General features: G+C 64.8%; 40 protein-coding genes (2 of these 40 cut by a window edge). 17 read left to right on the top strand and 23 right to left on the bottom strand.

What is annotated here, in order from left to right; genetic code table 11:
- The 7 genes from PCA31118_RS04370 to PCA31118_RS04340 form a co-directional block, all read right to left on the bottom strand.
- Positions 1-819: the 5' portion of an ABC transporter ATP-binding protein gene (locus tag PCA31118_RS04370; RefSeq protein WP_150623249.1), read on the bottom strand. It extends 264 nt beyond the left edge of the window; the window shows 819 of its 1,083 coding nt (coding positions 1-819); its start codon is at positions 817-819; its stop codon lies beyond the left edge, outside the window.
- Positions 819-1,718, bottom strand: coding sequence for an ABC transporter permease (locus PCA31118_RS04365; protein WP_150623247.1), 900 nt, complete (start codon positions 1,716-1,718; stop codon positions 819-821). Before PCA31118_RS04365 ends, PCA31118_RS04370 begins: the two co-directional genes overlap by 1 nt.
- Entirely contained in the window at positions 1,711-2,628 is a 918-nt protein-coding gene (locus tag PCA31118_RS04360; protein ID WP_150623245.1) for an ABC transporter permease, read from the bottom strand. Before PCA31118_RS04360 ends, PCA31118_RS04365 begins: the two co-directional genes overlap by 8 nt.
- A complete protein-coding gene (locus tag PCA31118_RS04355) occupies positions 2,625-4,391 on the bottom strand; it encodes an AMP-binding protein (RefSeq protein ID WP_174990321.1) in 1,767 nt (588 codons plus the stop codon). The genes PCA31118_RS04360 and PCA31118_RS04355 overlap by 4 nt, the downstream gene beginning before the upstream one ends.
- 57 nt (positions 4,392-4,448) lie before the next feature.
- Positions 4,449-6,014: an ABC transporter substrate-binding protein gene (locus tag PCA31118_RS04350; protein WP_246190047.1), complete on the bottom strand. Its 1,566-nt coding sequence runs from the start codon at positions 6,012-6,014 to the stop codon at positions 4,449-4,451.
- 92 nt (positions 6,015-6,106) lie between these two features.
- Complete coding sequence (locus tag PCA31118_RS04345) at positions 6,107-6,880, bottom strand: SDR family NAD(P)-dependent oxidoreductase (protein WP_150623241.1); 774 nt, start codon at positions 6,878-6,880, stop codon at positions 6,107-6,109.
- Positions 6,881-7,240: 360 nt separating this feature from the next.
- Positions 7,241-8,932, bottom strand: coding sequence for an FAD-dependent oxidoreductase (locus tag PCA31118_RS04340; protein ID WP_246190046.1), 1,692 nt, complete (start codon positions 8,930-8,932; stop codon positions 7,241-7,243).
- A 73-nt stretch (positions 8,933-9,005) separates the two neighbouring features.
- On the opposite strand from PCA31118_RS04340, the gene PCA31118_RS04335 reads away from it, so the two are divergent.
- Complete coding sequence (locus PCA31118_RS04335; RefSeq protein WP_150623239.1) at positions 9,006-9,227, top strand: acyl-CoA carboxylase biotin carboxyl carrier protein subunit; 222 nt, start codon at positions 9,006-9,008, stop codon at positions 9,225-9,227.
- A gap of 61 nt (positions 9,228-9,288) precedes the next feature.
- Here PCA31118_RS04335 and PCA31118_RS04330 read toward each other — a convergent pair whose 3' ends face one another.
- Positions 9,289-10,890, bottom strand: coding sequence for an ABC transporter substrate-binding protein (locus PCA31118_RS04330; protein WP_150623237.1), 1,602 nt, complete (start codon positions 10,888-10,890; stop codon positions 9,289-9,291).
- A gap of 258 nt (positions 10,891-11,148) precedes the next feature.
- On the opposite strand from PCA31118_RS04330, the gene PCA31118_RS04325 reads away from it, so the two are divergent.
- The 11 genes from PCA31118_RS04325 (at position 11,149) to treY (ending at position 34,556) form a co-directional block, all read left to right on the top strand.
- Positions 11,149-12,687, top strand: coding sequence for an acyl-CoA carboxylase subunit beta (locus tag PCA31118_RS04325; protein WP_174990320.1), 1,539 nt, complete (start codon positions 11,149-11,151; stop codon positions 12,685-12,687).
- Between the two features lie 85 nt (positions 12,688-12,772).
- Positions 12,773-13,561 carry an enoyl-CoA hydratase/isomerase family protein gene (locus tag PCA31118_RS04320; RefSeq protein WP_150623232.1) on the top strand — a complete coding sequence of 263 codons (789 nt, stop codon included), beginning with the start codon at positions 12,773-12,775 and terminating at the stop codon, positions 13,559-13,561.
- Between the two features lie 104 nt (positions 13,562-13,665).
- Entirely contained in the window at positions 13,666-14,613 is a 948-nt protein-coding gene (locus tag PCA31118_RS04315; protein ID WP_174990319.1) for an IclR family transcriptional regulator, read from the top strand.
- Between the two features lie 124 nt (positions 14,614-14,737).
- Entirely contained in the window at positions 14,738-16,090 is a 1,353-nt protein-coding gene (locus PCA31118_RS04310; RefSeq protein WP_150623228.1) for an acetyl-CoA carboxylase biotin carboxylase subunit, read from the top strand.
- A gap of 192 nt (positions 16,091-16,282) precedes the next feature.
- A complete protein-coding gene (locus PCA31118_RS04305) occupies positions 16,283-19,765 on the top strand; it encodes an alpha-1,4-glucan--maltose-1-phosphate maltosyltransferase (RefSeq protein ID WP_246190045.1) in 3,483 nt (1,160 codons plus the stop codon).
- The gene (treS, locus tag PCA31118_RS04300; protein WP_150623226.1) at positions 19,762-23,193 is read left to right on the top strand and encodes a maltose alpha-D-glucosyltransferase; all 3,432 of its coding nucleotides are present in this window, start codon (positions 19,762-19,764) and stop codon (positions 23,191-23,193) included. Before PCA31118_RS04305 ends, treS begins: the two co-directional genes overlap by 4 nt.
- Positions 23,190-25,526: a 1,4-alpha-glucan branching protein GlgB gene (gene glgB, locus PCA31118_RS04295; RefSeq protein WP_150623224.1), complete on the top strand. Its 2,337-nt coding sequence runs from the start codon at positions 23,190-23,192 to the stop codon at positions 25,524-25,526. The genes treS and glgB overlap by 4 nt, the downstream gene beginning before the upstream one ends.
- A gap of 3 nt (positions 25,527-25,529) precedes the next feature.
- Positions 25,530-27,653, top strand: coding sequence for a glycogen debranching protein GlgX (gene glgX, locus PCA31118_RS04290; protein ID WP_150623222.1), 2,124 nt, complete (start codon positions 25,530-25,532; stop codon positions 27,651-27,653).
- A 110-nt stretch (positions 27,654-27,763) separates the two neighbouring features.
- The gene (treZ, locus tag PCA31118_RS04285; protein WP_150623220.1) at positions 27,764-29,566 is read left to right on the top strand and encodes a malto-oligosyltrehalose trehalohydrolase; all 1,803 of its coding nucleotides are present in this window, start codon (positions 27,764-27,766) and stop codon (positions 29,564-29,566) included.
- Positions 29,563-31,824, top strand: a complete 2,262-nt coding sequence (gene malQ / locus PCA31118_RS04280; protein WP_150623218.1) for a 4-alpha-glucanotransferase — start codon at positions 29,563-29,565, stop codon at positions 31,822-31,824. The genes treZ and malQ overlap by 4 nt, the downstream gene beginning before the upstream one ends.
- Before the next feature lie 14 nt (positions 31,825-31,838).
- Positions 31,839-34,556 (top strand): malto-oligosyltrehalose synthase, encoded by a 2,718-nt coding sequence (treY, locus tag PCA31118_RS04275; RefSeq protein WP_174990318.1) that lies wholly within the window; start codon positions 31,839-31,841, stop codon positions 34,554-34,556.
- Between the two features lie 21 nt (positions 34,557-34,577).
- Here the strand turns inward: treY and PCA31118_RS04270 are convergent, their stop codons facing one another.
- The 7 genes from PCA31118_RS04270 to PCA31118_RS04240 all read right to left on the bottom strand — a co-directional run bounded on the left by PCA31118_RS04270 (position 34,578) and on the right by PCA31118_RS04240 (position 40,863).
- On the bottom strand, positions 34,578-34,808 hold the full coding sequence (locus tag PCA31118_RS04270) for a hypothetical protein (protein WP_150623214.1): 231 nt from the start codon (positions 34,806-34,808) through the stop codon (positions 34,578-34,580).
- Between the two features lies 1 nt (position 34,809).
- Positions 34,810-37,233: a catalase gene (locus PCA31118_RS04265; RefSeq protein ID WP_150623212.1), complete on the bottom strand. Its 2,424-nt coding sequence runs from the start codon at positions 37,231-37,233 to the stop codon at positions 34,810-34,812.
- Positions 37,234-37,289: 56 nt separating this feature from the next.
- Positions 37,290-37,943 carry a DUF4142 domain-containing protein gene (locus PCA31118_RS04260; protein WP_150623210.1) on the bottom strand — a complete coding sequence of 218 codons (654 nt, stop codon included), beginning with the start codon at positions 37,941-37,943 and terminating at the stop codon, positions 37,290-37,292.
- Between the two features lie 43 nt (positions 37,944-37,986).
- A complete protein-coding gene (locus PCA31118_RS04255) occupies positions 37,987-38,853 on the bottom strand; it encodes an SDR family oxidoreductase (RefSeq protein WP_150623208.1) in 867 nt (288 codons plus the stop codon).
- Positions 38,850-39,416, bottom strand: a complete 567-nt coding sequence (locus PCA31118_RS04250; protein ID WP_150623207.1) for a hypothetical protein — start codon at positions 39,414-39,416, stop codon at positions 38,850-38,852. Before PCA31118_RS04250 ends, PCA31118_RS04255 begins: the two co-directional genes overlap by 4 nt.
- 33 nt (positions 39,417-39,449) lie before the next feature.
- A complete protein-coding gene (locus PCA31118_RS04245) occupies positions 39,450-39,746 on the bottom strand; it encodes a DUF2795 domain-containing protein (protein ID WP_044455790.1) in 297 nt (98 codons plus the stop codon).
- An 85-nt stretch (positions 39,747-39,831) separates the two neighbouring features.
- Positions 39,832-40,863 carry an SDR family oxidoreductase gene (locus tag PCA31118_RS04240; RefSeq protein WP_150623205.1) on the bottom strand — a complete coding sequence of 344 codons (1,032 nt, stop codon included), beginning with the start codon at positions 40,861-40,863 and terminating at the stop codon, positions 39,832-39,834.
- Between the two features lie 717 nt (positions 40,864-41,580).
- Here PCA31118_RS04240 and PCA31118_RS04235 point away from each other — a divergent pair.
- On the top strand, positions 41,581-42,918 hold the full coding sequence (locus PCA31118_RS04235; RefSeq protein WP_150623203.1) for a glycosyltransferase family 4 protein: 1,338 nt from the start codon (positions 41,581-41,583) through the stop codon (positions 42,916-42,918).
- Positions 42,915-43,943, top strand: a complete 1,029-nt coding sequence (locus PCA31118_RS04230) for a UDP-glucuronic acid decarboxylase family protein (RefSeq protein WP_150623201.1) — start codon at positions 42,915-42,917, stop codon at positions 43,941-43,943. The genes PCA31118_RS04235 and PCA31118_RS04230 overlap by 4 nt, the downstream gene beginning before the upstream one ends.
- Here the strand turns inward: PCA31118_RS04230 and PCA31118_RS04225 are convergent.
- Positions 43,841-45,649, bottom strand: coding sequence for a thiamine pyrophosphate-requiring protein (locus PCA31118_RS04225; RefSeq protein WP_150623199.1), 1,809 nt, complete (start codon positions 45,647-45,649; stop codon positions 43,841-43,843). The two genes, PCA31118_RS04230 and PCA31118_RS04225, sit on opposite strands and share 103 nt — an antisense overlap.
- A 217-nt stretch (positions 45,650-45,866) precedes the next feature.
- The gene (locus tag PCA31118_RS04220) at positions 45,867-47,588 is read right to left on the bottom strand and encodes a hybrid sensor histidine kinase/response regulator (protein ID WP_150623197.1); all 1,722 of its coding nucleotides are present in this window, start codon (positions 47,586-47,588) and stop codon (positions 45,867-45,869) included.
- Between the two features lie 29 nt (positions 47,589-47,617).
- Between PCA31118_RS04220 and PCA31118_RS04215 the strand changes: the two genes are divergently transcribed.
- Both PCA31118_RS04215 and PCA31118_RS04210 read left to right on the top strand, forming a co-directional pair.
- Positions 47,618-48,433 (top strand): PIG-L family deacetylase, encoded by an 816-nt coding sequence (locus tag PCA31118_RS04215; protein ID WP_150623195.1) that lies wholly within the window; start codon positions 47,618-47,620, stop codon positions 48,431-48,433.
- Positions 48,412-49,356, top strand: coding sequence for a glycosyltransferase family 2 protein (locus PCA31118_RS04210; protein WP_150623193.1), 945 nt, complete (start codon positions 48,412-48,414; stop codon positions 49,354-49,356). Before PCA31118_RS04215 ends, PCA31118_RS04210 begins: the two co-directional genes overlap by 22 nt.
- Before the next feature lie 55 nt (positions 49,357-49,411).
- Here PCA31118_RS04210 and PCA31118_RS04205 read toward each other — a convergent pair whose 3' ends face one another.
- Entirely contained in the window at positions 49,412-50,785 is a 1,374-nt protein-coding gene (locus PCA31118_RS04205; RefSeq protein ID WP_150623191.1) for a sigma-54-dependent transcriptional regulator, read from the bottom strand.
- A gap of 265 nt (positions 50,786-51,050) precedes the next feature.
- On the opposite strand from PCA31118_RS04205, the gene PCA31118_RS04200 reads away from it, so the two are divergent.
- Positions 51,051-52,037, top strand: coding sequence for a sigma 54-interacting transcriptional regulator (locus tag PCA31118_RS04200; RefSeq protein ID WP_150623189.1), 987 nt, complete (start codon positions 51,051-51,053; stop codon positions 52,035-52,037).
- A 50-nt stretch (positions 52,038-52,087) separates the two neighbouring features.
- Here the strand turns inward: PCA31118_RS04200 and PCA31118_RS04195 are convergent, their stop codons facing one another.
- The 5 genes from PCA31118_RS04195 to PCA31118_RS04175 all read right to left on the bottom strand — a co-directional run.
- Entirely contained in the window at positions 52,088-53,032 is a 945-nt protein-coding gene (locus tag PCA31118_RS04195; protein WP_150623186.1) for a glycosyltransferase, read from the bottom strand.
- Complete coding sequence (locus PCA31118_RS04190) at positions 53,032-54,174, bottom strand: glycosyltransferase family 9 protein (protein WP_425495323.1); 1,143 nt, start codon at positions 54,172-54,174, stop codon at positions 53,032-53,034. Before PCA31118_RS04190 ends, PCA31118_RS04195 begins: the two co-directional genes overlap by 1 nt.
- 68 nt (positions 54,175-54,242) lie before the next feature.
- Entirely contained in the window at positions 54,243-55,247 is a 1,005-nt protein-coding gene (locus PCA31118_RS04185) for a glycosyltransferase family 2 protein (RefSeq protein WP_150623184.1), read from the bottom strand.
- Positions 55,244-57,091: a carbamoyltransferase family protein gene (locus tag PCA31118_RS04180; protein ID WP_150623182.1), complete on the bottom strand. Its 1,848-nt coding sequence runs from the start codon at positions 57,089-57,091 to the stop codon at positions 55,244-55,246. Before PCA31118_RS04180 ends, PCA31118_RS04185 begins: the two co-directional genes overlap by 4 nt.
- A 1-nt stretch (position 57,092) precedes the next feature.
- A protein-coding gene (locus tag PCA31118_RS04175; RefSeq protein WP_150623180.1) for a glycosyltransferase family 9 protein crosses the window boundary here: on the bottom strand, positions 57,093-57,671 show its final stretch. Its footprint extends 612 nt past the window's final position; 579 of the gene's 1,191 nt are visible here — the last part of the coding sequence; the start codon falls outside the window, past its right edge; its stop codon occupies positions 57,093-57,095.

Raw genomic sequence — 57,671 nt, 5'->3', positions numbered from 1 at the left:
GGGAATCGCTTCGAGACGCTGTTCGTAACGGCCCAGCGACGGCACGGCGCGCAGCAGACCTGCGGTGTACGGGTGCGCCGGACGCGCAAACACGTCGGCAATCGGTCCCGACTCCACGATGCGACCGCCGTACATGATCGCCACGTCGTCGCAGAACTGCGACGCAAGGTGCAGATCGTGCGTCACGAAAATCAGCGCCATGTTGCGTTGCTGCTGAAGCTCTCGCAGCAGTTTGAGGATCTGCAACTGCACGGTGACGTCGAGCGCCGTCGTCGGCTCGTCGCAAATGAGCAGATCGGGCGAGAGCGCGATGTTGATGGCGATCGAGACGCGCTGGCGCATGCCGCCGCTGAACTGGAACGGGTAGCTATTCAGGCGTTCCTGCGCGGCTGGAATCTTCACGCGCTCAAGCGCCTCCACGCAAAGGCGGCGCAACTCGGCCTTGTCGCGAATGCCCCGATGCACACGGAAGATCTCTCCGACCTGATCGCCAATGGTGAGCAGCGGGTTGAGCGAAGTCATGGCGTCTTGCAGGATCATGCCGATCTCGCGACCGCGAACCTTTGCCATGTCCGCTGCCGACAGTTGGGTCAGATCCCGGCCCTTGAAGTGCACTTCGCCTTGCACCACTTTGCCGTTCGACGGCAAGAGCCCGAGCAGCGAGTTGCACGTCATGCTCTTGCCTGATCCCGACTCGCCCACGAGGGCGAGCGACCGCCCTGCTTCGACTCGCAAGCTCACGTTGTCCACGGCGGTGACCACGCCGTGCTTGCCGCGCAGCATCGTCGTGAGGTGCTTCGCTTCGAGGAGTGCCGTCATTACCACACCCTCGACATCGTCGGGCTTAGCCGATCGCGCAGCGCGTCGCCAAGCTGGTTGGCCAGCAGCACCGTGACCATCAGCACCATGCCGGGAATGCCGCAGATCCACCACGCGGTCTCGAGGTAACCCCGGCCATCGGCAATCATTGCGCCCCACGACGGGGTGGGCGGTTGAACGCCAAGGCCGAGGAACGACAGCGTCGCTTCGAGAATGATGATCGTGCCGATATCGAGCGTGGCGAGCACGATGAATGTGTTGACCACGTTCGGCACGATGTGCGCGAACATCACCCGAGCGCGCGATGCACCGGCGAGTCTGGCGAGCAGTACGAAGTCGCGCGAGCGCAGCGACAAAGCCTCGGCGCGCGTCACGCGTGCGAAGCGCGCCCAGTTCGCCAGACTCAGCACAATCACGAGATTGAAGACGCTAAAGCCAATCGCGCCGACGAGCACCAGCGCAAGAATCACCGCCGGCAGCGCGAGCTGAATGTCGGCAACGCGCATGGCGACGGCGTCGGCCCAGCCCCCCAGATAGCCGGCCGCGATGCCGAACAGGCTGCCGAAAATGCCGGCAATCAGCACTGCGCAGAACGCGACATAGAGCGAGATCTGCGAGCCCCACACCACGCGCGACAGCAGGTCGCGCCCCAACTGATCCGTGCCGAACCAGTGGGCGGTCGAAGGCGGTTTGAGGATGTCGCTCAGCGAAATCGCGTTCGGGTCGTACGGGGCGAACCACTGTGGCGCCAGGGCGACGACCACGAGGGCCACGGCCAGCGTCAGGCAGGCCCACAGTTGCGCGTCGCGCCATCGCCGTCGGCGCGCGCGTGCCTGCGGCACCGGCACGCTTAGCTCGGCGGGCCGCTGCTGCAGGTCATGGGGAGTGACTTCATGCATAACGAATCCTTGGATCGACATAGGCGTAGAGCACGTCTACTGCCAGGTTCAGCAAGGTGAAGATCAGCGCACCGACGGTGACCGCTGCCTGCACGACCGTGTAGTCGAGATTGGAAATCGAATCCAGAATCAGGCGGCCGATGCCCGGCCACGAAAAGATGAACTCGACGGAGACCGCGCCGCCCATCAGAATGCCGAACTGCAACGCGGTAAACGTGATCATGGGTAACAGCGCATTGCGCAGGGCGTGCCGAAAGATGATCGTGCGCTCGGGCACACCCTTGATGCGCGCGAATTTGATGTATTCCGTATCCAGCACTTCCGACATGCTCGAACGCGTGAGCCGCATGATCCCGGCAGCGGAATACCAGCCCAGCGCCACCGCCGGCATCACCAGATGCCAGAACGTGCCGTACCCGTTGGTGGGAAACCAGGACAACTGGATCGAGAACAGACGGATGAACAGCAGACTGAACAGGAACGGCGGCGCCGCCTGCCCAAGGACTGCAAACAGCTTGGCGCATTGGTCGACGGCGCCGCCACGACGCACCGCAGCGATCGCGCCGAGCGGCACCCCCACGAGAATGCCGAGGCCGAGCGCCGATGTCGTGAGCAGCAGCGTTGGCCCCAGCGCGCCCAGCACCACGTCCAGCGCCGGTCGCGAGAACCGGTACGACATGCCGAGCTGGCCCTGAAGCAGATGCAGAAGGTAGCTGCCGTACTGCACTGCGACGGGGCGATCCAATCCCATCTGATGACGCAGCAGTGCGCGGTCGGCTTCCGTGGCTTCCGGAGGCAGCATCAGGTGCGTGGGGTCGCCGATGAGGCGCACGATCAGGAAAATCACGAGCGTGACGAGCAGCACCGTGATCAGAGATTGCGCCACGCGGCGTGTCAGATAGCGGATCATGCGCGCGCTCCGGTGTCGGTCGTGTCAAGCGGCGGCGTGTCCGCGCCCGCACTCAGCTTTTGCGCCGCGCGATCGCGCAGTTCCAGCTTGCGGATCTTCTGACTGCCTGTCAGGGGCCACGCATCGATGAACTCGACGTAGCGCGGCACCTTGTAGCTTGCAATGTGCTCACGGCAATACTGCTGCAGCTCGAACGGCGAGATGTCGGCCCCCGCCTGCCGCTCGATGTAGGCGAAGCCGACCTCGCCCAGCCGCGCATCGGGCACGCCGACCACCACCGCCTGACGCACACCGGGGTACGTTTTGAGAAAGACTTCGATCTCCTGCGTGGCGACGTTAAAACCGCCTGGCTTGATCATCTCCTTGACCCGACCGCGGTATGTGAGATAGCCGTCGTTATCGAGCTCCCCCAGATCGCCTGTGAGCAGCCACCCGTCGGCGTCGATGGCCTTGCGATCCTCGTCGGGCATGCGGTAGTAGCCTTTCATGACCACATAGCCGGAAACGCAGATCTGTCCAACGGACCCGGCAGGCAGCACCTTGCCCGTCTCGATATCCGTAATGCGGATTCTCACGCCACGTACGGGCCGTCCGTTGGTACGTGAGCGCTTTTCGTACGGGTCGTCCCAGCGGGTGCGCACCACGGCGTTGGACGTCTCGGACATGCCATATGCGCTCACGAGCTCAGGCACGTTCAGGGTGCGGCTCACCCACTCGAACGATGCCGTGGGCAACGGCGCTCCCGTGCCTGTGCGCAGGCTGGAGAGGTCGTATTTGCCGATATCGGGGAACGCCTTGAGATCCTGCACGATGGTATCGACGAAGAAACTCACGGTGATGCGCTCGCGCTCCACGAGCTCGCAGAAACCCTTCGGCGAGAATTGGTCCGCGATAATCATCGCGGCGCCGGAGAGCGCCATGGCGAGCGTATAGAACGTGCCGGTGGCGGTAAAAAGCGGCACGCACGAGAGATAGCGATCGTCTGCGCTCAGCCGCAGGCACTGCGCGGCGTACTGGTTGTTCGCGAGGAGCGCGCCGTGTCGCACCATCGCCCCTTTCGGGAACGACGTCGTGCCGGATGTGTAGAGGATCTGTGCGACATCGTCCGGCTTCACCTGGGCGAAGCGGCGCTCCAGTGCGCCGTCGTTGAGGCACGACTTCCCGTGGGCCTCGATGGCGTGGAAATTCTCCATGCCGCCCGGCAGCGTGCGCTCGGTCGGCAACCCGATGACGCGGCGCAATGCCGGCATCCGCTCGCAGCGCCAGGCGCCGCGCCGCTGCGTGGTCCACTCGGGATCGAGCTGCGCGAGGATGTCGAAGTAGCGCACCCCGCGCTCGGACGCCCCGCCCCCGCGCTCCTGCACGATCAGCGTGGTCGCTTCCGACTGTCCAAGAACATACGCGACATCGCTGTCGCGAAAGCGCGTGTTCACGGGCACGAGCACCGCGCCGATGAGCGGCACCGCCCAGCGAGCGATGAGCCACTCGGTGTTGTCGGCCATCCATAGCGCGACATTCTCGCCGGGGCCGACGCCCAACGACATCAGCCCGCGCGCAAAGCTGCGGATGCGCAGCGCGAGTTCCGCAAAGGTCAGGCGCATCTCGCCATGGACCACGGCTTCGCGTTCGCCGTGGGCATTGGCGATCCACGTGAGCGCGCTTGCGAAGGTCTCGTGCGTCCAGTCGATAGCGTTCGCCCGGACGGCCGCCGCCGCAGCGCTCGGGCGTGCGGTGGCCCGTGCGCTATCGTCGTCTCTGTTCATGATGGGATTCATCGGTTCGCGTACTTTTCGGTTTGCGAGGCGGTCTGCGTTGACGGCCTACTTCCAGCTCAGGCTGCGCAGGTTGTAATACCCGCTGCCATGCTGCGGCTCCCAGTTCAGCTTCACATCCGCCGCGAAGGTGTAATAAAGCTCGGTGATCAGCACGGCGTGACCGTCGTCATGGAGCAGGCGGCCGATCTTCCTGAAGATCTCGTCGCGTTGCTCGCGCGAGGTCGCGGCGTCGCCCTGTGCGACCAGCTGCTCGACTTCCGGGTTGAAGTAATCGGACCACGTGCCATCCTTCGTCGCTGCCCCGCTGATCGGATGTACCGGGTCGTAGATGGCGTTCGAGAATTGCATCATCGTCATCGGGCCGCCCTTGTGCGTATTGTTCAGACGACTCCACGCGGCGTAATCGATGACCTTGACATTGGTCTTCACCCCGATGGCCGACCAGTACGCCGCAATCACTTCGCAAAGCGCCTTGGGGTTATCCGTCGGGCACAGCAGATCTGTCGTGAAACCGTTGGGATAGCCCCCCTGTGCCAGGAGCTTCTTCGCCTGCGCCGGATCGTACGGATACGGCTTGAGCGTGCGATCCACGCCATAGGGGTAGCTCGACGACACGTACGAGGACATCTGTGCGCCAACGCCATGCAGTGCCTGACTGATGATGGCCTTGGTGTCGAGCGCGTAGTTCAGCGCAAGCCGCACGTCGCGCTTCGAGAGCGGCGTGCCGGGCACGTTGGAATAGAGCCGCACGGCCAGCGGGCTGCCGACCGGCACCGATTTGACGGTAAGGCCCGCGTTGGCCTTCAGGCGGGCGACATCGACGCTCGGCACATAGTCGATCACGTCGACCTCGCCGTTGAGCAACGCGTTGATGCGGCTGCTCGCCTCCGGAACGACCTTGAAGACGAGGTGCCTGATGCCGGGTTTGGGTCCCCAGTAGCCGTCGAAACGCTCCAGCGTGACGGATTGCCCGATCTTCTGTTCGACGAACTTGTACGGGCCGGAGCCGACGGGCGCCCGCGCGAAGGCCTCGGGTGAGGCCAGCCCTTCGGTGTACGTTTTCGGCACGAGCAGCAGGTACCCGGCGATCTTGTTGAGAAACGCCCCGTCCTGACGCTTCAGGTGGAATACGACGGTCGTATCGTTAGGCGCATCCACGCGATCGACGAGATTGGCGAAGTACGGGCGTCGTGTGCTTTTCGTCTCGGGCGAGAGAATGCGCTCGAGCGAGTACTTCACATCCTTGGCCGTGAGCTTCGCTCCATTATGGAATTTGACATCGTTGCGCAGCGTGAACGTGTACTGAAGCCCGTCGGGCGCGATTTTCACGCCGGTGGCCACGCTCGGTTTCAGATTGCCCTCGATGTCAAACGCATAAAGCGTGTCGAACAACTGCCAGCCGTAGCGCTGTGAATCGCCCGTGGCGGCGACCTGAGCGTCGAGATTGTTGATGTCCTTGCCGATGGCGAAGACCACCGTATCGCGGTCGACGGCGGGTTTCCCCCCGATCGCCAGCGCAACTGACGATGTCCAAAGGGCTGCGCACAGCGCGATACCCGAACCGAACCATGCCATCTTGCGTGGCCATGTTTGCAATGCCCGTGTGTGCATTGATTTCTCCGAAGAAGAGCGGTGAATGAAGCGCGGTGAACGAAGCGATGTCGACTCGGGGGCCAGTCCGTCCCGGCCCGGCCCGATCGGATTTAACGCAACGTCTCCGGACCGCCCTTGACATAGATGATCTGCCCCGAGACGAACGACGCGTCTTCGCTGCAAAGGAACGCCACGACATTGGCAATGTCTCGCGGCACGCCCACGCGCCCCAGCGGAATGTTCTTCGCGCGCTGCCGCTTGTATTCCTCGGGGTCGATGCCGCGCCGCTGCGCGGTCTGCCGCGTCATTTCGGTATCGACGAACCCCGGCGCCACCGCGTTGACATTGATGTTGAAGGGGCCGAGTTCGATGGCGGCCGTGCGCGTGAAGGCCTGAAGCCCGGCCTTGGCCGACGAGTAGTTCGCCTGCCCGCGATTGCCCAGTGCCGACGTGGAAGAGAGATTGACGATCTTGCCGCTGCGTTGCTCGACCATATGTCGTTGCGCGGCGCGCGTGCACAGGAAGGTGCCGCGAAGATGGACGTTCATCACGCGGTCCCAGTCGTCGACCGACATTTTGAACAGCAGGTTGTCGCGCGTGACGCCCGCATTGTTCACGAGCACATCGAGTCCACCGAGTTGGGCGATCACCTGCGTCACCAACGCCTCGACCTGCGCCTCGTCCGTGACATCGCAACCGAAGCCCACGGCGTCATGCCCGCCGTCGTGCTTCAGCGCCTGCGCTGCGCTTTGCGCAGCGTCCGCCGAAATGTCGCAGATGGCGACGCGCGCACCTTCCTGCGCGAACCGTTCGGCCGTCGCGTAGCCGATGCCACGCGCGCCGCCCGTGACTAGAACCACCTTTCCCTGGAAGCGATTGCTCATGCGCTTGCGTCTCCTGGTTGTGGCGCTGCCTGGTCTGTGCCGGCAGTCGTCGTAATGGAAACCAGTCTAGACACGCGCGTTGTGATGGTCAATATTTGAAACAAATTACTTTGTGTGAATTTCATCAGGGATAACTCTCGGTTCATTCGAATCACCGTCGGTTATCTTTATAACGCAAGCCGGAGCGAGTCTTTATATGGATTAGTGCTTAGTAAATCACAGCACTCCGGCATGCGTTTTCTGCGAAAATTAAGGCGACGCGCATTCCACTATTTGTACATTTAACCGATTCATCGAATTTCGCACATGCGGCATACGGCTTGTCCTGACGTTTCGGCATCGCGCGCCGCGCAAAACGCGTCACGCGCGACGAGCCTCCTTTGCGCCGGCATCGTCTTCGGTCGTTTTCGCATCGCTACCGGGGCGAGCGTCGAGCGCTGCGTTTCTTCCAGCGTTTCGTCCAGCGTTTCGTCCAGCAATTCGCCCGCCGACAATGCACTCCGCGAGATTGCCGCCCGCCATGTAGATGTGACCGAACACGCTGCCGAGCTCGCCTGCCGCGTAAAGTCCGGAAATCGGATCGCCAAACGGATCGAGCACGCGTTGCGATGCGTCGTGCACGGGCCCGCCCTGCGTATTGATGACGACCGGCCACAGCGAGGCGGCGTAAAACGGCCCCTCGCGCAATGGCGTCATCGTCTCGGCGCGACGACCGAACGCGTCGTCGCGCCCGGCGTCGCACGCGGCATTCCATTCGTTCACGGTGCGCACGAATTCCTCGGCATCGATGCCAAGCTTGCGCGCCAGCGCTTCGAGCGAATCGGCCACTTGCAGCAGGCCGTTGTCCACCTCCTTCAGATTGTCGTGACTCCACTCGTACCAGGCCTCGCGGTCGTTCGTGATCGAGCGCCCCATCGGGTACATGCGCCGACCCGCCTCGTCGAAGATAAGGAACGACGGCAGGCGATCGTGTCGGTACGTGCTGGGGTCGTAATGGTCGAACTGGCGCACGCCGGTGTCAGAGAGGTACGGCGGATACTCGTTGACGTAGCGCCGTCCACGTTGATCCACAATGATCCACGCCATCTTCGGCAGCGGCTTCGTTTCCCGCTCCGGCGTCCACATCGGCAAGATCTTGGCGTAGATGCCAAACGGATAAGACGGATCGGGATGTCGAATGCCATACGGGCCGTGGTGGTGCCACATGTGCCACAGCGCGGCGCCCGCCGCTTGCGCCATGCGGATGCCGTCTCCCGTATTGCCGCGAAAGCTGCCCGGCAACACCGGCGTCGAGACGAAGAACTGCCGCTTCATCTCCTCGTCCGCCTCGAATCCGCCACATGCCAGCACGACCGCGCGTCGGGCGCGTACGCGCACCGATACGTCGTCGCGGCGCAACACGACGCCCTGCACATCACGCTGCGCCCCCTGCACCAGTCGCTCCACGCTCGTGGACAGCCATACGTCGATGCGCCCGGTGGCGCGGCGCGCTTCAACGTTATCGAGCAGAACCTTGAAGAGCAGGCAGCCGGGGCGGAACGGGCGTGCGGCCAGATAGCCCGCAGGATCGCCGAACCCGGGGATCGATTCGATGTCGGCGTAGGCCAGCGCATCGCACCCGGGGAACGGGTAATTGCCCGCCGCCGCCTCGACGCGTACGACAGCGCCGTTGACGCGAGCGAGTTCGCGAAGATAGTCCGGCACCTGCGTCATGCCGGTCGCAAGGGCGCGCAATACGTCGTCGGGGGTGCGGCCGCCGCATGTGTGTTGCAAATAGGCAAACGCGGCGTGCGCGTCGTCGGATACCCGAACACCACCGGCGGAGAGGATCGAGATGCCGCCGGGATCGGCCATTTTCTCGACCAGCAGCACGCGCGCGCCCGCGTCGGCCGCCTCGATGGCGGCAACCGCGCCCGCTGCGCCGTAACCCACCACGATCACGTCGTATTGCGCTTGCCACGCGGCGTCCATCTTGTCCGCCTTGTCCGTCTCGTCCGTCCTGCCCGGCGCGTCCGCGCGCCGATGTTCCGATGTCTTCATGAAAGCACCCATGTTGTCGACGACTCCTCGTTGTCCATTGCTCGTCATTCGTTAAACAAATCAACACCACCCGGAGGAAACCGAAATGCCCCACCAAGCCGTTCGTTCTGAAATCACCGGCACCGTCTGTCAGGTGCTCGTCGCTGAAGGCGACGTCGTCTCCGAAGATCAGGCGCTGCTGATGGTCGAATCGATGAAGATGGAAATTCCTGTCATTGCGCCGCGAGCCGGACGCGTGACGAAGGTGCACTTCAATGTGGGCGACCCGATCGGCGAAGGCGACGACGCCATCAGCCTCGACGTCTGATCGGTCCCGGGTCGGCCTGCGCCATCGGGCGGCGTCCTGCGTGCCGCCCGATGGCGCCGACTCAATGCCACGCGACTTTGCGGAAGTTGAGGAAGCCCGAACCTTGCTGCACCTCCCAGGTCAACCCCTTCTTCTTGGCGAAGACATTGAAGAGTTCCGTGACCAGTACGGCGGAAGCGTCGTCGTGAAGGATTTTGCCGATCTTGCGAAACAGTGCGCCGCGCGCTTCGGCGCCCGTCGTGGTATCGAGCTGCTTGAGGAGCGCTTCGACTTCAGGGTTGTAGTAGTCCGACCACGCGCCGTCCTTCGAGAACGAGCCCGCCACCGGATGGATGGGGTCGTAGATCGCGTTGGTGAATTGCGTGGTCGTCATCGGCCCCGTCTTGTGCGTGTTGTTCAGGCGACTCCATGCGGCATAGTCGATGCGGTTGATGTCGACCTTCACGCCAACCTGCCCCCAATAGGCGGCAAGGGCTTCGGCAAATTCCTTGGGTGTGCCGACGGCGTCGTAGAGCTTGATGGAGAAGCCATTCGGATAGCCGGCCTGCCGGAGCAAGGCGCGTGCTTTCGCGGGGTCATACGGATACGGGGCGACGCTGGGGTCTCCGCCGTACGGGAAGTACTTCGAGATGAACGTGCCCATGGGCGCGCCAACGCCGTGGAACACGCCTTTGATGATGGCGTTTGCGTCAACGGCGTAGTTCAGAGCGAGGCGTACGTCGCGTTTGGCCAGCGGCGAGTCCGGCACGTTCGAGTAAAGGCGGACGTGCATTGGGGAAGACACCGGATTCGTGATGATGTCCAGCGCCGCGTCCTGCCGCAGGCGGGCAACCTCGGCCAGCGGGATCATGGCGGCAATATCGACTTCGCCCGACACGATCGCGTTGACCCGGCTCGACGGCTCGGGAATGTATTTGAAGACGAGCGTCTTGATGGCGGGCTTGTCGCCGTAGAAGTCGTCAAAACGTTCGAGTTCGAGGAACTGACCGACCTTGTTCGTCTTTACGCGATAGGGGCCGGTGCCGACGGGCGCGGCAGCGAACGCCTCGGCGTTCGGCAGCGATGTCGCGTACTTTTGGCCGACGATGAAAAGGAAGCCCGCAATCTTGTTGAGAAACACGCCGTCGGGTTGCTTCAGGCGAATGCGCACGGTGAGCGGGTCGGGTGTCTCGACGCTGTCGATGACTGGCGCGAAATACGGGCGACGCGTGCTTTTGGTGGCCGGGTCGATCACCCGCTCGATCGAGTACTTCACATCGGCCGACGTGAAGGTGTCGCCGTTGTGGAATTTGATGTTCGGGCGCAGCTTGAAGGTATAGGTCAGGCCATCTGCGGACATCGTGTAACTCGTCGCCATGCGCGGCACGATGTTGCCCTTGGCGTCGAAGCCGTAAAGCGTGTCGAAGATCGACATCGCGTAACGCTGGGAGTCGCCGCTTGCCGTGACCAGCGCATCGAGGCTCTGAATCTCTTTGTCGAGCGCCACGACGAGCGTGTTCCGATCGACCGCCGGCCCCGTCTTGTCGGCGGCCATCGCCGTGGACGTCAATGCCGTCGCGCTCAGCGCGCCGAGGGTGACGACCGCTGCCGCCGCCCTCGCCCGCCAGCGCCATGCCACTTGCTTCACGCGCGCTGCGGCGCGTCGTCCCGTTAATTCATTCATCTTGGCCTCTCACTTAATGTACAAATATTGGAATTGCAAAAGCATCGAAAACCCCATTCGGATGAGTGCAATTTCTGTGGCACGTTAGTGAAATATCCGCTATAAAAGCTAGGAAACATGATCTTCGATGTCAATAAGCGATCATACCGACGCGACATCGATGCTTACATGGCGCCTCATATAATCGTTATCTATTTCAATATATGGATATCCGGAAAGGCCCCTGCCTTCCGTGACCATTGCACTGCCGGGACCCTCATGGACCAACGGAAGATCGACGAACTGTATGCCCGCCGGGAGGCCATCCGGGCTTCGACCTCGGCGTCGGCCATCGACAAATTGCGCGAGCAAGGCAAGCTCACCGCACGCGAGCGCATCGCGTTGTTGCTCGACGACGGCAGCTTTGTCGAGACGGGCGTGCATGCACACAGCGCACATCCTTCGCTGCGCGAGCGCACACCGGCGGACGGCATCGTCACAGGACACGGCACGATCGACGGTCGCATCGTCTACGTGGCTGCCGACGACGCGACCGTGCTTGGCGGCACGCGCGGGCGCGTCGGTGAGATCAAGATTGCGCGCGTGCGTGAGGCCGCGCTGCGACATCGCAAACCGTTCATTGCGTTGATGGAGGCAGGTGCAGCGCGGGTGCAGGAGAGTTTCGGGGCGATGGCCGCGAATATGGGCGCGCGCTTTGCCGACCACTTCCGGCTGTCGGGACAGGTCCCGCAACTCGCCGCGATACTGGGGCCCGCTTTCGGTGGACCGTCATTCACCGCGGCACAGTCGGATTTCACGGCGCTCGCGCGCGGCACGGGCGTGATGGGCATGTCGGGCCCGCTCGTCGTCAAGGTCGGCACCGGCGAGTCCGTCACCTCCGATGCGATTGGCGGGGCCGATGTCAGCGAGACGGTCACCGGGCAGGCCGACTATGTCGGGGACACGGAGGCCGATACCTTGCGTAGCCTGCGCACGTTTCTGTCGTTCCTGCCCAGCCACAGCGGAGAACTCCCCCCGGTCGCAGGCGCGCAACCCGCGGCGCTCGACACGGCGGAAGGTCGGGACAAGCTGCGCGCGCTGATTCCCGACGTCGGGCGTCAGGCGTACGACATGAAGCGCGTGCTGAGCCTGATCGTCGACGCAGGCGACCTGTTCCATTACCGGCCGCGATACGGCCCCAATCTGATTACCGCATTCGGTCGCATCGACGGAGAACCGGTCGGCTTCGTCGCCTCCAATCCGATGGCGCGCGGCGGCGTGATGGATGAGAAGACGGCGCAGAAGGCGCGCAAGTTCGTCGATCTGTGCGATGCGTTCCACATCCCGCTCGTCTTCATCTGCGACGCGCCCGGCTTTCTCGTCGGTCCCGAGATCGAGAAGCACCGCATGGTGTCGCTTGCCGCCCGTCTGCTCAACACGGTCTGCGCGGCATCGGTGCCGAAGATCACGATTGTGGCGCGCAAGGCGATCGGACTGGCCTATCTCGCGATGTGCGGCCGCGCCATGCGGCCGGACTACCTTGCCGCGTGGCCGGGCGCGCACTTCGACGTGATGGGACCGGAGGCAGGAGTGGAACTGGTGTATGGCCGCGAAATCGCCGCCGCACCGGACCCCGCCGCGCGCAAGGCCGAGATCATGGCGCGGCTGGACGAACAGTCGAGCGCGTACGAGGCCGCTGCACAAGGCTGGATCGACGATGTCATCGACCCGGCCGAGACGCGCGACGCCATCCGTCGCGCCCTTGCGGCGTCGGCAGATTCGCGGCAACCGGGCTTCAAACACCGGATCGATCCCTGAGCACGACACCGACCGGTGCGCCGCCCGTGTCCGCGCCCTCCTCTTTTGTTTTCGTTTGAGAACTTTCCGTCAAGGCAGCTTGCCAATGGCCATCGACTTTTCCGTGAACGACGGCGTCGCGATCGTGCGACTGAACCGTCCAGAAGCGCTCAATGCCATCGACTACCCGATGCGTACCCGGCTTCAGGGGGTGTGGCGACGCATCGGCAACTCGCCCGAGATTCGCGCCGTCATCGTGACGGGGGCCGGGGACCGCGCCTTTAGCAGTGGCGCAGATCTTCGTCAGACGCCGCCCCCATCGACATCGTTCGCCGCGCAGACCTTTCGCGGCGAGGGCGCCGAGCCGGAGACCGGATCGCTCACGCTGGGCATGGACTTCGACACGCCGGTGATCTGCGCCTTCAACGGCCTGGCCTATGGCGGCGGGTTGGAGATCGGCCTGGCCTGCGACATTCGCATCGCCGCCGATACCGCACGTTTTGCGCTGCCGGAGGTAACGCTCGGATCGATGCCGGGCTCGGGCGGCACGCAGCGCTTGCCGCGTCTGGTGGGTAGCGCCAACGCTATGTGGATGCTGTTGACCGGCGAGTCCATCGATGCGAGCACGGCGCTTCGGATCGGTCTGGTCAGTCATGTGGTCGCGCCGGGCGAACTCGTCGCCACGGCGACCGGCATTGCGCGGCGCATCGCCGATGCAGCCCCGCTCGCTGTGCGCGCGATCAAGCAGGCCGCCCGTGACGGCATGGAGATGCCCTTGCCGGTGGCGCTCACCCACGAGCGGCACATCTGGGGATTGCTGCGCGACACGGACGATCGCAAGGAGGGCCGTGCCGCGTTTGCCGAGAAGCGCGCCCCGGTGTTTCGCGCAAGATGAGCGTGGCGGTTGCAGTAAAGATTGCATCGATGCGAGACAATCTCACCCGTCACTTCGCGTCACTTCGCCTGCGCGATGCAGGCATCGAAACCCGACAGGCCCTCATGACCCGAACTTCATTTCACGCCGGCGACATCGATCTCGAGCTCGCCGATGTTCAACCCGACACGTCCGCCGAAAATCTTGCCGAGACGACGGCCGATGGCGACACCCCAAATGGGCGGCGCCGCGGCCTGCCCGCCGGGCGACGGGCGAACGAGGGCACGCAGAGCATCCAGCGAGCCATCGCCGTATTGCGCCTCATCGCCATGCGTGGCCCGCAAGGTTTGCGGCTGCATGAAATCGCCGAAGGGTTGGGGCTAGAGCGAATCACCGCGCACCGCATCGTCAAGGGGCTGGCGTTCAGCAACATGCTGCAGCTCGATGCGCAGGCGCGCCGCTATTCGCTCGGGCACACCGCGTATCTGCTCGGCCAGACGGCGTCTCCCGCGTTCGATCTGAGAGAGCGTTGTCAGCCGACGTTGCGGCGTCTCGCCGAGGTTACCGGCGACTCGGTCTTCCTGATGGTGCGAAGCGGTTACGAAGCCGTTTGTTTCGACCACTTGCAGGGCAGCTACCCCATTCGCACGCACAGCCTGAAGATCGGTGCGCGTCGCGCGCTCGGCGCGGGTGCAGGCGCCATGGCGTTGCTCGCAGCGCTGCCCGACAGCGAGGTGGAGGCTGCCATCGCCGCGAACGCCGTGCACCTGCCCCGCTATCGGGACATTTCCCCCACACGCCTGCGCGACATGGTCGCCAAGACGCGTGAGGACGGCTATGCCACGAACGTGCAGACGGTGATCGCAGACGTCAGTGCGATTGGCATGACGTTGCCACGCGCGAACGGACCCGCGTTCGTCTCGATCAGCATCGCGTCGATCGCCTCGCGCATGGCGGGCACGCATCTCGACGACGCGCTGCACGCACTGCGGCAGGAGACCGGCGCGCTTGGCCGACACCTGGACGATGCGCGCGTCGCATGGGGTGGCATGGCCGATGGCGTTCTCGGCTAGCACGCCGCGCAAAGTGGCAAAAAGTAGCGAAAGGTAGCGAAGCGACTGAGCAACGTCGCCCCGGCGTATCGGCGTATCGGCGTATCGGGGGATCGGGGGATCGGCAGACGCACAAGGAGGAGACATGTTTGAGAAGGTTCTCGTCGCGAATCGCGGCGCGGTTGCCGCGCGCGTGATTCGCGCGTTGCGCGAGATGAATATTCGTTCCGTTGCGGTGTGTTCCGAAGCGGACGCCACCCTGCCCTATCTGGCGCAGGCCGATGAGGTGTATGCCATCGGCCCAGCGCCCGCAACGTCGAGCTACCTCGATCAGGATCGGCTCATGGACGTGCTCCTGCGTTCCCGGGCCGATGCCGTGCACCCCGGCTACGGCTTTCTCTCGGAGAACGCCGATTTTGCGCGCCGCGTGATCGCGGCAGGCGCGACGTTCATCGGACCGTCGCCACGCTGGATCGAGGCCATGGGTCACAAGACGCGTGCGCGCGAGCTGATGGCACGCTACGGCATGCCGATGTCGCCAAGTTCGGGGCTGCTCGACGACAACACCGAGTCGATCAGTGCGGCTGCGCGTGCCATCGGGTACCCGGTACTGATCAAGCCCGCTGCCGGCGGCGGTGGTATCGGCATGGTGCCGGCGCGCGATGAAGTCTCGCTGCTCGCGGCGATCGCTCAGGCACGTTCGGTCTCTCAAAAGAGTTTCGGCAACGCAGAGCTTTACCTCGAGAAGTTGATCGAGCGCCCACGCCACATCGAATTTCAGGTGCTCGCGGACAAAGCCGGGAATGCATGTCACTTGTTCGAGCGCGATTGCTCGGTGCAGCGCCGTCACCAGAAGGTGATCGAGGAGTCGCCTGCCCCGCTGCTTTCGCGTCGCGATATGGAGACGACGGCCGCGAAGATTGCCGGGTTACTGCAAGACATCGGATACGACGTCATCGGCACGGCGGAAACGCTGTTCGGGGCGGACGGCACCTGCAACTTCCTCGAAATGAATACACGTTTGCAGGTCGAGCACGCGGTGACGGAGGCGATCACCGGCGTTGACCTCGTGAAGTCGCAGATTCGCCTCGCGGCAGGGGAACGGCTGGCAGCGGTCGTGCCGGACGCGCCACGGGTGAACGGCCACGCCATCGAAGTGCGCGTGTACGCGGAGGATCCGGTGCGCTTCTTTCCCTCGCCGGGCAAACTCACGGCCTTCGAGCTCCCGGCCGGTGACGGGATACGCGTTGAGACGGGGTACGCTCAGGGCAACACCGTCACCCCGTATTACGATCCGCTGCTCGCGAAGATCATCGTGCATGCCCCGGATCGTGCAGCCGCCATTCGCCGCATGCGAGAGGCCCTGCAGGCGACCGGGATCAGCGGCGTGAAAACCAATATTCCCTTTGCGCTTCAGGTCCTCGACGACGAACTGTTTCAGCTCGGCCACGTCCACACGGCGCTGGGCACCGAAATCCTGGCGGGCGCACGCGCCTGACCGTTGAGTGCCGCCCCCGGCGGGCAGTCACCCGGCAATCGATGATGCCGTGAGGCGCTTTCTACAAACCTTTGCCAATAGGGGCCGGCGTAACGGTGTGAACGCCACGCGAGCGCGCGCCATCAGGGCGAGGCACGGAACTTGCAACGTCGACGATATCAAGTGCCCCTGTGGGCTCGGGAGTTCGTCGCAATGCCCCACTCGCTGTCACGCCCGATGTCAGGCAAACGTGCCCATGACACGGGCTCGCTCTCGGCTACAGATTTCAGCGCTGGCGTAGCCTCGGCTTCCGCTTCGGCGTCGGTTCCGCGCGCCGACCCGCCGCGCATTTACGCGCTGACCGCGCGGCCCCTGCCGGGGACCGACGACTGGACAGCCCTCGTCGGGCGTGTGGCCGACCTCGGCTTCTCCCGGCTGCTGATCGACGAAACATCGTTTGGCGACACGCTGACGCAGTATCTCGACGCGCCCCACCAGCGGGGGCTGGCGCTCGATGTCGCCGTGAATGCCGAAGTCGCTTATGGGGTGCCGCAAGCCTCAGAGCCGACTGGCGACCGGGGCAACGACGACCCGCCCGATCCGCGGCGGCTCCCTCTGCGCTCCCCCGCCCTCTCGCCTGCACCATCCGCATCGTCCGGTGCTGCCCCGTCTGAGGCGGATCGTCCGACCGACGGATCACGGTCCGAAAATGATGCCTCCGACGGCCTCGCCACCCGACTGCACAAGCTGGCCATGCAAGGCGTCGACGGCTTTTGCCTGCGTCATCTCAACGCCCGACCCAGCGCGGCCTGGCGACGCCTGATCCACGATATGCGACGCCACTACCCGGCGCTTCAATGGTTCGGCTGGACGCCGGGCCTGCCCCGGGAGCAGATGATCGCCATGGCGGACGCGGGCTTCGACGGCGTCTTCCTCTCGTCGTGCTGGTGGGATATGCGCGCGTCCTGGCTCTTCGACGAGCATGCCGATCTCGCGAGGTGCGCCTGGCGTATCGCCTTGGCAGGCGACCCGTTCGAGACGCCGGACGACCTCGTCGCGCGCAGTCACAACGTGCTCGAATGCGCGCGTTCTCTGCAACTTGCCTTCGAACTTGGGGACGGCGTTCTGATGCCGGCGGGCATGGAGTTCGGCCACGCGCATGCGGCAAGCGAACTGCCGGTCGCCGGACCGCCCACCGATGCAGCCGCCGCGTCCGCGCACGAGATCGACTTTGGTCAGACCATCGCGGCAGGTAACCGGCGGTTAGTCGCCAATGCGCAACGCGCCGACAATAGCAACGATGGCAACGATAGCAACGATAGCGACGGCGCCTCGCGCGCGCATCCTGCCGCGCGGGCGTTTCTGCGGTCGCTGTCCGGTGGCGACGCGGCGATCACGCTCGTCACGCAGGAGATCCCCGGCGCGACGCGCAGCCGTGTGGTGGCGATCAACCGCAGCCTCACGAGGGCCGCCACACTTGCCATGTCGAGCTGCGCGAATGTCGATCACGTCAAGCTCACACCGCTCGATGCACATGGCAATGCCGTGGGTGCGCCGCAGGCGTTGACGCACATTTCGCTCGCCCCCGGCGAGGTCCGTGTCTGGCAGGCCGAAACGGATCGCTACGTGTCTCGACACGTGTGGCCCAAGGCAAAGTTGGGCACGACGAGCGAGCCGGAGCGTCGCGCAGTGCGCGAGGCGGCGGCCCAGTCGCGCGTTGTGATCGAGGCCGTCGAACCATCTCTGGAAAACGGACGATTCGCGTCGCGCGCCGTGGTGGGCGAAACGCTCCCGATTTCTGCCGACGTCTTCACAGACGGCCATGCCCTGCCCAGCGCCGTCTTGCGATGGCGAGCCCTTGACGCGACCGCGTGGCAGGAAATTCCCATGACGCCGATCGGTAACGACCGCTGGCGGGCCGAGTTCCGCGCGACGCGTCTGGGCCGCCACGAATATCAGACCGAAGCGTGGCAGGACCCTTATGTGAACTGGTGCCGTGAAGTGGCGAAGAAGCTCGATGCAGGACAGTCCGTGACGCTGGAGATCCAGGAAGGCATCGCGTGCCTGAAAAAGATCGCCGGGCAGGCAACGTCGGCGCGCGTTCGCAAGGCGCTGGACGGCATTGCGGCACAGGCCGAGGCGCAGGACCCTGCTACCGCTTCTCTGGCGTATTCCACCCTGAGTGCGCCGGCGACGCTCGATGCCGTGGCCGCCGCACGTTATCGTCCGTTCGTGACGCGTTCGTCGGTGCTCCCGCTCGACGTGGAGCCACCGGAAGCCGCATTCGCCAGTTGGTACGAACTGTTTCCCCGCTCGCAAAGCGGTGACCCCGGCAGGCACGGCACGTTCGACGACGTCATCCGGCGGCTGCCGTCCATCGCCGCGATGGGGTTCGACGTGCTCTACATGCCGCCGATCCACCCCATCGGACAAACGCATCGCAAGGGCCGCAACAACCGGCTCGACGCGCAACCCGGCGATCCGGGCAGCCCGTACGCGATCGGCGATGCGTCCGGTGGCCACGACGCCATTCACGCGGAGCTGGGCACGATCGACGATTTCCGCCGCTTGCGTCAGGCCGCAAGCGCTCACGGGCTGCGTATCGCGCTCGATTTTGCGGTGCAATGCTCGCCCGATCATCCCTGGTTGCGGGAGCATCCGGGTTGGTTCGACTGGCGTGCGGACGGTTCACTGCGCTATGCCGAGAATCCGCCGAAGAAGTACGAAGACATCGTCAACGTCGACTTCTACGCGCCGGACGCGGTGCCCGGGCTGTGGCTCGCGCTGCGTGACATCGTGCTGTACTGGATATCGGAAGGCATCGACCTGTTCCGTGTGGACAACCCCCACACCAAGCCACTGCCGTTCTGGGAATGGCTGATTGGCTCCGTGCGGGCCGCGCACCCGAGAACCGTGTTTCTGGCCGAAGCGTTCACGCGTCCGAAGCTCATGTACCGGCTTGCCAAGATTGGCTTCTCGCAGTCGTACACCTATTTCACGTGGCGCGAAACAAAGACCGAACTCACCGAGTATCTGACGGAACTTCAGCAGCCGGACATTGCGGCGTGCTTTCGTCCGCACTTCTTCGTCAACACGCCGGACATCAATCCGTATCACCTGCAAACCGGCGGGCGTGCGGTCCATCTGGCGCGCGCGGCATTAGCCACAACGCTCTCGGGACTGTGGGGCATGTACAGCGGATTCGAACTCTGCGAGGCGACGCCGATTCCTGGGCGCGAGGAGTATCTCAACGCCGAGAAGTATGAGATTCGGGCATGGGATTGGGCACGCCCGGGCAATATCGTGCGCGAGATCACAGTACTCAACCGAATCCGCAAAGGTCACCCGGCGTTGCAGACGCATCGCGGCGTGACTTTCCTGAACGCCGACAATCCGCACGTTCTCTACTTCGAAAAGGCCACCGCCACGCGCGCGGATGTCGTGCTCGTCGCCGTCAACCTCGACGCCCGTCAGGCGCATGACGCCACCATCGAGCTGCCGCTCTGGCGATGGCAGTTGCCGGACGATGGCGCGCTCGAGGCCGAAAACCTGCTCGATGGCGCGCAATTCGTGTGGCACGGCAAACACCAGCGGGTTCACCTTTCCCCCAACGCGCCCTATGGCATCTGGTCCGTTCGTCCCAGGCGCGAGATCGCCGAAGACGATGAAATCGACCCACGCCGGGAGACCACATGAAACGAGAACCCCGGCTCGGCAACGCCGCGCTGCGCGACGATCCGCACTGGTACAAGGACGCGGTCATTTACCAGTTGCATATCAAATCGTTCTACGACGCCAACGGCGACGGCATCGGCGACTTCGCCGGCCTCATCGAAAAGCTCGACTACATTGCCGAGTTGGGCGTCGACACGCTCTGGGTGCTGCCGTTTTACCCGTCGCCTCGCCGCGACGACGGTTACGACATCGCCGAATATCGCGGGGTGCATCCCGATTACGGCACGATCGCCGACGTTCGCCGTCTCATCGCGGAAGCGCACGCCCGGGGCATTCGCGTCATTACGGAACTCGTCATCAATCACACCTCCGACCAGCATCCGTGGTTCAAGCGCGCATGCCTGGCGCGCCCCGGCTCGTCGCATCGCAATTACTACGTCTGGTCCGACACGGGACGCGAATACGACGGCACGCGCATCATCTTCGTCGACACGGAGGTCTCGAACTGGACTTGGGAGCCGACGGCGGGCGCCTATTACTGGCACCGCTTCTACTCGCATCAACCCGACCTGAATTTCGACAATCCCCAAGTGTTGCGCTCGGTGCTCGGCGTGATGCATTTCTGGCTGGGGATGGGGGTCGACGGACTGCGGCTCGATGCCGTGCCGTACCTCGTCGAGCGTGAAGGCACGAGCAACGAGAACCTGCCGGAGACGCACGCCATTTTGCGTCGCATTCGGGCCGATCTCGATGCCAAGTATCGCAACCGCCTGCTGCTGGCCGAAGCCAATCAGTGGCCGGAAGACGTGCAGCAGTACTTCGGGGCGGGCGACGAATGTCATATGGCGTTCCACTTTCCGCTCATGCCGCGCATGTACATGGCGATCGCGCGGGAGGACCGGTTCCCGATCACGGACATCCTGAGCCAGACCCCGCAGATTCCCGACGCCTGCCAGTGGGCGATCTTCCTGCGCAATCACGACGAACTCACGCTCGAAATGGTGACCGACAGCGAGCGCGATTACCTGTGGGAAGTCTATGCGTCCGACCGGCGGGCGCGCCTGAATCTCGGCATACGGCGCCGCCTGGCACCCTTGCTGGAGCGTGACCGGCGTCGCATCGAGCTGATGAACAGCCTGTTGTTGTCGATGCCTGGCACGCCGGTGATCTACTACGGCGACGAGATCGGCATGGGCGACAACATTCATCTGGGCGATCGCGATGGCGTGCGCACCCCCATGCAATGGTCTTACGACCGCAACGGCGGCTTTTCGCGGGCCGACCCCGAGCTGCTGACGTTGCCCGCGATTCAGGGCGCGTTGTACGGCTACGAGTCGGTCAACGTAGAGAGTCAGGCACGCGATCCGCACTCGCTGCTGAACTGGATGCGACGCCTGATCGCCACACGCCGCTCCCGGCGCGCGTTCGGTCGGGGCACCATCGAATTCCTGCATCCGACGAACCGCAAGGTGCTGGCCTACCTGCGCGAGCATGCGGACGAGGCGCCGCTGCTGTGCGTGGCCAACCTGTCCCGTGCCTCGCAGGCCGTAGAGCTCGATCTGTCGCGGTTTGCCGGGCGCACGCCGGTGGAGTTGCTGGGCGGCACGGCGTTCCCGGCGGTCGGTCAGTTGACGTATCTGCTGACGCTGCCGCCTTACGGCTTCTATTGGTTCGAGCTGACCGAAGCGACGCAGGCGCCGCGCTGGAACGACGAAGCGTCCGAGCAGCTTCCCGAGTTCACCACCTTCGTCTGGCGCGCGGGGGCGCCGTTGCTCGATGCTTCGATTTGCGACGCCATCTCAAAGACCATTCTGCCGCGCTATCTGCCCAGACGGCGGTGGTTTGCGGCGAAGAACGCGCAGCTGCGGGCGACCCGGCTGAGCTGTGTCACGCAACTCATGCAAGGCACGCCCGAGGGCGGCCCGGACGCCCCGATCTGGTTGTGCGAAGTCGAAGCGCACCTCGATGCGGATGGCGCCGATGGCGCTGACGGCCAAGGCCAAATCCAGACGTATCTGCTGCCGCTCACCGTCGTCTGGGAGCAGCCCGGCATGCGTCCCTTGCCGATTCAGCTCGCCCTCGCACGGGTGCGACGCGGCGGGCGTGTGGGCTATCTCGTCGATGCCTTTGCGAGCGAAGCGCTCGGACCGGTGCTTGCGGGTCTGATGCAAGCGAACGCGCGCGTGCCGGTGCAACGCCCGGGCGGCACCAGCGGCACCAGCGCAACGAGTGATAGCGAGCCCAGCAACGGCGCGGCGCCTGGCGTTTTCGAGTTCGAAAGCGCCGCCGTGCTCGCCCAGGAGCCGATTCCTCCCGGCGAGGCCACGCAATGGATGGCTGTCGAGCAGACCAACAGTTCGTTGGCGATGGGCAATTCGCTGGCGCTCAAGCTGGTTCGGCAGGTCGTGCCCGGTGTGCATCCCGAGGCCGAAATGCTGCGTCGGCTGAGCGAGTGCGGTTTCGCCAACTCGCCGGAGTGGCTCGGCGAAGTCCGTCGGCACGATGCCGACGGAACGCCCCACACACTCGCGATCCTGCAACGCTTCGTGGGCAATCAGGGCAACGGCTGGAACTGGGGCTACGACACCCTCTCACGGCTCATTGAAGCGCTTTCGCACGATGAAGTCAGCGCGGGGGAAACGCGCGACGAAGCCGCGCCCTACCTGCAATTGGCTACCCAAATCGGCAAGCGCCTTGGCGAGATGCATCTCGTGCTGGCGCAGGACACGAACGACGAGGCGTTCTCGCCCGTCGTCGCGAACGACGCCATACTCGCGCGCTGGACTTCGCATGCGCAGGCGATGGTGTCGCAAGCGTTCTCCCGGCTTGAGGCGTACAAGGCGACGGTCGTGGATCTGCCGGACGCCAACGCGCAGATGTCAGCCATCGAGTCGTTGCTAGGTCGGCGCCAGGAAGTCATCGACCGGCTCGCCGAGCTGGTGCAGCAAGGCGCCGGTACGATTTGCCAGCGCGTGCATGGCGACTTTCACCTCGGACAGGTGCTCGTGACGCCCGGTGACGTAGTCATCATCGACTTCGAAGGCGAACCGGCCCGCGAGGTTTCAGTGCGGCGCGAGAAGACCAGTCCGCTGCGCGATGTGGCCGGATTGCTGCGCTCGCTGGACTACGTGGGACGCGCTGTCGCCAGTACGGAAGAACCGCTGCCCGCGCCGATGCTTGCGCGTCGCGAAGCGCTCCTGCAACAGATCATGGACGATGCGAGCCAGGCCTTTCTCGACGCCTATGCGCGAGCGGTGGCCTACGGCGCGCCGCGACTGGCCGAGACCTTCGCATGCCGCGCGTTACTCGATGCTCAACTGCTGGAGAAAGCCGCGTACGAAATCGTCTACGAGTGCGCAAACCGGCCTGCGTGGCTCTGGGTGCCGCTCGCGGGATTCGAGGCCCTGGTGGCGCGCTTGCTCGGCCCGAAGGAGGACGCAGCCTCATGAACCGTGCCCTGCCCTCGTCGCGCCACGCCGAACCCCAGAGCAGTGAACGGATACCGGTCACGTCCGCAGACGACTTGCATGCACTGATCGATGCTCGCCACCCCGACCCGTTTTCGGTCCTTGGGCCGCATCGCGATGGCGATAGCGACGACTGGATCGTCCGCGTTTTTCTGCCGGGTGCGCTTGGCGTCGCACTGGAAACCCTGCCGTCGCCGGATGGCGAAATGCATCCGATGCACCGGGTGCATGCGGACGGTCTGTTCGTCGCTTACGTGCCCGCGTTGGCGTGGGGCACGGATCGCGGTCCGCCCCACCGTCTGCGCTACCGTCTTCATATCGACTGGCCGCAGGCGCGCCAGATCACCGCAGACCCCTACGCCTTCGATCTGCTGCTCGGCGAGCTCGACCTTCATCTGCTGCGCGAGGGGCGGCACTGGCAAATCGGCGACTGTCTCGGCGCCCACGCCATGTCGGTCGACGAGGTGCCGGGTGTGCGATTTGCCGTGTGGGCGCCCAATGCCAGTCGCGTGTCGGTGGTCGGCGATTTCAACGGCTGGGACGGACGTCGGCATCCCATGCGATTGCGACATGACGCCGGCGTCTGGGAACTGTTCATTGCGCATCTGGGCGCGAACGAGCGGTACAAATTCGAGGTGCGTACCGCAGGCGGAACGGTGCTGCCGCTCAAGGCCGATCCGCTCGCGCGCATGACCGAGGCCCCGCCGGCGACCGCGTCTCGCGTGGCCAGCGCGTCGCCCTTCGTCTGGCACGACGAGGCCTGGCTCGACGAGCGTGTTCACCGAGTCGCGGCGAACGCGCCCGTATCGATCTACGAAGTCCATGCCGGGTCCTGGCTTCCCGCGCATGGCGACGGCCAGCCGCCGCCCGATTGGGATGCGCTCGCCAGCCGCCTGATTCCCTATGTGCGAGACATGGGCTTCACCCACATCGAGTTCCTGCCGGTCACCGAACACCCCTTCGCGGGGTCGTGGGGCTATCAGCCCTTGAGCCTCTACGCCCCGACAGCGCGCTTCGGGGACCCTGCGGGCCTCGCGCGTCTCATCGATGCCGCCCATGTCGCGGGACTGGGGGTGATTCTCGATTGGGTCCCGGCGCACTTTCCGTCCGACGTGCATGGCCTCGCCCACTTCGACGGCACGGCGCTCTACGAGCATGCCGACCCGCGCGAGGGGTTTCATCAGGACTGGAAGACGAGCGTTTACAACCTGGGCCGACGTGAAGTCGTCAACTTTCTGATTGGCAGCGCCCTCGACTGGCTGCGTCGTTTCCATGTCGACGGACTGCGCGTGGACGCGGTCGCATCGATGCTCTACCGCGATTACAGCCGCAAACCGGGGGAATGGGTGCCGAACCGGTATGGCGGGCGCGAAAACCTTGAGGCCATCGCGTTCCTGCAGATGCTCAGCGAGCGCGTGGCGCAAGCGGCCCCCGGCGCGGCGCTGTTCGCCGAGGAATCGACGGCGTGGCCGGGCGTGAGCGCGCCGGTGGCGTCCGGCGGACTGGGCTTCGATTACAAATGGAACATGGGCTGGATGAACGACACGCTGCGCTACATGGGGCGCGATCCCGTGTATCGCCGTCATCATCACGACGATCTGACGTTCGGCCTCGTGTACGCGTTTTCGGAACGCTTCGTGCTGCCGCTCTCCCATGACGAGGTCGTGCACGGCAAAGGTTCGCTGATCGGACGGATGCCAGGCGATGCGTGGCAGAAACACGCCAATCTGCGCGCGTATCTGGGCTTCATGTGGACGCATCCCGGCAAGAAGCTGCTCTTCATGGGCGGCGAGTTCGCCCAACAGGCGGAATGGAACCACGATGCGCCGCTCGCCTGGCAGCAACTTGACGACCCGGCCGGCCGGGGCGTGCAACGTTGGGTGCGCGATCTGAATCGATGCTATCGCGCGATACCCGCGCTGTACCGGCTCGACGCCGAGGGGGCCGGCTTCGCGTGGGTTATCGGCAACGACCGCGACAACAGTGTGCTGGCTTACCTGCGCTTCGGCACCCCTTCTCATGAGGACATGGCGGCGCGGGACGTCTGTCTTGTCGTCGTCAATTTCACCCCGATACCGCGCCACGACTATCGCGTTGGCGTGCCGGTCGCGGGCCGCTGGCGGGAAGTGCTCAATTCCGATTTGCCGTGCTATGGCGGGAGTGGCGTCACCAATGGTGGCCCACACGGTCAGCATGCACAGCATGGCCACCATGCCCCTATCGAAACCCAGGGCGTGCCGTCGCATGGACATCCGGTGTCCCTCGGACTGACGTTGCCGCCGTTGGGTTGTCTTGTGCTGACACCGGAGGAATAGCCGATGCCACATTCGCACATCGACAAACTGCTCCCCGGTCGTCCCTCTCCCCTTGGGGCCACATGGGACGGTCTGGGTGTGAATTTTGCCGTGTTCTCGGCCAATGCCGAGCGTATCGATCTCTGTCTGTTCGACGAACGCGGTCGCAAGGAGCTCAGACGCCTGACGCTGCCCGACTGTACCGACGAGATCTGGCACGGCTACCTGCCCGGCGCCGGGCCGGGACTGGTCTACGGATACCGGGCGCATGGCCCTTATGCGCCTGAGCAAGGTCACCGTTTCAATCCTGCCAAGCTCCTGCTCGATCCCTACGCGCGAGCTTTGCTCGGCAAGGTGCGGTGGTCCGACGCGCTTTTCGGTTACCGCGTGGCGTCGCACAAGGCGGATCTCTCCATCGACCGGCGCGACAGCGCCCCCGCCATGCCGAAGGCGGTGGTCGTCGAAGCCCCCGATACGTTGCGTCACGACACGCGTCCGCATACGTCGTGGGACGACACGGTCATTCTGGAGACGCATCTGCGGGGCATGACGATGCAGATGGACGGGCTGCGCCAGCCGGTGCGCGGCACGTTCGAGGCGCTCGCGTCGCCGAGAGTTGTCGAGCACCTGCACCGGCTTGGCGTCACTGCCGTGGAGCTGCTGCCGGTTCACGCCTTCGTGCACGACCGGATACTCGTCGACCGAGGATTGCGCAATTTCTGGGGCTACAACACGCTGGCGTTCTTCGCGCCGGAGTCGTCCTATCTGGGCAACGGTGGCGTGGACGCTATGCGGCGCGCCGTGCGGGCGCTGCATGCCGCGGGTATCGAGGTCATTCTGGACGTGGTCTACAACCACACCTGCGAGGGCAACGAACTCGGACCGACGCTCTCATGGCGAGGTTTCGACAACGCCAGCTACTACCGGCTCGTGCCCGGCGACGAGCGGTATTTCATCAACGACACCGGATGCGGAAACACCGTCAACCTGTCGCATCCCCGCGTGTTGCAGATGGTCATGGACTCGCTTCGGTACTGGGTCGAGACGATGCAGATCGACGGCTTTCGTTTCGATCTGGGCGTAACGCTCGGGCGCGAGGGCTATGGCTTCGATCCGGGCGCGGGCTTTTTCGACGCCATCGGACAGGACCCGGTGCTGGCACGCACCAAGCTCATCTCCGAGCCGTGGGACATCGGGCCCGACGGCTATCAGTTGGGGCAGCACCCGCCCGGATTCGCCGAGTGGAACGGCAACTTCCGTGACAGCGTACGCCGGTACTGGCGCGGTGACGACGGGATTCGCCCGGACATCGCGGAGCGTCTGCTGGGCTCGGCGGGCCTGTTCGCGCGCCGCTGGCGCAAGCCGTGGGCATCCCTGAACTTCATCACCGCCCACGACGGCTTCACGCTGGCCGACCTGACGTCTTACGCCGAACGTCATAACGAGGCGAACGGCGAGGAAAACCGCGACGGCGCCGGCGAGAATTTCAGCGCCAACTGGGGGGCGGAAGGGCCGACCGAAGACGCTGGCATCGTCGCCCTGCGCGAACGGGTACGGCGCTCCCTGCTGATGACGCTGCTGTTTGCGAGCGGCACGCCGATGATGCTCGCCGGCGACGAGTTCGGCCGCACGCAGCGCGGCAACAACAATGCGTACTGTCAGGACAACGACATCTCGTGGCTTAACTGGCGTCAGGCGGCCGAGCCGGCGGGCGTGACGATGACCGACTTCGCTGCGCGCGCGATTGCATTGCGCCGCGAGATCCCGCTCCTGCGCATCGTGCGCTTCTCGTCGGCGCCGGAGTGGGTTGGCGACGACCTGCCCGGCATCTCCTGGTACGACGAACGCGGGTTGCAACTCGCCGACGAGGACTGGCACAACGTGAAGGGTCGCGCGCTCGTACTGCGTCGGGCCGCGCGACGCCCGGATGGCGGTATCGACATCGCGCTGTTGATGATGAACGCCGCAGACGTGCCGCTGTTGTTCCGCTGGCCACCGCCGGGAGAGGACTGGCAACTGCACCTCGACTCCGCCGACCCCGCGCGCGAACGCATGTCCCTGGACGGGGAAGGCGTGCAGATCGAAGCGCATGCCGCGATGGTCGTGACCGGCCGATGGCGCGACAGCCCGGCGGCCTGCGCCGCCTGATCCGGGCGACTCGTGCTCCAACGCGCCCATCTTTTGACTGCCCCGGCCCCCCTCGCCAACCACGCCGATCACGCCGACCACGCCCACCAAGCTCTTACGCCGATCCGCCCATGACTACCACCTACGCTTTCCCACTTCCTTTCGGCGCCGCTTTGCAGGCGGATGGCACGACACGCTTTCGCGTCTGGGCGCCGGACGTGAGCACCATGCAACTCGCGATCGAGCGCGACGATCCCGTGCCGATGCAATCCGTCAACAGCGGCCATTTCGAGTTGACGGTACCGTGCATCGCGGGCACGCGGTACGCGTTCGTACTGCCCGACGGTCAGCGGGTGCCCGACCCGGCGTCGCGAGCGCAGGATGGCGGGCCGCACGACATGAGCGTCGTGATCGATCCCCGTGCGTTCGCGTGGCAAATGTCCGCATGGCGGGGGCGCCCGTGGCACGAATCGGTGATTTACGAGTTGCACGTCGGGGCGCTGGGCGGCTATAACGGCGTGCGTGCACGTCTGCCCTATCTCGCGCAATTGGGCGTAAGCGCGATCGAGCTTATGCCTCTTGGCACCTTCGAGGGACGACACAACTGGGGTTACGACGGCGTGTTGCCCTTCGCCCCGGAAAGCGCTTACGGCAGCGTCGAGGAACTCAAGGCGCTCATCGACGCCGCGCACGCCGAAGACATCATGGTCATCATGGATGTGGTCTACAACCACTTCGGGCCAAGCGGCAACTATCTGGCCTCGTACGCGTCGCCGTACTTCGATCAGAAGACGCATACGCCATGGGGCGCTGCCATCGACTTCGACGAGGCGTGCGTGCGCCAGTACTTCATACAGAACGCCCTGTACTGGCTGTTCGAGTTTCGCGCAGACGGACTGCGCCTGGACGCCGTTCACGCCATCGGAAACGACGCGTTCGTTCAGGACCTCGCCACCTGCATCCGCGACGAGGTCGCCGCCCGCGAACCCGGGCGTCACATCCACCTGATCTTCGAAAACGAACATAACGCCGCAGGGCTATTGGCGAACACTTCCGCCGCCCAGTGGAACGACGATTTCCACAACGCACTGCACGTGCTGCTCACCGGTGAACGCCAGGGCTACTACGCCGACTTTGCCGACAAGCCGGTCGCCCATCTGGCGCGGGCATTGTCGGAAGGCTTCGCCTATCAGGGCGAGCGCGTCGAACGACTCGGCAGAACCCGGGGCGAGCCAAGCAGCTTTCTGTCGCCGACATCGTTCGTCGCTTTCCTTCAAAACCACGATCAGGTGGGCAATCGCCCGCTGGGCGACAGACTGATCACGCACGCGAACCCTGCTGCGCTGCGTGCAGCTGTCGCCTTGCTATTGCTGTGCCCGCAGATCCCGATGCTGTTCATGGGGGAAGAATGGGGAAGCGAGACGCCCTTTCTGTTCTTCACCGATTACCGGGGAGCGTTGGCCGACGCCGTTCGAAAAGGGCGGCGCGAGGAGTTTGCGCAACTGGGCGGCGCCGCAGGCATGCCCGACACGTCGAGCGACGCCCTCCCCGACCCGAACGCCCCCGAGACGTTCGCCGCCTCCTGTCTCGCGCCGGGCGAACAAACCACGCTTGCCGCCGACGACTGGCTGTCGTGGTATCGCGGCCTCATCGAGTTGCGGCGGACCTGGATCATTCCACGGCTGCCCGGCGCGACGTCGGCGGGTGCGGAAGTGCTGAGTCCTACCGCGCTATGTGCCCGATGGCGGCTGAACGACGGCTCGCGGCTGGTGATCGCCATCAACACGGGCGAACTGGGCGTTGCCACCGACACGCAGGCGTTGCACCCGGCAGGCGTCACGCTTTGCCAGACGCCGCCGCAAGCCGCAGACGCGCTCGCTGAAGGGACGCTACGCGCCCACGCCTGCGTCGTCTGGCTGGAGGAACCGTTATGACGAGAACCGCTGCGTCGCTACTCTCACCGCCCTCGCTCGATGCGCTGCACACCCTCGCGCAACGGGCGGGAATCCTTGTCCATTGGGACGACGCCGCCGGCCAGGCGCATACGGTGTCGCTCGACGTGCTGCGCGCCTTGCTCGACGCCATGGGGCTGCGGTGCGGTAACGCGGCGCAGTGCCGCGACAGTCTGGCCTATCTCGATGTGTCCGAGATGCACGCCGACGAAGCGCAGATCGTTACGCGCGTGGGCGTCCCCGCCACGTTGCCTGCGCTTTCCGTGACGGCCGGGCGCAAGCGTCTTGCCTATCGCCTTCATCTGGAGGACGGCGACACGGTCGATGGCACGACCGAGATCGACCCGACTTCGGGGGCGTCGTTATTGCTTCCCGTCGACGTGCCGGGATACCACCACGTCGAGCTCGGCAATGTCCGGTTGTCGCTGATCGTTGCCCCACCGCACGCCTACCGGCTGCCTGACACGGAACGTCGCTGGGGCATGAATGTGCCGCTATACGCACTGCGCAGTCAGGGCGACGGCGGCCTGGGCCACTACGGCGCGGTGGCCGACGCCGCAGTGGCGGCGGCATCGCGCGGCGCTACGGCACTGGCGATCAGCCCCGCGCACGCCATGTTCGGCGCCCGCCCGGCCCAGTACAGCCCCTACTCGCCGTCGAACCGCCAGTGGTACAACGTCACGCACATCGATCCTGCAGCGCTGTGCGGAATGCCCGAAGCCATGGAGGCGGCGCGACATCTGCGGCTTGTGTCCGGTTATGCGCAGCGAGAACGGCAGCGTCTCGTGAACTGGCCCGCCGCTTCCGGGGCTCGCCTGCAGGTTCTTCGGCATCTGTACGATTTGCGCGAACATTGGCTCTCGACCGAGCAGGCGGCTTCGCTCAGGCGATTTCGCCGCGATGGTCGTGATTCGCTGGAGGCGCACGCGCGCTTCGAAATGCTCCACGAGCGCCTGCACTCGACACACGGCGACGACTGGCGACGCTGGCCTGGCGGATTGCGCTCGCCCTGGACGCCGCAGTCGGAGCGTATGGCGTTCGAGCATGCCGACGTTGTGGCGTTTCACGTCTTCCTGCAATGGCTGGCATTTCAGGGGCTTCGACATGCCCACGCACAGGCGCGCGGCGCCGGCATGGAGACGGGACTCATTGCGGACATGGCCGTGGGGGTGGACTCGACCGGAAGCGAAGCATGGTCCGACGGCGGGCACCTGCTCGACGGTATTTCGCTCGGTGCGCCACCGGACGCCTTCAATGCCGCCGGGCAGGTCTGGGGACTGACGACCTTTTCGCCGTGGGCCTTCGCTCGGCGCGGCTACCGTCCCTTCATTGCCACGCTGCGCGCCGCGCTGGCGTTTTCAGGCGGTCTGCGCATCGACCATGTGCTGGGCCTGTCCCGTCTGTGGGTGTGCCCGGTCGGCGCGCCCGCGAGCGCCGGCGCTTATTTGCGCTATCCCCTTAACGAATTGCTGGCGATCGTGGCGCTGGAATCGTCGCGACATCGGGCGATCGTCATCGGTGAGGACCTTGGCACCGTGCCGGGGGATTTCCGAGCGCGTGTCGCTGCGCAAGGCGTGCTGGGCACCGACGTCCTGTGGTTTGCGCGCGGCCCGGCGCCGCCCGAGACGCCAACGAAGCCCGCGGCGTTTCTTGCGCCGTCTCAATGGCGGGTCGACGCCGTGGCAACGACCAGCACACATGACTTGCCGACCGCGGTCGGATGGTGGACCGGGCGGGATATTGCCTGGCGCGTCCGGCTCGCGCCCTCGTCCATCGATGCTCGCGCTGCGCGTCGCACCCGGCGAGAGGACCGCACCGCGCTGTGGCAGGCGATGAGCGCGGCGGGTGTCGTGAACGAAAGCGGCCATGCTGCGGCGCATCCGGACGTGGGCGAAGTATCGGGCGTCGATGCGGGCGTTGATGCGGGCGTCGATGCGGGCGTCGATGAGACAGACGCTACTCCGAAGCCGGCAGGCCGGGCACCGGCCAGGCCGCCGCTCGACGCCATCGTCAATTTCGTCGCATTGTCTGCCTCGCCATTGGTGCTGTTGCCCATTACCGACGCCGTGGGCGCGCGTGAGGCCGACAATCTGCCGGGCACGACAACCGAACACCCCAATTGGCGGCGGCGCTTGCGCGCACCGGTCGAAGTCTTGCTGGACGAACCGGATGTCGCCTCCCGCCTGACGAAATTTGCACGAACACGGGCAGCGAGCGCGCGGCGTTCGGCTCGTTCATGACCCCGGGGCCGACAATGACGCCGCTGATGTCGCTGACGCCACTCTCCACACTGCGTGTCCAGTTCAATGCGGATTACACCTTCGCGCATGCGCAGCGCGATGTCCCGGCCTTTGTGGCACTGGGCCTCTCGCATCTCTACGCCTCGCCCGTCTGGACGGCCATGCCCGACTCAACACACGGTTACGACGTCGCCGACCCGGGGACCGTCAGTGACGTGCTCGGCGGCGAGTCGGGACTTCGACGTCTGCATGACCAGCTGGCCGCGCACGGCATCGGCCTCGTCGTCGACATCGTGCCCAACCATATGGGCAACGGCCCGCAGAATCGCTGGTGGCAGGACGTCTTGCGCCGCGGCGCCGAGAGTCCCTATGCCCGATATTTCGACATCGACTGGAACGGTAACGCCGATGTACCTGCGGGCAAGGTGCTGCTTCCGGTACTCCCCGAACCGTTGGCCGACGGCCTCGCCCAGCGAAAGCTCTCGGTGATGCGAGGGCTGAGCGCTCAGGTATCGCTCGCGTACGACGGCGCACGCTGGCCCCTCGCGCCGCAGACGTCCGCCATTGCCGACGAAGCACGTACGGCAAACGACTGGCAACGTGTGCTTGCGCAACAGCATTTCCATCTGACGCACTGGCCACTCGCCCGCGACGCGCTGAATTGGCGACGGTTCTTCGATATCAACTCGCTCGTTGCCGTTTGCGTGGAGCGCCCGGAGGTCTTCGACGCCGTTCACGCCCTTCCCCTTCGCCTGTTCGCCGACGGCGTTATCGACGGCGTGCGGATCGATCACGTCGATGGGCTGGTTGACCCGGGCGCGTACTGCCGCAAGTTGCGCGCTGCGTTGCAGGAGCGCAGGAACGGTCAACATGACGAGCGTGAACCCTGGATCGTCGTCGAGAAAATCCTGATGGACGGCGAACCTCTCGACCCGCGCTGGGAGATCGACGGCACGACGGGTTACGACTTCATGAACGATGTTGGCGCACTGCTCCACGATTCACGAGGTGCAGCGGCATTGGACGCGTACTGGCAAACGTGCACAGGCGACATGCGCGATTTTGGCGAGCATGTGCGCGAAGCGCGCCAGCAATTGCTGCGCGACCGGTTCGGCAGCGAGATCGCGCGAGCCGTCGGAGCGCTTGCGCGCCTGATCGATGCGCAACCCGCTGGTCGGGCGCGCGACTTCGGTGTGGCAAGCCTGCGACGATGTGTTTGTGCGCTCGCGTCGTCGTTTCCGGTCTATCGCCTTTATCCGGATGACGCCGACGCCGCAAAAAGCGTGTTGATGACAGCACAGGCAGGCGCGAAACACCTGCTTCACCCGCTCGATCACCCTGCGCTGGCGCAGCTCGTCGAGTGGCTGACGCCCATGGAAGATTCATCGCCGCAGCATCGGGAGGCGCAAATCCGCTTTGCGCAAGTGACGGCGCCGCTCGCAGCGAAGGCGGTCGAAGATACCGCCGGATACCGCTGGGGACGTCTGCTGTCGCGAAACGACGTCGGCTGCGATGCGTCGCGTCTCGCGATGCCGCTCGACGTCTTTCATGAGGCGAACGTTCATCGCGCCCGGCATTGGCCGCGGGCCATGCTCACGACGGCAACCCACGACCACAAACGCGGTGAAGACGTGCGCGCACGGTTGGCCGTGCTCTCGGAGATTCCGACGCAATGGTGCGAGGCGGTAGCAGGATGGCGTGCCGAGAACGAGCGCTTTCGGCAGACTGGCGCTGATGTGCCTGATGTACCCGACGCGACTCACGAACTGATGCTGTACCAGACGCTGCTCGGTGCGTGGCCGTGCGAGTGGACCGGCGTGCCTCCGAACGCTACATCGTTGCGTGCGTTTGCCGAACGCGTCGTCCGGTGGCAACGCAAAGCGCTCCGGGAAGCGGGCATCCGAACGTCGTGGGCCGCACCGGACATCGCCCTCGAAGATGCCTGCGACGCGTTTGTGCACGAGATCATGGCGAACCCGGCATTCGTCGCGTCGATGCAGGCATTCTCCGATGCGCTCGGTCCGGCGGGCGCGTTGAACGGCCTCACGCAGACGTTTCTCCGGCTGACCTGTCCGGGCGTGCCGGATACCTATCAGGCGAGCCTGCGCTGGGATCAGACGCTCGTGGACCCCGACAATCGCCGCACGGTGTGCTTCGATGCCGTGGTCTCAGACTTTTCCGGGGCGGATGGCCTGATGCAGACGCAGGACCGGTTGGACTCGCAGGCATGGCGCTCACTCATGGCCAGATGGTGGGACGGCGACGTGAAACTCGCACTGCTATGCCGTCTCCTGCATCTGCGCAAGTCATTGGTTGCTACGTTCGCGCATGGCGACTATGTTGCGCTGCATGCCGAGGGGCCTTGCGAGCCACACGTCGTCGTTTTCGCCCGCGTACCGCCCGCCGACGCCGGTTCTACCGTCATCTGCGTGGCGACGCGGCATGCCGCGCATCACCTCGGCGCTACCGGCGGATCAGCGCAACGATCAGCTCAGAATCCGGCGCACACATCGGCGCAGACATCGGCGCAAAGGACGGAACAGGCTTACCGCGTGCCCGGTCTTCGCCCGCAAGACTGGCAGGACACAACGATCGATGCGAGCCCAGTGTCGCGCACGGGACGCTGGCGCAACCTCCTGACTGGGACAGGGATCAGCGCCGGCGCCGATGGCAGGTTGCCGGTGTCGCAAATCCTCGACGCACTGCCCGTCGCCCTGCTCACGCAAGTGTGAACGCAAGCCTGAACAGCGTCGTCAGGCGGCGTGCTGCGCGTCGATCCAGGCCCGAGCTACGACGGACGCCTCTTCCAGCGCCGTTTGCTCGTCGGGATGCGTGTCGTCTTTGAGCGTCTCAACTTCATGGTGCCGGATCATCCCTTCGATGATTTGCACCAACGCCTTGCCGGTGAAGCCGCCCTTCGGGTGCGGCAACGCCGAACAGATGACGCTGTAATCCCGGTAACGGAATGTCAGAACAGCGGCCATATCAGATTGCGCGCCAGCCAGCGCTTTCCTCCCTGATGAAGTGCCGGTGCTTCGAGACGGCGTCGACGAAATCGTCGAGCGTCTCACCGTCCGGCGCGGTACCGAAACAAATGCCGGGGTCGTCGTCGTCCGGGGCGATCCCGGCGGCGTCGAGCAATTGCCGCCCTTCGCCAACGGCAAGCAAGGTCTTGCAATGACGGAACTGATTGCGAACGAACTCCAACGCATAGCCATTGCCGCACAACCTGTCTACCGCCGGGTCTCCGGGTGGAATTACAACGGCGTCGAACAGGAAACCGGGTTGGCTGTCGAGGGCAGCGTCCGCGTCGATCGTGCCCCCTCCGGAGGCCGGGCAAATGCCGATGTGCTCGCCCACGAGTCGCACGTCGGCGTGCTGCGCGCCGAGCGCTTGCGCCACCGTGCGGACTACGTCGACATCCGTGCCTTCGGTCACCAATATCGCGATCTTACGCCCCGCGATGCCCACCTCGCCCGGACGCGCCTCCAACGCCAGCGCCGGTGACCGGTCGACCTCGGGCGCAGCGGGCGCGTCGGCGGCCGGCGGCATCGGATCGGGCAGGGGCATCCCGAGACCCTTCGCAATGGCGGCCGCCATCGGTTCGGACACGTTGCGAAGCATCGAGAGCATACGGCGACGAATGCCTGGTACGGTGACGTGACTCAGTTCGAAGCGGTAGGCGTCCACGATATGTCGCTGACCCGCGGGTGACTGACTCTCATAGAAAAGCGTCGCCTGCTGGAAGTGCTCTGCAAACTTCGCCGGTTTGCCGCGCATCTCGACACCGCCCTCCGGCACCGGCTCCGGGAACGGGACATATCCTGCGGACCCGGTCTGAAACGGGCATCCGCCGCCCATCGAGTTCGGGTCGTAGGCAACGCGCCCGCGATGAATGGTCTGACGATGCATGCCGTCGCGCTGGTGATTCTGTACCGGCACGACGGGGCCGTTGATGGGCAACTCATGGAAGTTCGGGCCACCTAGGCGACTGATCTGCGTGTCGAAGTACGAGTGGATGCGTCCGGCGAGCAACGGATCGTTGGTGAAGTCCACGCCCGGCACGACGTTGGCCACGCAAAACGCGACCTGTTCCGTCTCGGCGAAGAAGTTGTCGGGATTCCGGTCGAGCACCATGCGCCCGATGGGCGTGATGGGAATCAGTTCTTCCGGCACGATCTTCGTCGCGTCGAGGACATCGAAACTGAACGTGTCTGCCTGCGCCTCCGTAAAGATCTGCACGCCCAGTTCCCACTCCGGGTACTGGCCGTTTTCGATCGACTCCCAGAGATCGCGACGGTGAAAGTCGGGATCTGCGCCCGAGATTTTCACCGCCTCGTCCCAGACGAGCGAATGCGTGCCGGCGCGAGGCGTCCAGTGAAACTTGACCAGCTTCGATACCCCGTCTGCATTCACGAAACGATAGGTATGCACGCCAAACCCCTGCATCGTGCGGAAGCTGCGAGGAATGGCGCGATCCGACATGAGCCACATCATCATGTGCGTCGATTCGGGCGAGAGCGAGATGAAATCGTAGAACGTGTCGTGCGCCGACGCGGCCTGCGGCATCGCATGATTCGGCTCCGGTTTCACGGCATGCACCAGATCGGGAAACTTCATGGCGTCCTGAATGAAGAACACCGGAATGTTGTTGCCCACGAGATCCCAGTTGCCGTGATCGGTGTAGAACTTGACGGCGAACCCTCTCACGTCGCGTGCCGTGTCTTTGGAGCCGCGCTCGCCCGCAACGGTCGAGAATCGCACGAACACCGGCGTACGCTTTCCCGCTTCGGCAAACGGCGCCGCACAGGTGAGCTCGGTGAGCGCGTCGTACGATTCGAAGTAGCCGTGCGCAGCAGAGCCTCGGGCGTGAACGACACGCTCCGGAATCCGCTCGTGATCGAAGTGCGTGATCTTCTCGCGCAACACAAAATCCTTGAGCAGCGCCGGACCGCGTAGCCCGCCGACGAGCGAATTCTGGTTGTCGGCTACGGGCACCCCCTGATTCGTGGTGAGCGGCGTGCCTTGCGCGTCGGCGCGCACGCGCGAGAGTTCGCCCGTGACGGTATTCACGCCGGGCTTCGCCGCGCCGCCGGTCTTGTGCGTGGCGTGCCGTTCGCCCAGCGTGCTGGCGTGCGACATGGGCGACGGGGACTTCGACGTGTCGCCGGTCTGGGGAATGGCCGCGCCCGGCCCGTACTCCGAGCGCTTCTCCCGGTTGTACGGCATGCCGTCGACGGTTTGGCCCACTTCTCGCGATCGCTTGACGCCCGGATCGCCAATCTTGGCGTCCGGTGCCGAGGCCGGACCGCCGTCCGATTGACGATACCCGCTCTCGGCGGCGAAGGCAGGCGTATCGCTGTCGACTGAGGAAGGGGCGCCGGACTGCGGCGTTTTACGACGGGTCATGGATATCTCCTTGGCGTGTGCGCGTCATTTCGCGTCACATTTCGGGGCGGCTAGCGTCATTTCGTGTTGGCGACCGATCTGGCGAGCTTTTGCGCCATCGTCAAGTGTTGCTGCAAGGTGGGCAGCGTCGTGCGGGCAAACGCCTTGATCTCCGGGTCCTGTCCGGCATTGGCCTCACGCTCGAACAGCCGGACGGCCTGCTCGTGCGCCGCCGGTCCCGCCGCCGCGACATAGGCCACGTCGAAGTCGTGGCCCTGCTTGGCGGTGAGCGTCTGCAACTCCGGGTTGACCTCCGCTGCGGCAGGGACACGAATCCCCTTGCGCGCGGCGATCTGTTGCAACTGATTCCCCGCCTTGGTGTGGTCTGCGACCATCTGGCGGGCAAAATTCTTCACGTCGGTATTGGCCGAGCGCTCGAGCGCCAGTTGACTGGCCTGCACTTCGAGCATGCCGGCGCGACCGGCTGCGTCGACGAACGACGCGTCGGCGCCACCCGGCGGATGCGTCATGCGATCCGTGTCGCGTGGCTTGCCGGGATCGACCATATCGGCCCCGCCGGGCGTTGGCTCATGTGGCGTGAGCGGGTTCTGCGCCACCGCCATGATCGGCGTGATCAGTGCCAGCTCGGCCAGCAAGCCTGAGAAGCGTCGGATGAACCGTCGAATGAAGCGTCGATGACTGTGATGCTTACTGCGATGCGTGAATTTCATGACGAACCTCCTCTGAGTCATGGGCTGCGACCCGCACCGAAACCTAGCCGCCGACCGCCGAGCCACCGTTGGGATGCAACGTCTGACCGGTCATGTAGCTGCCGTCGCGACAGGACAGCAGCACGTAGCACGCGGCCAGCTCATCCGGTTGTCCCGGGCGTTTGAGCGGCGTATTGGCGCCAAACTTGGCGACCTGATCGGCGCTGAAGGTCGAGGGGATAAGCGGGGTCCAGATCGGTCCCGGCGCCACGGCGTTCACATAGATGCCCTTCTCGGCGAGGTTGGCCGCCAGCGCCCGTGTGAACGAGACGATCGCGCCCTTGCTGGCCGAATAGTCAAGCAACACAGGGTTGCCGTGATAAGCCGTCACGGACGCCGTATTGACGATGCGTGCGCCCGGCTTCATGTGCACCAGCGCGGCCTGCGTCATGAAGAACATGCCGAAGACGTTGGTCTGAAACGTGCGAAGCAACTGCGCTTCCGAAATCTCCGTGAGGTCTTCGCAAACATGCTGCTCGCCTGCGTTGTTGACCAGCACGTCCAGATGACCGAAGGTTTTGACGGTCTTCTCCACGGCGTTGCGCGCCGCCTCACGGTTGCTGATGTCCGCCTCGATGGTCAGGCATTTGCGACCGGTCTTCTCGATCAGCTCGCGCGTCGTGGCGGCGTCTTCCGACTCCTTCAGGTAGACGATGGCGACGTCCGCCCCCTCTTTCGCGAACGCCACGGCCACTGCGCGACCGATGCCACTGTCGCCCCCGGTCACGATGGCGGCCTTGTCGATCAGCTTCCCGCTGCCGACATATTCCTTGGCGGTGTCCTGAGGCTTCGGATCCATCTCGGCTTCCACGCCAGGCTGCTGTTTCTGCGTTTGCGGCGGCGGGGTTTGAGCTTGTTGGCTTGTCGTCATAGGTCGGGCTCCTTTGCTGTTGGGGGGTGCGGGGGAGCAAGGGGCGAGAAGTCGCGCCACTCGCCGTTTTCCCACACGCCCTCGGTCTGTTGAATGTCGTTCGCACCGGCGCTGCGAAGCACGGTCATCGCCGAGTCGGCTGTTTGCGCGGTGACATGGGCGGCGACGATGACCCCGGCGTCGCGGGCGTCGTAGGCTTGCGTTTGCGCACGTCGGCTGCGCATGCGGGACAGGGCGCCGGCGAGCGCACCGCCGTAGCCACCCACGAGTGCGGCGATGACCGGAATCGGCCACCACGGCATGCCGAACCGATAAATCGTCACGCCGATCACGCCGCCGACGACCAGGCCCGCCGCCAGCCCGAGAACGGCGCCGAAGCCCCCGGGGCGAGCGCCGGGGTCGGCATGCATGTCACCGCCGATGGGAAAGCGGGCGTGCTGACCGGCCGGGTTGAGGAAAAAGATCGACACATCGTCGGTGCCGAAGCGCCGCGCGTAGAGTCGACGCGCCACGTCGCCCGCCTGCTCGAAAGTGTCGAATCGGCCTGCCACGATCGTTGCCATCCCGTGCCTCCTGGATCGTGTCGACGCGATACATCACATCAGCCTGCCGAGTTCCTTCGATACGGACGCCGGCGACTTGTATTCGATGTCGGGAATGTGCTGGAGCGTGTCGAGCACCTTTCGATCGGCATGCTGGTCGCGTGCGCAGGCGAGCAGCTCCGCCTTGCTGCACGGATAGTCCATGCCCTTGAGCGCCTTTTGCACGTCGACCGGGCTTGGCGGCTGTTGATGTCCGGTCTGATGGCCGCCCTTGTCGTGCGTGGCCTTGTCGCCCTCGTGCGCGCGCGATCGGCTGAGTTCGTGACCGGTGTGTTGCTGGCGATGCGTCATGATCTGGCTCCAATCAAAGTTTTGCAGGGTGGATGGGACTAATGGGACTACTGGGACTGATGCGACTCAGGGAAATGGCGCGACGCTAATGCGCCGCATGTTTGCGCATGCGAGTGAGCGCGGTGCACGCGAGCACCGCGGCGCCTACGGCCAGTGCGCCGCTCAGGCGGGGCCGCTTGGCCATCGTGGTGTACGGACAGCTCCGAAAGACGACGCCGTCCATGCCCTCTCGTTCCTGCAGGTCGCGGCCCGGTTCATGCAGCGCGTTTTCGTCGCGCGGTCTAGGCGGCTTGTCGGTTCGCTGCGTACGCGAGAAGAGGTTCGACGCCATTCGGTCGAACAGGCCCGGCATGTGATAAGCGCTAGACGACATCAGCTTGGCGGCTGCGCCCACGAACAGATCGCGGTGCGGGTGAGCGGCGGCATGCAGAATCGCGTCGGCCGCCAGCGCCGGGTCGTAGATCGGGGGCGGCAGCTTCGGCTCCACGTCGAGATAGTTCTTTGCGTGCTTGACGAACATCGTGTCGAGCGCCGCAGGCTTGATGAGCGTGACGCTGACCGGCGCCTGTACGGCTTCCAGTTCGAGACGCAGCGAATCGGTGAATCCCTTCACGGCGTGCTTCGACGCGGCGTACGCGCTTTGCAGGGGAATCGGCGCGTCCGACGCTTCGCTGCCCATGTTGATGATGGCGCCGCCCACACCGTCCTGTTTGCCGCGCAGGTACTCCGCCGCCACGAGCGAGCCATGCACCACGCCCCAGTAATTCGTATCGAACAGCTTGCGCTGGTCGTCGAGCGGGACGTCCGAGGCCGCGCCGAAGATCGACACGCCTGCGTTGTTGACCCACGTGTCGAATCCGCCGAACGCTTCGATGGCCTTCACGGCGACATTACGCATCTGTTCGGCGTCGCACACGTCCGCCTTGACCGGGATCGCTTGTCCGCCCTGCTCGCGGATCTCTTCGCACAGTTGCTCAAGGGCAACTTCGTTACGCGCGACGAGCACGAGTTTCGCGCCGCGACGGGCCGCTTTGCGGGCGGTGATCAGCCCGACGCCGCTCGTTGCGCCCGTGATGACGATGGCCTGCTCGGCGAGCGGTTTCAGTGTGTAGCTCATTCGGGAGACTCCTGAGTGGCGTGCTGAGGGGCGGACCATAAACCACGACGGCTGTTGACACCGCGCGCATCGCACTGCAACGGCACGGCGCGCCGCTCGCCGTCCGTTTCATTCGGGACGCTGAAGGGACCGATGAAGGGACGCTGCGACGGTGAATATGGCGGCGTGTGGGGGAACCAGGCGTCCGGCGGAATGACCACGGCCGGCGCGCACTGACGTTGGACTATCGGTAGGACGACATTCATACGAACCTCCGGAGTGCGGCTGGCGACGGCAGGTATTGCCCTCGCCTCCCTGCACACGATGCAAGTCGCGTTCCATGTCGTTCGCATCGCGCCCCCGCTGCGGATGGTGCTGCGTCACACCGCGAGCACTGGGCTCGCGGGCAGGCATTGCGCGACACGACGGTGGGCGTATTGCGCCATCGCCTCAGCCCGTGGCCGGCCTTTTGTCCAACGTTTTGTAAGAAAGGTCGGCAAACGCAAGCGTCGGCGCGCGCAGCGATGTGATGCACGACGGGTTCGATGCGCGCGACAGATTCGAAGGATGTCGCTGGCAAGAAGCGTTGCACGTCGTGAAACGCGAGCGTGGCGTGACCTTCGGGGCGCAGGAAAACAGAGGAAATACGCGTATCGACGGCAGCATGGCACGCCAATTGCACCACGCAAACAACGGCGCCGATATCTGACGCTCCCTGCTCAGCCGGAGTTACCTGTCATGCAAAAAATAGCTTTGATCAGCGAGCACGCTTCGCCGCTGGCCGCCATCGGTGGGGTCGACGCCGGCGGTCAGAACATCTACGTCGCCAATGTGGCCCGTCAGCTCGTCTCGCGCGGCTATCGGGTTGATGTCTTCACCCGACGCGACAGCCCGTTGCTGCCGGATGTCGTGCCCGTGGGTCGCAACATTCGTGTGATCCACGTGCCAGCGGGCCCCCCGTGCGAGATTCCAAAGGAGCAGTTGCTGCCGCATATGACCGAATTTGCCGCGTTCATGGTGCGGTACTGCGCACAGGCGTCGCCGGGCTACGACATCCTGCACGCGAATTTCTTCATGTCCGGTCAGGTGGGGCTTCGTGTGCGGCAGTTGCTGGAGATCCCGCTGGTCGTCACGTTCCACGCGCTCGGGCATGTGAGACGTCAGTGTCAGGGCGCGTCGGACACATTCCCCGAGGAGCGTATCCAGATCGAAAGCGCGCTTGCACGTACCGCGGACGCCATCATCGCCGAATGCCCGCAAGACGAAATCGACCTTGTCACGCTCTACGATGCCGATCCGCATCGCATCGAGATCGTGCCGTGCGGGTTCGACGCGCAGGAGTTTCATCCGGTCACCCGCACCGACGCGCGCGCCACCCTCGGTTGGGACGAAGACGAGTTTTCCATCCTGCAACTCGGTCGGCTCGTGCCGCGCAAGGGCATCGACAACGTCATTCACGCCTTGCGTCTATTGCTGGACGACAGGAGCAGTGAGCGCCGCGTGAAGTTGCATATCGTGGGTGGACCTGATTACGAGGCGGACGTGACGCGTTGCGAAGAACTCGCCCGTCTGTCTCGTCTGGCCGAAGATGCCGGGGTTGCCGAACACGTGGATTTCGTCGGGCGTCGCGACCGCGATGCGTTGCGCGACTTCTACAGTGCCGCCGACGTGTTCGTGACCACGCCCTGGTATGAGCCGTTCGGCATTACGCCGGTGGAGGCCATGGCGTGCGCCACGCCGGTCATCGGCAGCAATGTGGGCGGTATCCGCACGACGGTCGTCGATGGCGAGACGGGTTTTCTCGTTCCGGCCCGGCAGCCGGAGGCGTTGGCCGAGCGTCTGGCGCAATTGCGCGATGACCGTTGTCTGGCGCATCGGCTGGGACTGGCCGGTGCTCGACGTGCCAATCGACATTTCACCTGGAGCGGTGTCGCGGACCGGCTATGCGCGGTCTATTCACGACTCGCGGGCGCACAACGCAGCAAAGCGACCGTCGTGCCGCTACCCCCCGTGCGCACCCTCACTGTCAAACCGGCGGCGCCGGTCGCTGCCCCGCTCAAGGAGAGCATCCGATGAAGGAACTGCATCGCAAGCGCGTTCTGGTGACAGGAGGTGCGGGATTTCTGGGGTCGCATCTGTGCGAACGGCTCGTGCTCGCCGGTCACGACGTGTTATGTGTCGACAACTTCTACACCGGCGTGAAGGACAACATTGCGCATCTGCTCGATGCGGGCAACTTTGAACTGATGCGCCACGACGTGACCTTCCCGCTGTACGTGGAAGTCGACGAGATTTACAACCTCGCGTGTCCCGCCTCGCCGGTTCACTACCAGCGCGACCCTGTGCAGACGACCAAGACCAGCGTGCACGGCGCGATCAACATGCTCGGCCTCGCCAAGCGTACCGGCGCCCGTATTCTTCAGGCGTCGACCAGCGAAGTCTATGGCGACCCGGGCGTGCATCCGCAGGCCGAGTCGTACTGGGGCAACGTGAATCCCATCGGTCTGCGGGCCTGTTATGACGAAGGCAAACGGTGCGCGGAGACCTTGTTCGTCAACTATCACAGGCAACATGGCGTGGCCACCCGAATCGCCCGCATTTTCAACACGTACGGGCCACGCATGCACCCGCTGGACGGACGGGTCATTTCGAACCTGATGACGCAGGCGCTGCGCGGGGAGCCGTTGACCGTATACGGCGACGGCGCGCAAACGCGAGCGCTCTGCTATGTGGACGATCTCGTCGACGGCCTGATCCGGCTCATGACGTCCGACGTGTCGCCCGAGGTGCCCGTCAATCTCGGCAGCGACCATGAGCTGTCCATGCTGGACGTGGCGCACGAAGTGCTTCGGGCGACCGGTTCGACGGCCGCCATCGAGTTCCGCGCGCTGCCCTCCGACGATCCGCAACGCCGCTGCCCCGACCTGACGGCCGCGCGCAAGCACCTGGGCTGGGCGCCGTCGACGCCCCTTGCCGACGGCCTCGCCCACACGGTGCGCTATTTCTCCCAGCGACTCGCGATGCTCTCCCAGGTCTCGCGCATCGACGCGCGGGCGACCCCGACCGCTTCGCTGTCCCCGCTGAGCAATGCGCCGGTGTAACGCCGGAACATCTCCATCGTCATATGCGGCGGAATCGGCGGTACGTTCGGGTCGGTGACGACATCGAGCACGACCGGGCGATCCGCCGTGAACGCTTCGCGCCACGCCGCGCCGAGATCGTTCGGGTCTTCGACGCGAATCCCGCCGAGCCCTAACTGACGCGCGTAGGCGGCATAGTTGAAGGGCGGGAGCGACTGGGACACGGCGAACCGCGGGTCGCCCTCCTGCGCACGCTGCTCCCACGTCACCTCATTGAGATCGCCGTTGTTGAGTACCAGCACGGCAAGGCGCGGGTCGTCCCAGGTCTTCCACAGGTTCGATAGCGTAATCAGTTCGTTGATGCCGTTCATCTGCATGGCGCCGTCGCCTTCGAGCGCGACGACCACGCGCGTGGGGTGCGCCATCTTGGCGGCCAGCGCATACGGCATGGCGGCCCCCATCGACGCAAGCCCGCCGGAGAGCGACCCCATCATGCCTTCGCGCAACTGAACGTCGCGTGCATACCAGTTGGCCGCCGTGCCGGAATCGGCCGTGACGATGGCGTTATCGGGCAACTGTTGCGAGAGCTCGCGAAACACCCGCTGCGGATTGATCGGCCGGGCGTCCGACGCCGCGCGCCGGTCCATGACACGCCACCAGCGGGCAACGCGTTCCTGTATCTGCTGCCGCCAGTCGTCGTTGTGCCGCACATGCAATCGCGGTAGCAACGCTTCGAGCGTCGCGCGCGCGTCGCCGACCATCGCCACTTCCATCGGGTACCGCAAGCTCAGCATGCGCGGGTCGATATCGATCTGTACCCCGCGCGCCTGCCCCTCCTCGGGCAGGAACTCTGCATAGGGAAAGGCCGAACCGATCATCAGCAGCGTGTCGCACTCATTCATCAACTCCCAGCTCGGCTGCGTGCCCAGCAAGCCGATCGCGCCGGTCACCCACGGCAACGTGTCGGGAATGACGGCTTTGCCGAGCAGTGCCTTTGCGACACCCGCTTCGAGCCGGTTTGCCACGTCGATGACGCGCGTGCCCGCCCCCAGCGCGCCGGCGCCCACAAGCATGGCGACCCGGTTGCCCGCGTTGAGAACCTCGGCGGCAGCGTCCAGTTCATCGTCCGACGGCACGATATGGCGCGGCCCGAGCTTCACGCCGTCGCGGATCGCACCGCTTCGCACCGAACCGTGAACGCGCGGCGGGACATCGACCGCCGGAAGATCCTGCACGTCGTTCGGCACGATGACGCACGTGACGGTGCGTTGGTCATGTGCGATACGCATGGCGCGGTCGATGACGTGGCGGGCCTGTGCAGGCGTGACGATCTCCTGCACGTACTCATGCGCCACGTCCTTGAACAGCGCGTGCAGGTCGACTTCCTGCTGAAAGTCTCCGCCGAGCGAGGCGCGCTTTTGCTGTCCGACGATGGCGACCACGGGTTGATGGTCGGCTTTGGCGTCGTACAGGCCGTTGAGCAAATGGATGGCGCCTGGGCCGGATGTCGCAAGACACACACCGGTCTCGCCCGTGAACTTCGCGTGTGCGCATGCCATGAAGGCGGCCATCTCCTCATGACGGACCTGTACGAAGGCGGGATCATTCTTCGCGCGACCGAACGCGCCCACAATCCCGTTGATGCCGTCGCCCGGATAGCCGAACACTCGCTGTACGCCCCACAAGCGGAGTCGTTCAAGCAGAAAATCTCCCACACGCTGTGACATGACCCTGTCCTCCCGGTAAATACCTGAGCGGCGCAAGGTTCGTGCCGCATTCGGACTTTTCCCGGGTTCATGTCGATGGCGACGTTTTTGGGGGGGCGAGACGGATCCGAAGCGCATGCGTCGTGCTGAGACGTCGGCCGGGGCATCGGGTAATTTTCACAGCGAGATTGAAATATTGGCGTGCCGGGCCGGCCATCATGGTGACCACGGCCCTCCCTCAGCGCGAGGTCAGCGTCAGAATCTGACGCGCCAGCGAACGCAATTCGACAGGCTTGGCAACATACGCGCCAAACCCTTCCGAAAGCGCCTGCCGGCGCAGCGCGCTGTCCGCGTGTGCGGTCACGGCGATCAGCGGCACGTCTGGCTGGCTGCCCCGCGCCGCGAATACCTCGCGCAACTGTCGTGCGAGCCAGAATCCATCGCCGTCCGGCATTGCCAGATCCGACAACACGATGGACGGCATCGACTCGTGCAAGGCAGCCAGCGCCTCGCGTCCGCTGCCGACTTCACGCACCTCCGCGCCCAAGGTGCGCAAGGCGGCTGCCAGACTCTCGCGCGACGGGTCGTCGTCGTCGACCAGCAAGATGCGCTGCCCCTGCAGGACCGTGGACGGGTGCATCGGCACGACCCGTGTGTCGGGTGCGAATGTGTTTGTGGCGGGTCGATCGTACGGCAAACGTACGGTGAAGCGACTGCCGGTACCGACACCGCAGCTGGCGACCTCCACGCTACCACCGTGCAATTCCGCGATGTGCCGCACGATCGACAGCCCCAGCCCGAGCCCACGACGCGGAGACACCGGTGCATCCGACTCACGCCGGAAGGCGTCGAAGACATGCGGCAGGAACTCGGCGGCAATGCCCTGCCCCGAATCGATCACGGACAGGCGCAGCCAGCGCGCGTCCTGCTCAAGCAATACCTTCACGTGCCCACCGCGGGGCGTGAACTTGATGGCGTTCGACACCAGATTCGTGAGCATCTGCCGCAGGCGCTCGCCATCGGCCAGCAGCATGCCGGTCGGTGCGGACATGCTCGACGTGAGCGTTACCCCTTCCGTGTTCGCCATGGTCTGCATCGTCACCGTGACGTCATGCACGATGCGTTCCAGGTCGACCAGCACGCGCTCCAGCCGGAGCTTTCCGGTCGCGAGCGACGAGACATCGAGAATGTCGTCGACCATGTGAGCCAACGAGCGCGCGCTGCGGTCGATCGCGTCGATGGCCTGCGACTGCATCGGCTGCCCTGAGGGGTGCCGAAGCACCTCAACCCATCCGTAGATGGCGTTGAGCGGTGTTCGCAATTCGTGGGAAACCGTGGCGAGCAACTCATCCTTCAGGCGATTTGACGTATCCGCCTGATCCCGTTCGTTGCGCGCTCCCCGAAGGGACTGACGAATACGACGGTTGTCGAGATGTCGCTTGCCTTCGTCACGCATGAGGACTGTCGCGCCGACACATTGGCCCGCCCGGTCACGCAATGGCGCGCTGGAAAACGTCGCACGGAACGGCCGCCCGTCGGCACGCAGGCACACGATATCGACCGCCGACGCGCGCGCTGCCTCGACACTTTTCGGAATCCGCAAGGGATGCTGCCTGAGCCAGTGCCGCGCAATGAACCGTGTCGCGACCTGTCCTACGGCCTGATCCGACGGCACCCCGAACATGCGCTCGGCGGCGGGATTCCAGTGAGTGATGCGAAGCTCGTTATCGACGCTCAACGTCGCGTTGGGCATGGCATCGAGCACCCGCTCGGCCTGGGGCGCACTACCGGTACGGCGGGACCAGCACGCGGCAAGCACGATGACCGGCACGTAGACCAATCCTGTGAGTTCAGCAGCGCCGGACGGGAGGCGAGTTCTCAGAACGAAATCCGTCGCCACAGCCGCCACCGTGACCCCGATGAGTGTCGCCACGCGTCCGGCACGAAACTTGCTGCTCACAATGGCCACCGAATTGATCGAGGACGCACATGACGCAAAGCCCCCTTCCCGAAGCTTGGGAAACGTCGAACTGGCTGGTGATATCGCCGCATCTCGACGATGCCGTTTTCAGCTGCGGACGGCTCCTTGCCGCTGCGCCCGGCGCCATCGTCGTCACCGTCTTCGCGGGTATTCCGCCGGACGACGTCGCGGCGCCGCCGTGGGACGAAGCCGCAGGTTTCGCGTCGGCCAATGCCGCCATGCAGGCGCGGCGTGCCGAGGACCTCGCTGCGCTCGGCATGCTCGGCGCGGAACCCATCTGGCTGCCGTTTCTCGACAGGCAGTATGTCGAAGGCAATACGGCGCAAGCCATTGCAACGGCACTCGGCGCCGTGATCGACAAATATCCGCAGCGCCGTGTGCTCAGTCCGCTCGGGTTGTTTCACAGCGATCATGCGCTTGTGTTCGATGCCGTGTGGGCAATGCTTCACGAGCGCACCCGGGCGCTCGCCGGTGCCACCGGTGCCGCCGGTGCGGATCTTGAGCCCGAACCCGGCACGGCGGACCTGGCACGCTGGTGGTTTTACGAGGACATGCCATACCGCCGCCTGAGCGGACTCGTGGGGGCGCGCATTGGCGCGTGGCGAGCGCAGGGGTACGCGCCGCGCCGCGTTGAACCCGTGCCTGCGCAAACCGGTAACGGCGCTGATGCCGCTGATGCCTCTGCTACGGACTACGGCGCGCGCAAGGTCCAGGCCATGGAGGCATACGAGAGCCAGTTGGGGCTCCTCGATCCCGAGGCGTTGATCGAACTGAATACTTCCGAGAGTTATTGGCAACTGCAATGGTCTCCTGTATCGCGCTAAGTGCATCTCCCGCCCGCGTCGTGGTGCGGCGAGATCCTCGCATCACCGTCGTTGTCCTGTCCTATCGGCGCCCGTTCGAATTGCGACGAACGCTGCGACGCCTTGTCGCGCTGCCGGAGCGCCCGGCCATCATCGTCGTCGATAACGGTTCCGAACGCGCGCTGGCGGACATGGTTCGGGAACAGTTCCCGGACGTGACATTGCTCCGCTCGGCGACGAACCTCGGGGCCTGCGCGCGCAACATCGGCGTACGCCATGCGCGAACGCCTTACGTCGCGTTTTGCGACGACGATACGTGGTGGGAACCCGGCTCCCTGTGTCTCGCCGCAGACCTGCTCGACAAACATACTCACATCGGTGCGCTGACGGCCCGCGTGCTCGTCGGCGTCGAGCGTCGTGAAGACAGCACCAGCACGATCATGCGCCACAGCCCGCTCCAGACCTTCGCCAGGCAACCCGGCCCCACGATTCTGGGTATGCTCGCCGGGGCGACCGTCTTTCGCCGATCCGCCTTCGTTGCCGCTGGCGGGTACCATCCGCGCTTCTTTCTCGGCGGCGAGGAAACACTGCTCGCACTGGACATTGCCGCGCGCGGCTGGACCCTTGTCTACAGTGACCAGTTGACCGTTCATCACTATCCTTCGCTCGTGCGCGACGCTGTCGCCCGGCGCGCCACGCTCGCTCGCAATGCGATCTGGACGGCGTGGCTGCGCTTTCCCCTGTGCGCCGCGTTGCGACAAACGTGGCGACATGCACCGCACGTCTGGCGCGAGGCCGGCGGCCTTGCCGGCTGGGCCCATACACTGCGCGGGCTTTCATGGATCCTGCGCGAGCGCAGCGTCATCCCACGGCGCGTGGAGGCGATGCGGCGACGCGTTGAAGCCGCAGAACTTGACCCCGCACTGGCGGGCGCGAGCGAGTAGCCCGGTGAATTCGCGAGAGATGTTGGTGAAGACGTCTCGACAACCGGCTCCCGGGTCATTGTGACTGCGCCTTCGGCCCGTCGTCCTTGTCGGGCGTCTCGGCCAGACGGCTGTATAGCGTCTTCAGGCTGATGTTGAGCATTTCGGCGGCCCTCGCCTTGACGCCACCGCACCGCGCCAGCGTCCCCAGAATCAGTTGCCTGTCCATGTCTTCCAGCGGTGTCTCCAGGGGAACCGTGACGCTGTCGTCGTTGACGATGGCTTCGTCGAACTCCGCGAGAATCGGCGGCGGCAGCGTCTCGATGACGTCGCCATCGTTGAGGATGCGCGCGCGATGCACGAGGTTGCGGAGCTCGCGCACGTTGCCCGGCCAGTCATACTCGCTGAGCGCTTCGAGTGTCGCATCGCTGAACCGCATCTGCCGACCATCGGTTTCGGTGAGCGACGCGAGAAACGACTTGGCCAGCATGGGGATATCGTCGCCGCGCTCACGCAGCGGTGGCAGCGTGACGGGAAAGACGTTCAGGCGGTGATAGAGATCGAGACGAAAGCGCCCTTCACTCACGGCGATTTCCGGATTCACGTTAGTCGCGGCGATGATGCGCACGTCCACGTCGATTTCCTGCGTCGAGCCGAGGCGCGTGAGGCGCCCCGTCTCGAGCACGCGAAGCAGTTTGACCTGCGATTCGAGCGGCATTTCGGTCACTTCGTCGAGAAACAGCGTGCCGCCGTCTGCGCGTTCGAAGAAGCCCTTGTGCTGCCGCTCGGCACCGGTGAAGCTGCCGCGATCATGGCCGAACATTTCGCTCTCGACCAGATTGGCGGCAATCGCGCCGCAATTCACGGCAACAAATGGCCCCTTGCGTCGCAAGCTGAGGTCATGCACCGTCTGCGCGGCAAGCTCTTTGCCCGTGCCCGACTCGCCCATCAGAAAGACCGACGCTTCGCTCGGCGCAACGCGGCCGATCGAGCGATAGACCGACTGCATGGCAGGTGAATTGCCGAGCATTCGACCGAACCGTCCGAGCTCCTGCAACTCGCGCCGCAACGCCAGAATCTCGCCGCGCAGTTCGTCGGGACGAGGCACCCGCGCAATGATGCTGTTCAGGCGCTGCATATTGATGGGTTTGACGAGATAATCCGCGGCGCCCCTGCGCAGAGCGTCGATGGCGCTGTCTACGCTGGCATGCCCGGTCATCACCACGACCTCGACACTCGCGGCATGCGGAAAATCGCCAAGCAAATCCAGTCCGTTGCCGTCGGGCAGCATAAGATCGGCAAGAATCAGATCGGGCACGCGTCTTGCCATCTTTTCGCGCGCAAGGGCGAGCGTCGGCACGGCATCGGACGTCAATTGCTGCGTCTGCACCACTGCGCTGAGCATGTCGCGCGTGTCCTGATCGTCTTCAACAATGAGTATGTATGGCATTGCGGTGCGCCCCAGTAGGATCGTTACGATCGCAATGTTCGGACAGCAGTCGAATTTCAAAGGTTGCGCGGGCGCCATGCAATGTGGCTATCCGAAAACCATCAGGCACCCAAACAATCAATCCGAAGCCGCGCTCGATGCGTTACCCTTTATAAATCGAAAAGCATCGAGCGTCTGTCAGCGCCGTCTTACAGAGCTGGCTACAGTGCTGGATACAGAGCCGGGATCACCGGCCGTTGTCGTCGGGGCAATCAGGGAGAAATGCATGGCAGTGCATGAGGATGCGTATGCGCGACTCGCCGGAGATTCGCGAAGCGTGACGGAGTTGCGTGCCAAGATCGAACGGTTAGCTAACGTACCGGCCAATGTATTGATCGTTGGCGAAAGCGGAAGCGGCAAGGAAGTCGTTGCCCGATATCTTCACGACGCGGGTCCGCGTCATCCCCTTCCGTTCGTCGCCGTGAACTGTGCCGCCATTCCTCACGAACTGGCCGAGTCGCAGTTGTTCGGCCATGAGCGCGGCAGCTTTACCGGCGCCGTTTCGCAACGCCTCGGGGTCTTTGAGGCCGCTTCGGACGGCACCTTGTTTCTCGACGAGATTCAGGACATGCCATTGCCGTTGCAGGTGAAGTTGCTGCGCGCACTCGAGACCCGCACGGTAGTGCGGGTCGGCGGGAGCGAGCCGGTGGGCTTCACTGCGCGGGTCGTTGCCGCGACCCACGCTCACCCGGGGCGCGCGGTGCGCGAGGGGCGTCTGCGCGAGGACCTGCTCTTCCGTCTGGCGGCGTTCACCCTTTACGTGCCGCCGTTGCGACGTCGTGACAACGATGTGATCGCTCTGGCGCAGACCCACCTCGACCGCCTCAATACGGCAAGCGGCACGGCAAAGCGGTTTTCGGCACAATCGCTGGCCGTATTGCGCCGACATACGTGGCCGGGTAACGTGCGCGAGTTGCACAACACGATCGAGCGTGCGTTCATCATGACGGATGGCGATCTGGATCTCCAACCGCTGCCGGTGCCGAAACAGCGCGAAGAACTGCGCGACGGCGCGCTCAACATTCCCATCGGCGCCACGCTCGCGCAGGCCCAGCAGGCGTTTATCGCCGCCACGTTGCAGCACTTCGACGGCGACAAGCCGCGAACGGCGAAGGCGCTCGGCATCAGCCTGAAGACGCTCTACAACCGGCTGGCGTTGATGACGCAGGACACCGCCCAGTCCGAAGGGATGGCCGTCGCAGCCACGGGTTGAGGTGGGTGAGTGCGGGCGGATGCGAGCCGGAAACGATATGGCGGCTCCGCCTACTGCGTCAGCTCCCGCAGTGCGCGGTCCCAATCCTGCGCAAAGCGGCCGATATTGAACCGTGCCTGCGCGTCGCGCCGTGCCGCTTGTCCCCATTCGGCAGCGAGCGCCGGATCGCGTATCAACTGCCGCATGGCGTCCGCAAGCACGTCCAGCCGCGTGTCGGCCACACCGTTGTGCCCCGAGCGAATCAGCATCGCCATTTCCGTCGTGGCCAGCGCCACGACCGGAAGACCTGCCATCATGGCTTCGATCACCGCCAGCCCGAGGCTGGTATAGCGGATCGGGTTGAAAAAGAACCGGTATGCCGACATGAAACGCGGTAGTTCCGATGCCGGTATTTCGCCGATCCCACCCAGCGCCTGAGCATCCATGCCGACAAGGTCCAGCGGGATTTCGCACCTGAGCTGCCCGAATATGTCGGCCCCGAGCCGGCGTCCCCGCCGAGCGAGATGGTTCACGACCGTGATGCCCTTCGGCAACGTGCCGTGCCACTCGACCTCGTCGACCATCTTCACCCCATGCTCGATCACTCGCGTAGGGGTATCGCCCGAATCCCACATCAGCGCGTTGAACGGCGTGACGTGGATCAGCATGACGTCAGGGTCTTGCACCGGATGACGCGTATTCGTCGGATGTGCCTGCGGCGGATCATGTTCGACGAACGCGGTGGGCAGGCGCTGTTGTGCCTCGCTCAGAAGCGCTGGCCCGTCTTCGAGATAGTGACGGTGGTGCTGATAAAGGACGCAGTCGAATTCGGTGTGCGGCACCGCGTGATACGGCACTTCGTACACGTTCCCGCCCCACGGCAAGGCGCTTCCGCAGCCGGCATAGCCAGCCGGATTTCCGGGCTTCGTCACGATGTAAAAGTCGTGCGGCGCCTGAGACAGATAAAACAGGTAGTTGCCGTGGACCTGCCATGTCAGTACTTTCAGTCGTTTCATCACCTGTCTCCCGCCCCGGTGCTGATGTCTGCGCGTGTATCGACGTTCAGCCTCGTTTGCACATGACGCATGACCTCGGCCACCGAGATGTCGTTCGCGCATTCATGTCCATATGGGCACGTATGAAACATGCACGGGCGGCATGCTGGGTACTTCGCCACGACGTGGTGGCGCGCAGTGTCGAGCGGCGCCCATCGCGGGACATCGCTGCCGCATGCGACCACGACGCTGCGCGTGCCAAGTGCGGCGGCAATGTGCGAGACGCCGGTGTCGTTGCAAATCAGTAGCCGCGCATGCGCGATCAGTGCTGCGAGAGTGCCCAGCGACGTCTTGCTGCAAAAGTCGACAATGGGCTCGTGCGCGCGCGTCGTCAGCGCGTCGGCAATCTCGCGCTCCTGTGCGCCGCCGGTGAGGATGACCCGATAGCCCAGGCGCGTTACCTTGTCGGCGATGCTGGCGAAGCGCTCCACCGGCCAGCGGCGCGATGGCATCCGTGAGCCGGGATGCACCACGACGAATCGGCCCGGTTCGAGCCGGAATTTGTCGCAGAGCACCTGAAAGGTCGCGTAATCGAGAGCCGCCAACGGGAATTCGAGATGATCGCCCCACGCCTGATAGCCCATTGCCTGAGTGAGCGCGAGACAGCGGTGCACTTCCGATCCGGTCTCCGGCCACGGTAGTCCGTGCGCAATGCCCTCGTCAGGCTCCCGCGGCGAGCCTGGCAGCCTATCCGGCGGTGGCACGAACCCGACACACCGGTCGGCCCCCATCCGGCTGACGACGGCGTTCGAATAACCGCCGCTGCCATGCAATTGCACCGCCAGATCGAAGTGCCGGTCCTGGCACTGACGCTCGAAGGCGTGCAGTCTTTCGGCGTCGGTGTTCTGCTCCGGCAATCCCGGCGCGCCCGGGAATGGCAGAAAGTCGTCGATGTACTCCTTGAAGCGCGCGGCGAACGATTCGGCCCACGGCAAACCCGCGAGCGTGATGCGCGCCGACGGCTCGCCTAGCCGGATCGCCCGGAGCGCCGGCACCGCGCACAGCATGTCGCCGAGTTGCAGCGCCCGGAACACGACAATGCGTCGATGCGTGCCAAGACCGGGAATGTCCATGCGCACGGGCGGCTCGCTCGGCAGCGGCATGCTCGGCGAGCGGGTCGCCATGGCGAATGTGCGAGGGCTGGAATGGTTGGGATGGCTGGGGAAGCGGCTCATAGGAATAGCACCTTGAAATGAAGGCCGCCCCGCATACGCCAGTACAAGGAAACCGGTGGGATGACGATCGACGTCCAGACCATTTCGGCCACGTGCGCGGGCGTGCGCGCGGTATGCCGCAAGCGTCTGACGCAAAACATGGCGGTGGCCGCCGCCCAAACGGCGAGCGCCACGGTGGCCGTCGGATACTGGCCAAAGGCGAACAGCAAAACGGCGCCCAGCAACGCAATGCCGGCCGTGTAGTACAGCCAGGGCGGCGATGGCCGAATGTGACGGCGGTAGAGCGCGGGATACTTCTTGTAGAGCAAGGCGTCGAAAAACACTTTCGACTGCTGCCCGATGCTCACGCCCCAATGCGCGGGCCGCACCGGATGCACGACCTTCGCACCGCGCGCAAAGGAAATCGCGCCCAATGCGCGCAACGCGAACATGAGATCGGCGTCTTCCCGCCATGCGCGCGTGAAGCGCTCGTCGAAACCGCCCACGGCCTCAAGCGCACTTCGCCGCACGAAGCAGTTGGCCGTCGCGAATTCGGCATGGGCCAGTCCGCTGGCGTCGCGCTCGTAATCGGTCGGCGGATCCGGGATCGGCATGTCGATCTCGCCCGCGACGGCGACCGCTTCGGGCTCGCGCAGCAGCGCCGCACATCCCCCACGTAGCCATAGCGGATCGGGAATCGTGTCGTCGTCGGTGAAAGCGACGACCGAGGCCCTCGCGCATCGCCAACCGGCATTGCGGGCAGCAGCCGGGCCCTGAGTCCGAGTGACCGGCAGGTAGATCACGTCGGGCGCGCCTGCCGTTCGCGACCGGATTCGCTCGACGACCTCGCGCGTCGCGTCGTCAGGCCCGTCGTCCGCAACGATGATCTCGAACGCCTGGGCGTCGAATTGCTGCGCGCACAGCGCCGTCAGGCAACGGTGCAACAGGTCGGGGCGTCGCCACGTCGGCACGACCACGGAGACGACCGGCGCAGCACGTGTCGCATCACGATCGTCGGTCATTGCGGCTTCTCCAGCAGATATGGCCCGATGACGAGGGCATCGAGCGGCGAAGCCCAAAAGCACTCCACCGCGTCGCGCGGCGTGCATACGATGGGCTCGCCGCGTGTGTTGAACGAGGTATTGACGAGCACGGGCACCCCGGTCAACGCTTCGAATTCGGTGAGCAGTGCGTGATACGTCGGGTTTTGCAACGCGTTGACCGTTTGCACTCGCGCGGTGCCATCGACGTGACAAACGGCGGGGATGCGCGCCTCCTGCTCAGGCACGATCCCGTAGACGAACAACATGAAAGGTGCGTACAGCGTGGCCTCATCTCCCGGCTTGCCGGGGCGTCGTGCCCGGAACCATTCGTGCGCCTTTTCTTCGAGCACGACGGGTGCCACGGGCCGGAAATCCTCACGATCCTTAATCTGATTCAGGCGCTGCTGCATGCCGGGATCGACCGGTGAGGCGAGAATCGAGCGCGCCCCCAGCGCCCGCGGACCAAACTCCATGCGCCCTTGAAACCAACCGATCACCCGGTTTTGCGCGAGTATCGCAGCCGTCTCGCGAGGCACGTCGTCCATCCGGCGATAGCGCAGTTTGGCCTCGTCGAGAAACGCCTGAATGGCCGCCTCGTCATATGACGGGCCGAGATACGCGTGTTCCATGCGCCAGGGCCCGCGTGTGCCCCGTTGCTCAAAGTCGACCCAGAGCGCCGCGCCCAGCGCCGTCCCCGCGTCGCCGGCCGCCGGCTGGACCCACACCTGATCGAAAGGACCGTCGTCGCGCACGCGCGCATTCATCACGCAATTGAGCGCTACGCCGCCAGCCATTGCGAGACAACGCTCTCCCGTCTCTTGCGAGAGCCACGCCGTCATGTCGAGCACGATGGATTCCAGCGTGTCCTGCAGCGAACGCGCAATGTCGAAATGGCGATGCTCCAGCGGCCACCCACGTTGCCTTGCAGGCCCCAGCAGTTCGGTCAGATCGCGGTCCGTGACAACGTATTCGCCGTTATCGATATACCGCGCGAGCGCTTGCATCTCCGGCATGAACGACGGATTTCCGAACGACGCGAGCGCCATCACCTTGTATTCGTCCGATGAGTGAAGGAATCCCAGATGGCGCGTAATGCGCTCATAGAGCAGACCGAGCGAGTTCGGCAGGTCGATCTGCTTGATGCGCTGATAGCGATTGCCGTCGAACAGTCCATAGCTGGTCGTGGCGATTTCGCCCCGGCCATCCATCGTCAGCACAGCGCACCGCTCGAACGGCGCGGCGAGGAACGCGCTAGCCTCGTGGGAGAGATGGTGCTCGACGTTGTGCCAGGCGTGCGGGCCATCATGACGCAGCCCGCGAAAGCGCTTTTGCAGGTGATGTGGCGCACCGTCGGCCAGTTGTCGCGGCGCATTGGCGACGTAGGACAGAAACAGCGGATCCCACGGCGACCCGTCGCCAACGGGGCGGGCATGGGCCGACGGCATCAGAGGCAGTTGCATGAACGCGTTGTGCCCGGGGGCGGCAACATAGCCAGCGCCATCGCCATGGACCGCCTCGCGCAGGTCGATGCCGGGAATGTCGCCGCGCGCCACTTGCAGCCAGGGATCGTAGGCGTAGGCCACGTTGTGGACGTCGCGCATTTCGATATCGGCCGTTTGCAGGCAATAGTCGATCGCGTGGTACGGCAATTCCCACGCCGAAAACGGCACAGGCCGCTTTCCGTGCTTGATGTGAGTGAAACGCTCCTCTTCGGCCGCGGCAACGACTTCGCCGTCGCGAATCAGGCAAGCGGCACTGTCATGAAAGGCGGCGTTGATACCCAGCGTGTAACGGGTGGCTGACGGTGGTGCAAGCGACGACATATCATCGGCTCCTTGAGTGAATCGGGTGCACGTTGCGCGCGACGTCCCCAACCGGGCCGGGGCGACGCGGTCCCGGCTCCGGCGCCTGCGTTCGAAGCAGCGCCACTGGCGAGGTCTCGCGCGGCGTGCCGGACGACAGCAGATGGCGAGCCGCCGCGAGAACGGCATCGGGCGACACCCCGGTCAGACAGGGATGCCCGGGGACCGCGCACTCGCTCCGATAGCAGTTCCGGCACGGCACATCGACGTTGAGCACACGATGCGGCACCTGCCACGGGCGATGCTGGGGGTTGGTCAGCGCGTAAAGATCGACGACCGGCGTGCCGACAGCGGCCGCGATATGGACCGGCCCGGTGTTATTGGCGACGAGCAGGTCTGCGCGCTCGATGAGCGCGGCGAGCTTGCCAAGCGACAGCGCTCCGGCCAGCGGCAGGGCCTTCTTGCCGATCCGGGCGCAGACCGCCGCGACAAGCGCGTGTTCCTCGTGTGAACCGGTCACGGCAATGCCATCGAAGTCGTTCGCGAGTTGCGCACCGGCCTGCGCGAAACGCTCCGCCGGCCATCGCCGCGACGGCGCAGT

The organism is Pandoraea captiosa (genome assembly GCF_902459775.1).
Taxonomy (GTDB): domain Bacteria; phylum Pseudomonadota; class Gammaproteobacteria; order Burkholderiales; family Burkholderiaceae; genus Pandoraea; species Pandoraea captiosa.
The sequence above is the reverse complement of the archived record's forward strand: the minus strand, read 5'-3'. Positions and strand labels throughout refer to the sequence as shown.

What these genes read in the sequence shown, in the direction of transcription:
- PCA31118_RS04365 (WP_150623247.1), bottom strand. Translation starts at nt 1,718, where the DNA reads ATGCATGAAGTCACTCCCCATGACCTGCAGCAGCGGCCCGCCGAGCTA.
- PCA31118_RS04360 (WP_150623245.1), bottom strand. Translation starts at nt 2,628, where the DNA reads ATGATCCGCTATCTGACACGCCGCGTGGCGCAATCTCTGATCACGGTG.
- PCA31118_RS04355 (WP_174990321.1), bottom strand. Translation starts at nt 4,391, where the DNA reads ATGAACAGAGACGACGATAGCGCACGGGCCACCGCACGCCCGAGCGCT.
- PCA31118_RS04350 (WP_246190047.1), bottom strand. Translation starts at nt 6,014, where the DNA reads ATGCACACACGGGCATTGCAAACATGGCCACGCAAGATGGCATGGTTC.
- PCA31118_RS04345 (WP_150623241.1), bottom strand. Translation starts at nt 6,880, where the DNA reads ATGAGCAATCGCTTCCAGGGAAAGGTGGTTCTAGTCACGGGCGGCGCG.
- PCA31118_RS04340 (WP_246190046.1), bottom strand. Translation starts at nt 8,932, where the DNA reads ATGGGTGCTTTCATGAAGACATCGGAACATCGGCGCGCGGACGCGCCG.
- PCA31118_RS04335 (WP_150623239.1), top strand. Translation starts at nt 9,006, where the DNA reads ATGCCCCACCAAGCCGTTCGTTCTGAAATCACCGGCACCGTCTGTCAG.
- PCA31118_RS04330 (WP_150623237.1), bottom strand. Translation starts at nt 10,890, where the DNA reads ATGAATGAATTAACGGGACGACGCGCCGCAGCGCGCGTGAAGCAAGTG.
- PCA31118_RS04325 (WP_174990320.1), top strand. Translation starts at nt 11,149, where the DNA reads ATGGACCAACGGAAGATCGACGAACTGTATGCCCGCCGGGAGGCCATC.
- PCA31118_RS04320 (WP_150623232.1), top strand. Translation starts at nt 12,773, where the DNA reads ATGGCCATCGACTTTTCCGTGAACGACGGCGTCGCGATCGTGCGACTG.
- PCA31118_RS04315 (WP_174990319.1), top strand. Translation starts at nt 13,666, where the DNA reads ATGACCCGAACTTCATTTCACGCCGGCGACATCGATCTCGAGCTCGCC.
- PCA31118_RS04310 (WP_150623228.1), top strand. Translation starts at nt 14,738, where the DNA reads ATGTTTGAGAAGGTTCTCGTCGCGAATCGCGGCGCGGTTGCCGCGCGC.
- PCA31118_RS04305 (WP_246190045.1), top strand. Translation starts at nt 16,283, where the DNA reads ATGCCCCACTCGCTGTCACGCCCGATGTCAGGCAAACGTGCCCATGAC.
- treS (WP_150623226.1), top strand. Translation starts at nt 19,762, where the DNA reads ATGAAACGAGAACCCCGGCTCGGCAACGCCGCGCTGCGCGACGATCCG.
- glgB (WP_150623224.1), top strand. Translation starts at nt 23,190, where the DNA reads ATGAACCGTGCCCTGCCCTCGTCGCGCCACGCCGAACCCCAGAGCAGT.
- glgX (WP_150623222.1), top strand. Translation starts at nt 25,530, where the DNA reads ATGCCACATTCGCACATCGACAAACTGCTCCCCGGTCGTCCCTCTCCC.
- treZ (WP_150623220.1), top strand. Translation starts at nt 27,764, where the DNA reads ATGACTACCACCTACGCTTTCCCACTTCCTTTCGGCGCCGCTTTGCAG.
- malQ (WP_150623218.1), top strand. Translation starts at nt 29,563, where the DNA reads ATGACGAGAACCGCTGCGTCGCTACTCTCACCGCCCTCGCTCGATGCG.
- treY (WP_174990318.1), top strand. Translation starts at nt 31,839, where the DNA reads ATGACGCCGCTGATGTCGCTGACGCCACTCTCCACACTGCGTGTCCAG.
- PCA31118_RS04270 (WP_150623214.1), bottom strand. Translation starts at nt 34,808, where the DNA reads ATGGCCGCTGTTCTGACATTCCGTTACCGGGATTACAGCGTCATCTGT.
- PCA31118_RS04265 (WP_150623212.1), bottom strand. Translation starts at nt 37,233, where the DNA reads ATGACCCGTCGTAAAACGCCGCAGTCCGGCGCCCCTTCCTCAGTCGAC.
- PCA31118_RS04260 (WP_150623210.1), bottom strand. Translation starts at nt 37,943, where the DNA reads ATGAAATTCACGCATCGCAGTAAGCATCACAGTCATCGACGCTTCATT.
- PCA31118_RS04255 (WP_150623208.1), bottom strand. Translation starts at nt 38,853, where the DNA reads ATGACGACAAGCCAACAAGCTCAAACCCCGCCGCCGCAAACGCAGAAA.
- PCA31118_RS04250 (WP_150623207.1), bottom strand. Translation starts at nt 39,416, where the DNA reads ATGGCAACGATCGTGGCAGGCCGATTCGACACTTTCGAGCAGGCGGGC.
- PCA31118_RS04245 (WP_044455790.1), bottom strand. Translation starts at nt 39,746, where the DNA reads ATGACGCATCGCCAGCAACACACCGGTCACGAACTCAGCCGATCGCGC.
- PCA31118_RS04240 (WP_150623205.1), bottom strand. Translation starts at nt 40,863, where the DNA reads ATGAGCTACACACTGAAACCGCTCGCCGAGCAGGCCATCGTCATCACG.
- PCA31118_RS04235 (WP_150623203.1), top strand. Translation starts at nt 41,581, where the DNA reads ATGCAAAAAATAGCTTTGATCAGCGAGCACGCTTCGCCGCTGGCCGCC.
- PCA31118_RS04230 (WP_150623201.1), top strand. Translation starts at nt 42,915, where the DNA reads ATGAAGGAACTGCATCGCAAGCGCGTTCTGGTGACAGGAGGTGCGGGA.
- PCA31118_RS04225 (WP_150623199.1), bottom strand. Translation starts at nt 45,649, where the DNA reads ATGTCACAGCGTGTGGGAGATTTTCTGCTTGAACGACTCCGCTTGTGG.
- PCA31118_RS04215 (WP_150623195.1), top strand. Translation starts at nt 47,618, where the DNA reads ATGACGCAAAGCCCCCTTCCCGAAGCTTGGGAAACGTCGAACTGGCTG.
- PCA31118_RS04210 (WP_150623193.1), top strand. Translation starts at nt 48,412, where the DNA reads ATGGTCTCCTGTATCGCGCTAAGTGCATCTCCCGCCCGCGTCGTGGTG.
- PCA31118_RS04205 (WP_150623191.1), bottom strand. Translation starts at nt 50,785, where the DNA reads ATGCCATACATACTCATTGTTGAAGACGATCAGGACACGCGCGACATG.
- PCA31118_RS04200 (WP_150623189.1), top strand. Translation starts at nt 51,051, where the DNA reads ATGGCAGTGCATGAGGATGCGTATGCGCGACTCGCCGGAGATTCGCGA.
- PCA31118_RS04195 (WP_150623186.1), bottom strand. Translation starts at nt 53,032, where the DNA reads ATGAAACGACTGAAAGTACTGACATGGCAGGTCCACGGCAACTACCTG.
- PCA31118_RS04190 (WP_425495323.1), bottom strand. Translation starts at nt 54,174, where the DNA reads ATGCCGCTGCCGAGCGAGCCGCCCGTGCGCATGGACATTCCCGGTCTT.
- PCA31118_RS04185 (WP_150623184.1), bottom strand. Translation starts at nt 55,247, where the DNA reads ATGACCGACGATCGTGATGCGACACGTGCTGCGCCGGTCGTCTCCGTG.
- PCA31118_RS04180 (WP_150623182.1), bottom strand. Translation starts at nt 57,091, where the DNA reads ATGTCGTCGCTTGCACCACCGTCAGCCACCCGTTACACGCTGGGTATC.